The sequence below is a fragment of the Caulobacter sp. GW456-12-1-14-TSB4 genome (assembly GCF_059424195.1).
In genome coordinates, this window is the sequence record NZ_JBWKZF010000016.1 from 53309 (window position 1) to 108092 (window position 54784).

The window sequence follows — 54784 nt, forward strand, 5'->3', positions numbered from 1 at the left end:
GCTGACCCCCAACGCGCCCGAGGCGGCCGCCCTGACGGGCCTGACCGTCGAGACCACCGACGACCTGCGCCGGGCTGGCGAGGCCTTGCTAGCCATGGGCGCCAAGGCCGTCCTGATGAAGGGCGGCCATGTCGAGGGCGAGCGTGTCGTCGATGTGTTGATGACCCCTGACGGCGAAACCACCTTCGAGGGCGAGCGGATCGACACCCGCCACACCCACGGCACCGGCTGCACCCTGGCTTCGGCCTGCGCCGCCGGCCTGGCCCAAGGGCTGTCGCTGAACGAAGCCGTCGCCCGTGCCTGGAACTACGTCCACGAAGCCATGCTGCGCGCGCCGGGTTTCGGCGCTGGCCACGGCCCTCTGGACCACGGCTGGACGCTGCGCAAATGAACCCGACCCTGGAAGACCGCCTGCGCGAGATCGTCCGCGCCACGCCTACGACCTGGCAGGTGCTGGAGACCGTCCGCGAGCTCGACCTGCCCGACTGGATGATCTTCTCCGGTGCGATCTATCAGCCGGTGTGGAACGCCCTGACGGGGCGCGACCTGGCCTATGGCATCAAGGACTATGACGTCGCCTATCACGACGACAGCGACACCAGCTACGAAGCCGAGGACGTCTTCATCAAGCGCGTCGCCGCCGCGTTCGAGCCGCCGCTGCGTGACCTAGTCGAGGTCCGCAATCAGGCCCGCGTGCACCTGTGGTTCGAGCAGAAGTTCGGCGCCGACGAGCCCTATCCGCCTCTGGAGGACAGCGCCGCGGCCCTGAAGCGCTTCGTGGCCACGGCCTTCTGCGTCGGGGTGCGGCTGGAGGCCGACGACAGCCTGCGCGTCTGGGCCCCGTTCGGGCTGGAGGACCTCTTCGCCATGCGCCTGCGGCCCAACCCGCTGCGGGTCAAGGGCGCGGGCGGCTGGGCCCGGACCACGGGCTCGGCCAAGGCGCGGTGGCCGGAGATCAGCATCGAAGGCTGATAGAGAAGGCTGCTCCCCCGCTGGGGGAGCTGTCGCGGAGCGACTGAGGGGGCCATCTGGGCATAGGCCGCGCTGCCCCCTCCGGCCCTTTGGGCCACCTCCCCCAGAGGGGGAGGATCATTGTCATCGGGACAATAAAGCCTTTGCGGCCGGCTTCCGCCGCGCATAACAGCGATGTCCAGCTTCGGAGATCGCTATGCGCCAGTGGACCATCGACGCCTTCGCCAGCGGCCCGTTCAAGGGCAATCCGGCCTGCGTGGTCGAGCCCTTTGACGCCTGGCCCTCGGCCGACTGGATGCAGGCCCTGGCGGCCGAGAACAACCAGGCTGAAACCGCCTATCTGCTGAAGACCGCCGACCCGGCCCGCTACGGCCTGCGTTGGTTCACGCCGGCGCTGGAGGCCCCGCTGTGTGGCCACGCCACCCTGGCGGCGGCGCACACCCTGTTCGAGGAGCTCGGTGTCGACGTCCCGCTGCTGACCTTCGACACCCTGTCGGGCCCGCTGACGGTCAAGCGCACCGGCGACGGGCTGGAGATGGACTTCCCGGCCGATCCGCCGCGTCGCACCGAGGTCCCTGAGGGCCTGGCCGAGGCCCTGGGCGCGCAGCCCGTCGAGGTCTGGGCCGGCGCCTACCTCATCGCGGTGATGGACAGCGAGGCGACGGTGCGGAGCCTGAAGCCTGATCTCACCGCCATCAAGAAGATCGAGGGCGAGGCCACCGGCGGCCCCGGCCAGACGGTGGTCGTCGCCACCGCCGATCCCGGCCAGCCCTACGCCGTGGTCAGCCGCTTCTTCGCGCCGGGCTTCGGCATTCCCGAGGACCCTACCACCGGTTCGGCCCACTGCATCCTGACGCCCCTCTACGAAGCCAAGCTGGGCGCGAGCCCGCTGAAGTTCCACCAGGCCTATCCCGGCCGAGGCGGGGACCTGGAATGCGAAAGCCGCGGCGCGCGCGTTCTGTTGCGCGGCCGCGGCTTCACGGTGGTGGAGAGCCGGCTCCGGGTGGAGCCGGCTTAAGGCAGCCCCTAGGTCCTAGCGACGCGGGCCGTGGCCGTGGCCGTAGCCGTAGTCACGGTCGTGGCGCTCGTAGCGGACCTGGGCGCTGATGCGGTCGAAGCGACGATCCAGATCAGCGCGTTCCCAGCCGCTCAGGCCGCCGCGACGATACTGGCGCTCCAGGCGCTCGGTGTCGCGCAGCTCGGCGCGCAGACGATAGGCTTCACCGCGGGTCAGCGAGCCATTGCGCACGCCCATGTCGATACGGCGGTCGAGCATGGCCTGACGGTCGTTGATCGACTGGGCCGAGGCGATGGCGGGAACGGCGGCGGCCGACAGGGCCGAGACCGCGGCGATCGAGATCAGGATCTTTTTCATTGGTTCGGTTCCTCTCTGAAACTGTCCCGTCGCTCCCCGTGGGGGGAAGTGGGAAGCGACGTTGAGCTAAGAGAAACATGTCCAGCCTGAAGCGGTTCTGAGCCGCTCGTTATGTTCTGTTCATCTCCCGACATTCCGGTCGGCCGTGTGCCGTTGATCCTGGAAACGGACTTCTCAGAGGGGGAGCAGGGTGGCGTGTGGCCCTCAAGCGCTGGGCCGAAGCCCGATGGTCACGGCTCCACAGCTTTCAGCTTTTGAGCGCCGCTCGCTTTTAGGAGCGGGATCGCCAATCACAAGGTGCGCGTTGTCCGCCCACTTGAGAGAAAGCGGCCATTCGCCATGCACTGTAAACGCCATGCAGTCTGAAAATGGAACGCCAACGCGTCTCACCATAACGTCACGACTGAACGAGCAAGCCGCACCACAATCGCTAAACTCAACGCGCGCCTCGTGACGACCATCTGGTGATCGCGCGACAGAATAGACTTTGGTGCTTGATCCAACCCAGACCTCAAGAAAGATCATCGCGATTGCGATCACTGGAAGTGCGGCCGCCACCAATATTAGCGGCGAGGCTATGATTAGCCCGATGATCAAGACAGGGCGCGACACACGCATGGCGGATATGGCCTAATGAACTCGCCAAGCATTGCGGAATACCGTGATGTCCGCAACGGGGCGAAAGCCGCCGCTCAGGTCCGCGCGGGACACCGCGCTTTCGCGCGACGCCCCTGTCAGGCCGCCTGCGCCAAGCGCGCGGCGCTCATGGCCGCTTCGATCGCCGCGTAGAGCTTGGTCACTTCGATCGGCTTGGCCACGTGGCCGTCCATGCCGGCGGCCAGGTAGTCCTCGACCTGGTGGGCCAGGGCGTTGGCGGTGACGGCGATGATCGGGGTGCGGACGCGGCCTTCCTCGACCTCCAGAGCGCGGATGGCGCGGGAGGCCTCGACGCCGTCCAGGACGGGCATGTGGATGTCCATCAGCACGATGTCGAAGGTCCCGGCCCGCCAGGCCTCGACGCAGGCCTGGCCGTCGGCGACCAGGGTGACCTCGGCGTTCAGCGGGGCCAGGACGGCGGCGACGACCTTCTGGTTGGTCGGGTTGTCGTCGGCGGCCAGCACGCGCAGGCGGACGGCCTCGACCGGCGCGGTTTCGGCCGGGGTCTCGGCCTCGGGCGCGGGGGCGTGGTCGTCGTCGATATAGTGGACGTCGACGATCGCCTCCTCGCGCGGCAGCGACAACAGGACGGTGAAGGTCGAGCCGCGGCCTTCGCGGCTCTGGACCTTGATCGAGCCGTCCATCAGCACGGCCAGCTCGCGGCAGATGGCCAGGCCCAGGCCCGAACCGCCGAAGCGGCGGGTAGTCGAGCTGTCGGCCTGGACGAACTTGTCGAACAGGCGCGGCAGAATCTCGGGCGAGATGCCGATGCCGGTGTCGGCCACGTCGATGCGCAGGCCCGAGCCGTCCTCGGCCGAGGCGAAGCGCACGGCGACCGCGCCCTCCAGGGTGAACTTCAGGGCGTTGGCGATCAGGTTGCCCAGGATCTGGCGCAGGCGGTCGGCGTCGCCGCGCCACAGGCCTTGGGCTTCCGGCGCGACGGCGACCTCGAAGGCCAGGCCCTTGTCGCGGGCCTGCTGGGCGTAGGTCTCGCGGATCGACTGGGCCAGCTGGGCGATGTCGAACGGGCGGTCGGTGATCTCCAGGCGGCCGGCCTCGATCTTGGAGAGGTCGAGCACGTCGTTGAGCACGCTGAGCAGCACCGCGCCCGACTCGCGGATCACCTTCAGGCGCTCGTGCTGGGTGGGGCTCAGCTTGTCCATGGCCATGACCTCGGCCATGGCCAGCACGCCGTTCAGGGGCGTGCGGATTTCGTGGCTCATATTGGCCAGGAAGTGCGATTTCAGGACGTTGGCGGCGTTGGCGTCGTCGCGCGCCTTGACCAGTTCGGCCATGGCGCCGCGCAGGTCGTGGTCATTGGCCTCCAGGCGGCCGACCAGGTGGTTGAAGCTGTCGGTCAGGCTTTGGAAGACGTCGTCGTCGGAGGTCTGCTCCACGGCCTTGAAGCGGCCGCCGACGGCGGTCTCGTGCATGGCTTCCGACAGGCGCTCCATCGGTCGGGCCAGGCGGCGCGCCAGGCTGTTGGCCAGCAGAATCGCCAGGCCCGCCGCGCCGAAGAACAGGGCGCCGGTCAAGGCGAGGTCGCGGGCCAGGGTCTGGCCCAGGCCCGGATGTTCGGCCAGCAGCACCAGGGTGCCGATATTCTGCGAGGACAGCTTGATCGGGCGCGACAGGGTGTCGGTGTCGGCCGGGGCGGACGCGCCCAGCTGGGCGACGATGCGGCCCTTGGGGTCGAGGATGCGCACGCCCGCCACGCTGGGGGCCTTGGCGACGGCTTCCAGGGCGCGATAGACGCCGACCATGTTGTGATCGGCCAGAGGCGCGGCGGCGCCGGCGGCGGCCATCTGGGCCAGGATCTCGTGATTGGCGCGCGCTTCCTGCCGCGCCACGCTCCACTGCTGCAGCATGAAGCACAGGCATGCCGCGACCAGCGCCAGCACGGTCGTGGCCAGAGCCACGCCGGCGATGCGCGCCTGCAACGGTGCGTGTGTTGACCCGCTAAGGTTGCGGTCGTCGTTCATCCCACGTCCAGGTATTCATTCAGCTTGCGACAGTGTGCCGCAAGGTTCCTAACGGTTCGCTTCCAAGGCGAACGAAGGGCAGGGGGAGTAGCGCGACAAAACAACGCTAAGGCGCATTTCCCGATTGCTTTTGCTTTAACAATCTATTTACCATTCTTCTTAGTGTTTCGTTAAGGAGGCGGGCGTGGAAAAGGTTTTCGTAGCTCAACGTGTGGCCAACAAGCTGTACGCAACCGAAGCGGCGGTGGACGCCGCGATGGTGGAAGTCGCTGAAATGATGAACGAGCTGGTCCAGGCTCGTAAGGATCTGGGTCTGTCGGCCACGGTCGGGCACGGCGTCACCGCCAAGTTCGCCGAAGCCTTCCAGGCTCTGGTCGCGGCGCGCACGGCGGTTGTCGATGCTCACGCCGAACTGGACGAGACCCGTCTGCGAGTCGGTATCCGCACGCGCATGATCGGCGACATGAAGCCGCCGGCCGAAGGCCGTTTGACCGGCCTGCGCGAAGCCGTCTGAGGTTTCGGCAAAAATACATTGCAATAGTTTAATATCTTTGGGCCTCTAATCTGGGTTAGAGGCCCAAACCATGTTTGCGTATCAGCAACTGTTATTCTGGCTCAATTGGCTGCTGCTTGCGGCAGTCTGCCTTGGCGCGTGGCGCTGGGGCGGGCGGGCTGAGCGCAGTTGCGCGGCCATGGTGCTGGCGGCCTTCACCGTCGTCGTCCTGGTGAATCTCGTCCACGGCGGCAAGTTCGTCCAAGGTCTGTATCTGGCGCTGGACGGCCTGTTGGCGCTCGGTCTGCTGCTGCTGGCGCTGCGCCACGCCACGCGCTGGCTGGGCGTGGCGGTGCTGTTGCAAGGCGTGCAGTTCAGCCTTCACGCCTATTACATCGTGGTGGGCAGGCGCTATGACGGCCTCTACGTCCTGGTGAACAACCTGGTGAGCCTGGGCGTGCTGATCTGCGTGCTGGCCGGGGTGGGCATGGCCTGGCGCAAGCGCGCCCGCGCCGCAAAATAATTGCCGCGACCGGACGAAACGTCACGGTCCTGGCAAAAATCTCCCCTTGCAATCCGGCGCGAAACGCGGTTCTTCGCCGGCGGGCCACACCCCCCCAACGGGGTGCAGTCCATCTGTAAGGATGGGAGACATCGCTATGACCACGACCCTCGCCAAGCCGGCGATCCGCCCGGCTCGCCCCGAGTTCTCTTCCGGCCCCTGCGCCAAGCGCCCTGGCTGGACCCCCGAAAATCTCAGAAACGCCGTCCTCGGCCGTTCGCACCGCTCGAAGCTGGGCAAGGCGCGCCTGAAGGCCGCCATCGACCAGACGCGCGAAGTGCTGGAAGTGCCGGCCGACTTCCTGATCGGCATCGTCGCCGGTTCGGACACCGGCGCCGTCGAGATGGCCCTGTGGTCGATGCTCGGCGCTCGCCCCGTGCAGCTGATGGCCTTCGAGTCGTTCGGCAAGGACTGGGTCACGGACGTCACCAAGCAACTGAAGCTGCCCGACGTGGAAGTGCTGAGCGCTCCGTACGGCGAGCTGCCCGACACCTCGAAGGTCGATCCGGCCAAGGACCTCGTCTTCACCTGGAACGGCACGACCTCGGGCGTGCGCGTACCCAACGCCGACTTCATCTCGGCCGACCGTGAAGGCATCACCATCTGCGACGCCACCAGCGCCGCCTTCGCCCAGGACCTGGACTGGACGAAACTGGATGTCGTGACCTTCTCCTGGCAGAAGGCCCTCGGCGGCGAAGGCGCCCACGGGATCCTGATCCTGTCGCCGCGCGCCGTGGCCCGTCTGGAAAGCTACACGCCGGCCTGGCCGATGCCGAAGCTGTTCCGCCTGACCAAGGGCGGCAAAGTCAGCCTCGACATCTTCGAAGGCGCGACGATCAACACCCCGTCCATGCTTTGCGTCGAAGATGCTCTCGACGCCCTGAAGTGGGGCGCCTCGATCGGCGGCCTGCAGGGCATGCAGGCCCGCGCCGACCAGAACCTGACCGTGCTGGCCGACTGGGTCGCCAAGACCGACTGGGTCGACTTCCTGGCCGCCACGCCGGACATCCGCTCCAATACCTCGGTGTGCCTGAAGGTCGTCGATCCCACGATCGCCGCCCTGCCGGAAGACGCGCAAGCCGACTTCGCCAAGAAGCTGGCCAGCCTGCTCGAGAAGGAGGGCGCGGCCCTCGACATCGGCGGCTATCGCGACGCCCCGGCCGGCCTGCGCATCTGGTGCGGCGCCACCGTCGAGGCTTCCGACCTGGAAGCCCTGACGCCGTGGCTCGACTGGGCGTTCGCTGAAACCAAGGCCGCGGCGTCACAACCGGCCTGACGCCGGTGTTCGCCGATCCCATGACGCAGCGGCTGGCCGACTTCGTCGTCGGTCTCGGCATCGATGTGGCCAAGGGCGAGCTTCCCGACGACACCGTCCTGCCCGGACTGGATATCCGGTTCGGCGGGATCGTGATCGACGAGGAGCGGCTCGCCCACCCCGGCGACATCCTGCACGAGGCCGGCCACATCGCCGTCACCGAGCCCGACGCCCGCAAGGCCGAACGGCTCGCGCCCGACGTTGGTGACGAGATGGCCGCCCTGGCCTGGTCATGGGCCGCCCTGACCCATCTGGGTCTGGAGCCGGCCGTGGTCTTCCACGACGCCGGCTACAAAGGCGGTGCGGAGAGCCTGATCGAGGCCTTCCGGACCGGCGCCAATGTCGGCACGCCGCTGCTGCAGTATTACGGCCTGACCCTCCAACCGCCCCTGGCCGCCGAGCGCGGGGTCGAACCCTTTCCCCACATGCTGCGATGGCTTCGCTGAGCCTCGCGGATTTTTCGACAGACATCGCGGCCTGACCGCCGCCACCCGACCTCAAGGAACACCTCCATGACCGCTCCTCGCGTCCTCATCGCCGACAAGCTCAGCCCCGCCGCCGTCGACATCTTCAAGAACCGCGGCGTCGACTTCGACATCAAGGTCGGTCTGTCGAAAGACGAACTGATCGCCGTGATCGGCGACTATGACGGCGTCGCCATCCGCTCGGGCGCCAAGCTCGACAAGGACGTCATCGCCGCCGCCCACCGCCTGCGCGTCATCGCCCGCGCCGGCATCGGCGTCGACAATGTCGATATCCCGGCCGCCACGGCCAAGGGCATCGTCGTGATGAACACGCCCTTCGGCAACTCGATCACCACGGCCGAGCACGCCATCGCCATGATGTTCGCCCTGGCCCGCCAGATCCCCGCCGCCGACGTCTCGACCCAGGCCGGCAAGTGGGAGAAGAACCGCTTCATGGGCGTGGAGCTGTACGCTAAGACCCTGGGCCTGATCGGCGCCGGCAACATCGGCTCGATCGTCGCCGACCGCGCTCTGGGCCTGAAGATGAAGGTCGTCGCCTACGACCCCTTCCTGAGCCCCGAGCGCGCCGTCGAGATGGGCGTCGAGAAGGTCGAGCTGGAAGACCTGCTGGCCCGCGCCGACGTCATCACCCTGCACACGCCGCTGACCGACAAGACCCGCAACATCCTGTCGGCCGAGAACCTGGCCAAGACCAAGAAGGGCGTGCTGATCGTCAACTGCGCCCGTGGCGGCCTGGTCGATGAAACCGCCCTGCGCGCCCTGCTCGACAGCGGCCATGTCGGCGGCGCCGGCTTCGACGTCTTCGTCACCGAGCCGGCCAAGGAGAACCCGCTGTTCGGTTCGGACAAGGTCGTGGCCACCCCGCACCTGGGCGCCAGCACCTCGGAAGCCCAAGAGAACGTGGCCCTGCAGGTCGCCGAGCAGGTTAGCGACTATCTGCTGACCGGCGCCGTCACCAACGCCCTCAACAGCCCGTCGATCACGGCCGAAGAAGCCCCGAAGCTGAAGCCGTTCGTGGCTCTGGCCGAGAAGATCGGCGCCCTGGCCGGCCAGATGGTCGACTTCGGCATCACCGCCATCGACATCGCCTTCGAGGGTGAAGTCTCGAACCTGAACGTCAAGCCGATGACCTCGGCCGCCCTGGCCGGCGTGCTGAAGCCGATGCTGGCCGAGATCAACATGGTCTCCGCTCCGGCCATCGCCAAGGAACGCGGCATCACCGTCTCGGAAAGCCGCCAGGAAGTCAGCCCCACCTATGACAGCCTGATGCGCGTGACCATCACCACCGAGAAGGGCAAGCGCAGCTTCGCCGGCACGGTGATCGCCGGCGCCCCGCGCGTGGTCGAGGTCAAGGGCATGGAGCTGGACGCGGCCTTCTCGCCGGCCATGCTCTACATCAACAACCTGGACAAGCCGGGCTTCATCGGCGCGCTGGGCATGCTGCTGGGCGAGGCGGGCGTCAACATCGCCACCTTCAACCTGGGCCGCCTCTCAGCCGACGCGGACGCCATCGCCCTGGTCGGCGTCGACCAGGCCCCGGCCGCCGACCTGCTGGCCAAGATCCAGGCCCTGCCGCACGTGAAGGAAGCGCGCGCGCTGACGTTCTAAGGAAAGCGACGTCTTCGCCTGGAAGACGCCGTCATTCGATGTGTGTAAGGGGAGCTGCCGGCCCGCTGGCGCTCCCCTTCTTCATGTCAGGACCGCATGTCCCTGCTCATTCCCCGCAAGATCCACCGCCTGGGCTTGGCGGTCTTCCTCGCCGCCGTGGCGTTCACGCTCTATGCCGCCCTGGCGCCGGGGGACGACACCGCTGGCCTGATCCCGTGGGACAAGGCCAAACACTTCATCGTCTTCTATGGCCTGACCTTCCTGGCGGCGGTGGCGCTGCCCAAGAGCCGGTTCTGGAAGATCGCGGTGGTGCTGCTGGGCTTCGGCGTGGCGATCGAGATCCTGCAGGGCCTGCCGATCATCGGCCGTGACGCCGACGTGTTCGACGTGGTCGCCGACACCTGCGGCATCGGCTTCTTCTTCGGGCCGATCATCGTCCGCAAATGGCTGGATGGGCGTCAGGCCGGTTAGTTTCAGGCAGGTTGGCCGCCACGTCCCGCGCCATCCTTGAACCGCGCCGCGCCGGCCCGGGCTTCCTGGCGGAGCGGCTCGATCCCGCCACGGCCCTCGACCTTCAGCGCTTCAACGAGATCGACATCCCACTGGGCGAAGGCCGAGGCGCGGTCGGCGCGCAGGCACAGTTGCGGGAAGGCGGCGATCTGCCGGGCCAGTTCGCGGGCCTTGGCCAAGGCCTCGCCCTTCGGCGTCACCCGATCGGCCAGACCCCACGACAGCGCCTCGGCTGCGCCGACCGCGCGTCCCGTCAGGATCATGTCCAGCGCCCGGCCCTGGCCGACGATCCGGGGCAGGCGCACCGTGCCGCCGTCGATCAGCGGCACGCCCCAGCGCCGGCAGAACACCCCGAAGGTCGCGTCTTCGGCCGCCACCCGCAGGTCGCACCACAAAGCCAGCTCCAGCCCGCCGGCCACCGCATAGCCCTCGACGGCGGCGATCACCGGCTTGGAGAGCAGCCGCCGTGTCGGCCCCATCGGGCCTTCGCCTTCCGGGTCGTAGCGCTCGCCTTCGCCGGTGGCGGCGACATTGAGGTCGAAGCCGGCGCAGAAGGTTCCGCCGGCCCCGGTCAGGATGGCCACGGCGGCGACCGCGTCGGCCTCGAAAGCGTCGAACGCCGCGCGCAGTTGCAGGGCGGTCTCGGGATCGACCGCGTTGCGTTTGTCCGGGCGGTTGATCGTCACGGTCCAGACGGGCCCGTCGGTTTCGACTTGGACTTCGGTCATGGCGAGATCTCCAGGCGAAGTTCACGATAGGCCGCCACGAGGGCGTCCTGGCTGAAGGCGAGGTTGCGGCCGCTGGGGTTGGGCAGCACCCAGGCGATTGCGCCGGCGAAGGGCTCGGCCTGCCGACCCCAGGCGACCTCACGTCGGCCGATCATCGCGCCGTAGGCGGCCTTGCCGAGGAAGGCGAGACAGGTGGGCTTCCACTGAAGGACCCAGGCCTCGAACCCAGCGGCGGCCTCGATGAACTCCGCGCGGGCCAGATCATCGACGCCGGCGGTGGGCCGCTCGACCACGCTGGTGATCCCCAGGCCGTAGTCCAACAGGCTGGCGTCGTTCTCGGCGGCGACCAGATGCGGCGTGAAGCCGGAGAGATGCAGCACGCGCCAGAACCGGTTGCTGCGCCCGACGAAGTGATGGCCCTCGGCGGCTGCCGACAGTCCGGGGTTCAGGCCGCAGAACACCACCGACAGGCCGGGCGCGACGATGTCGGGCAGGGGCTTAGGCATTGAGCGCCCGCGTGCCGCTGAGAAACGGACTGCCCCGCAGATAGAACCGCAGCGGCCGGTCCGCGTCCTTGGTGATGCCGATGCGCACGCCCACGCCGATGTCGGCCGGCTCATGGTCGTCGTGGCCCAGCCACAGCGGGCCTTCCGCGCAGAGATCGAGGCCGTCGGCCCAGGGGCCGATCTGAAGCGCCTGGGTCAATCGCCCGGGACCTCGCGCCAGGTCGCGCAGCTTGTCGGTCCGGCGATGAGCCTGCATCAGCGCGATCCCCTCCAGCGGCTCCAGCGCCCGGACCAGCACGCCGGCCCCGATCCCCTCGACCTCGCTGGAGACGTTCAGCATCCAGGACACGCCATAGTTCAGATAGATGTAGGCGTGGCCGCGCTCCAGGAACATCGGCCGCGTGCGGGGCGTCATGCCCTTGAAGGTGTGGCTGGCCGCGTCGCCGATGATGTAGGCCTCGGTCTCGACGATCCGGCCGCTGATCATGCCGTCCGGCGTCTCGCGCGCCACGACCTTGCCGATCAGGAAGCGGGCGAGGGTCTCGGTGTCGATCGGCAGCTCGTCGCGCGTCAGTCGCTTCACCAGCTGTCCACCCGCACGCTCCACGGCTTGCTCATCCCCGCCGCGGCGTCCATCCCGCCGACGATCCAGCGCCGGGTGTCGGCCGGGTCGATGACCGCGTCGATCTCCAGGGCGGCGGCCATGCTGGTCGCCTTGCCGGCCGCGTAGAGTCGGGCCACCAGCTGGTCGTAGAGCGCCTTCTGCTTCATCGGATCGGTCTCGGCTTCAAGCTCCTTGCGGTAGCCCAGCTTGACGGCGCCCTCCAGCCCCATGCCGCCGAACTCGCCGGTCGGCCAGGCGGCGATGAAGGCCGGCGAATGGAAGCTCCCGCCCGCCATGGCCTGGGCGCCCAGGCCGTAGCCCTTGCGGGTGACCACGGTGAACAGCGGACTGCGCAGCTTGGCCCCGGCGATGAACTGGCGACTGACCCGGCGCACGGCGGCGGCGTCCTCGCTGTCCGGACCGACCATGAAGCCGGGGGTGTCGCACAGGGAGAGCACCGGCAGGGCGAAGGCGTCGCACAGCTGCAGGAATCGCGCGGCCTTCTCGGCTCCGTCGCAGTCGATGGCTCCGCCGAGATGGCGCGGGTCATTGGCGATCAGCCCCATCGGCCGGCCCTCGATCCGGATCAGGCCTGTGACCATCCCCGCCGCGAAACCGCCGCGCAGCTCCAGGAACGCGCCCTCGTCCACGAGCCCGGCGATCAACGCGCGGACGTCATAGACCCGCAGGCGGTTCTCGGGGATCGCATTGCGTAGCCGCCGCTGGTCCGGTGCGGTCCACGACACCAGAGCCCCCTGGAAGTAGGACAGCGCCTGCTTGGCCAGCCGGGTGGCATGGGCCTCGTCTTCGGCCAGGATGTCGATGACACCGTTGGCCCACTGATGCGCCGAGGGCCCGATCTCTTCGGGCTTGAAGACACCCAGGCCCCCGCCCTCGATCATCGCCGGACCGCCCATGCCGAGATTGCTGTCCTGGGTAGCGATGATGATCTCCGACAGCCCCGCGATGGCGGCGTTGCCGGCGAAGCAGCGGCCGGCGACGATGGCGATCTTGGGGACCAGGCCCGACAGCTGGGCGAAGCTCCTGAACGTCGGCACGTCCAGCCCCGCCACCGCCGTGGTGTCGGTGTCGCCCGGCCGCCCGCCGCCGCCCTCGGCGAACCACACGACGGGCAGGCGCTGGTCGGCGATCACGCTCATCAGCCGGTCGGACTTGCGATGGTTCATCGCCCCCTGCGTGCCGGCCAGCACCGTGAAGTCGTAGGCCAGGGCCGCCGTCCGCGCCTTGTCGGGCGGGAAGAGGCCGCCGTTGACGCTGCCGATCCCGGTGATCAGCCCGTCGGCCGGGGTGCTGACGATCAGGTCCTCGACCGAGCGCCGCCGTTTCTGGGCCGCGATGGCCAGGGCGCCGTATTCCAGGAAGCTGCCGGGATCGACCAGGTCGTCGATGTTCTCCCGCGCCGTGCGATGGCCGGTCTTGCGGCGCTTGGCGACGGCGTCGGGGCGGGCCTCGTCGAGCGTGTAACAGTGGCGGGCGATGACCTCGGCGAGGTCGGGGCGGATCGTGTCGAGGTCCTCGGCGACCGCTTCGACGGCCTCGCCGCCGGCGACCTCCATCGGCTCCAGGAACACCAGCGGCTGGCCCTCGGCGACGGTGGCGCCCGGCGCGGCGGCGATCTTCAGCACCCGTCCGCCGGAGGTCGCGCAGACCAAGTGCTCCATCTTCATGGCCTCGAGCACCGCTAGGGCCTGACCGGGCCGGACGAGGTCGCCTTCACTGATGCTGATCGAGCCGACCGTGGCTGAGAGCGGTGCGGTGACAGCGACCGAGCCGTCGAGGGTCTCGAAGGCTTGGACGTCCTGCGTTGGCAGGCCGGTCACCAGCTCGGCCGCGTGCTCCTCGATGAACCGAGTGGTCGGTGTTTCAGGCACGGCCGCCAGGATTGCCCGCACCAGCGGCGCGGTGGTCGCCACGCCCGTGATTTGGAACTCCGCCAGCGCCCGATCCAGCCGCGCCGAGGCGTCCGCGAACGTCCGTCCACGCGTGATGACCTTGGCCAGCAGGCTGTCATAGGCCGCGCCGACCACCGTCCCGGCCGAGACCCCCGCATCGACCCGCACCCCCGGACCGCCCGGCGGGCTCCAGGCGCCGATCGTCCCGCTGGACGGCTTCACCTGACCGTCGGCCGTCAGGGTCTCGGCATTGACCCGCGCCTGGATCGCCACGCCGAAGGCTGGCGGGACGTCCAGGTCCAAAGGCTTGCCCGCCGCCAGGTCAAACTGCAGCCGCACCAGGTCCAGGCCCGTGACCTCCTCGGTCACCGTATGCTCGACCTGCAGGCGCGGATTGACCTCCAGGAAGTAGGCGGCGTCGCCCTCGACCAGGAACTCGACGGTGGCCAGGCCGCGATAGCCCGCGCACAGCGCCTCGGCGTATTTCCAGAGTTCGGCCCGCAGCGCCTCGGGCAGGGCCGCCGGCGCGATCTCGACCAGCTTCTGGTTCCGCCGTTGCAGCGAGCAGTCGCGGTCGCCGATGGCCAGCACCCGCGCGCCGTCGCCGACGATCTGCACCTCGATATGCCGCGCGTGTTCGATGAGCTTCTCGGCATAGAGCCCGCCGTCGCCAAACGCGGCCTCGGCCTCGCGCGCGCAGGCGGCGAAGGCGGCGTCCAGCTCGGCCGCGTCGCGCACCCCCCGCATCCCACGTCCACCGCCACCGGCTCGGGCCTTCAGCATGATTGCGCCGTGTTCGGCTTGGAATGCCCGCGCTTCGTCCAGCGAGATCGCGCCCGTGCCGGGGATCAATGGCGCGCCGCGTTCAGCGGCCAATTCTCGCGCGCGGGCCTTGTCGCCGAAAATCTCCAGATGCTCCGCCGACGGGCCCACGAACACGATCCCGGCTTCGGCGCAGGCCCGCGCCAGGGCGGGGTTCTCCGACAGGAAGCCATAGCCGGGATGCAGGGCGTCGCAGCCCTGCGCCTTGGCCGTCGCCACGATCGCGGCGATGTCGAGATAGGCCTTCGCCCCCGCGCCGGGCAGGGCGACCGCGCGGTCGGCGGCGGCGATGTGTGCGGTGTCGCCCTCCGCATGGACCGCCACGCTTTCGATCCCGGCCTCCGCCGCCGCGCGGGCGATGCGGACGGCGATCTCGCCACGGTTGGCGATCAGGACGCGGGTGAAGAACATGGACGCTCCCAGGAGGCTTCATACGGCCGTTTGAGACACTTTGGCCGGTCCGGCCCGACTCTCCAAGGCTTGACTCTCACGCTTCACAAGATCAGAACAAAAGTAGAACAATGGAGTGTGGAATGGCCGGATCGCGCGAGGCGCGTCTTGCGGCCCTCAGAGGCCGGATCGCCGCGATCGAAGCGGGGACTCGGACTCCGACTCCGGTCCTGCCGTTCGGCGATCCGGCCATCGACGGCTGTTTCCCGGGCGGCGGCCTGCCGCTGGGCGGCTGGCACGAGGTGACGGGCGCGGGGCTGGAGGCCGAGACCAGCGCGGCCCCGGCGGCCTTCGTAGGCCTGCTGCTACGGCCCCTCGTGAAGACCGGCGCGATCGTCTGGGTGGCGCGGCGCAGCGACCTGTTCGCGCCCGGCCTGTTCGGCCTCGGCTTCCCGGCCGAGCGGCTGATCCAGGTCCGGACCCGCGACGAGGCCGAGACCCTGTCGGTGCTGGAGGACGCCCTGTCCACCCAAGGTGTCGTCGCCGCCGTCGGCGAGGCCGAGGCTCCCGACCTGACCGCCGGGCGCCGCCTGCAGTTGGCCTGCGAGAAGCGCGGCGGCTTCGGGGTGGTGCTGCACCGAAGACCCTACGGCGGTCGGGCGGGCGCGGGGCGGGCGGTGTCCGGCTCGGCCTCGTTCAGCCGCTGGCGGATCGGGCCCACGCCCACCCCGCCGCCGGCCGACGATATCGGCCTTGGCCCGCCGCGTTGGCGGGTCGAACTGGAACGCTGCCGGGGCGGACGCGCCGGCGCCTGGATCTTGGAACAACAGGAGGCCGGCCATGGCCCGCATCCTTTCCGTCTGGTGTCCCAACTGGCCGATCACGACGTGGCGCCGACGGAACCCGGGGTACGACTGGTCGGGTAAGGCCGGGACTGAGCTCTCCTCCCCCTCTGGGGGAGGGGGACCGCCGAACGGCGGTGGAGGGGCCCCGCTCCCCTTTGCCCTGCTCGCAACCGAAGGCGGCACGCGCCGCCTCGCCGCCGTCGATGACACCGCCCGCGCCCTGGGCCTGTCGGTCGATCAGAAGGCCGCCGACGCCATGGCCCTGGTCCCGACGCTGGTGACCTTCGACCACGACCCCGCCGCCGATCGCCTGGCGCTGGAGGCCCTGTGCGACTGGTGCGTCCGGTTCTCGCCGGCCGTGGCGCTCGACGGGACCGACGGCCTGTTCCTCGACATCAGCGGAACCGACCACCTGTGGGGCGGCGAGGACGACATGCTGGTCGATCTCGTCGCGCGGCTGGCGCGCTGGGGTGTGCCCGCCCGCGCGGCGATCGCCGATACGCCCGGCGCGGCCTGGGCCCTGGCGCGCTATGGCGACGACCTGGCCATCGCGGCGCCGGGCCAGCAGCGCGCCGCGATCGAGGGCCTGCCCGTCGCGGCCCTGCGCCTGGAGGACGCCGCCGAAGCCCAGCTGCCGCGCCTGGGCCTGCACCGCGTCGGTCAGCTCCTGGCCCTGCCGCGCGCCCAGCTGGCCAAGCGCTTCGGCCTGGCCACGACCCTGCGCCTGGACCAGGCCTTAGGGATGGCCGCCGAGGCCCTGACTTTCCGCCGTCCAGCCACGCCGTGGTTCGATCGCCTGGCCTTCTTCGAGCCGATCAGCGCCCCCGACGACCTGGCCCGCGTGGCCGGCGACGCCCTGGCCCTGATCTGCGCCCGCCTGGAGGCGGAAGGCCGCGGCGCCAAGCGCTTCGAGGTCGTGTTCCACCGCCTGGACGGCCAGGCCTATCCGGTCCGCGCGGGCCTGGCCCGTCTCGGCCGCGACGCCAAACGGCTGACCAAGCTGATCGTCCCCAAGTTGGACAAGGTCGATCCCGGCTTCGGCATCGAGGTCGTCACCGTCCACGCCTGGGCGGTCGAGCCCCTGGCCGCTGCTCAGGAGCGCCTCGACGCGCAAGCCGGGACCAGTCTCGACGAGACCCTGGCTCCGCTGGTCGATCGTCTGGTCAACCGTCTGGGCGAGAACCGCGTCTGGCGCGCCGACCCCTATGAGAGCCACGTCCCCGAACGCTCGGTGATCCGCAACGCCCCGCTCGACCCGCCCGTCGCCGCCAAATGGGACCCCGACCGCCCGCGCCCCGTGCGCCTGTTCAAGCGGCCGGAGGCCATCACCGCCATCGCCAAGCTGCCCGACGACCCGCCGATGCAGTTCACCTGGCGCGGCCGTCCCCACCGGGTGCGGAGAGCCGAAGGCCCCGAACGCATCGGCCAGGAATGGTGGCGCGCCGGCGTCGGCGAGGACGACACCGGCCCCGGCAAGATTCGTGACTACTACCGCGTCGAGGACGACGTCGGCGGCCGATTCTGGATCTACCGCCAAGGCCTGTTCGGCGAAGCGGAAGCCCCGAAGTGGTGGATCCATGGCCTGTTCGCATAGTCCGCCAAAACCTCAGCCGACTTCCCGCGTCGGCCGCTCGTCTCCGCGCGAGACTGGAGAAAACTCTCCTCCCCCTCTTGGGGGAGGGGGACCGCCGAACGGCGGTGGAGGGGGCTCGTCATGACGCCTGCTTATGCAGAACTGCAAACGACAACCAATTTCTCCTTTCTACGCGGCGGTTCGCATGCCTGGGAGCTGATGGAGGCCGCTGAAGACCTGGGGATTGCGGCAGTCGGCATTGCCGACCGCAACACGTTAGCCGGGGTTGTGCGACCCTGGACGTTCGCCAAAGAAGAAAAGCTCAAGGTCCGATCGCTCACCGGCTGTCGGTTGGACTTCGTCGACGGAACGCCCAGCCTCCTATGCTATCCCACGAACCGGGAAGCCTTCGGACGTCTCACCCGCCTGCTGACCGTTGGCCAGCTTCGTGCCGACAAGGGCGAATGCGAGTTGGGTTGGGAGGATTTCCTCGAATACTCGGACGGGCAGCTCGGCCTGATCGTGCCGCCAACGATCCTGGACGATCAGTTCGTGGCGGACTTGGCGCGCATGGCCGGCGATCTGCGCGGCCATGTCTGGCTCGCGGCGAGCCGGCCCTATGCGGCGCGCGACCTTCAACGCCTGACGCAGCTGGATATGCTGAGCCGGGAAGCACGCGCGCCCATGGTGGCGACCAATGACGTGCTCTACCACGCGGCAGCGCGACGGCCGCTGCAGGACGTCATGAGCTGTGTGCGTGAAGGCTGCACCCTTCAAGAAGCCGGCTTTCGCCTGGAAGCCAATGCCGAGCGTCACCTGAAGGCGCCGACAGAGATGGCGCGCTTGTTCGCGCGGTGGCCCCAGGCGATCGAGCGCACGATGGACGTCGTCGAGCGCATAGACTTTGATCTCAAGGATCTCAGCTACGAGTATCCCGACGAGCCCGTCCCGCCGGGCAGCACAGCGATCCGTCATCTGACCAAGCTGTCCTGGGACGGCGCGAAGACGCGCTACCCAGGTGGGGTGCCGCAAAAGGTCAAGGACTTGCTCCGCTCGGAGCTGCGGCTGATCAAAAAGCTCAAGGTCCCGGACTATTTCCTGACGGTGCACGACATCGTCCAGTGGGCTCGGAACGAGAAGATTCTATGCCAGGGGCGAGGCTCAGCGGCCAATTCGTCAGTGTGTTTCTGCCTAGGCGTCACGGCGGTCGATCCGACCAAGAAGAACCAGGACCTGCTGTTCGCCCGCTTCCTCTCCGAAGAACGGGGCGAGCCGCCGGACATCGACGTGGACTTCGAACACGACCGCCGCGAGGAGGTCATGCAGTACGTCTATCGCCGCTATGGTCGGCACCGGGCCGCTATTTGCGCCACAGTCATCCACTATCGCCCGCGCAGCGCCATCCGCGATGTGGGTAAGGCCTTGGGGCTGACTGAGGACGTCACGGCGCTACTGGCCAATACGGTCTGGGGCAGTTGGGGCGACGGACTGCCGGACGAACACATCGAAAATCTTGGGCTGGATCCCAAGAATCCGCAGATCAAGCGCGCGGTGGACTTGGCGACCGAGCTGATGGGATTTCCTCGCCATCTGTCGCAGCACGTTGGCGGGTTCGTACTCACCAAGCGCCGCTTGGACGAAACCGTGCCGATCGGCAACGCGGCCATGGTCGATCGTACCTTCATCGAGTGGGACAAGGACGATATCGACAGCGTTGGCCTGATGAAGGTCGATGTGCTGGCGCTTGGTATGTTGAGCGCGGTGCGTCGCGCCTTCGACATGTTGCGAGCCGACCATGGCGTCCCGCTGTTCGACATCGCGGACATCCCTCAGGAGCAGTCGGAGGTCTACGACATGCTCGAGTTGGCGGATTCCGTCGGTGTCTTCCAGGTCGAGAGCCGGGCTCAGATGTCGATGCTGCCACGCCTGAAGCCCAAGATGTTCTACGACCTTGCCATCCAGGTGGCGATCGTTCGGCCGGGGCCGATCCAGGGCAACATGGTGCATCCCTACCTGAAGCGGCGCGCCGGGATCGAGCCGGTGACCTTCCCCCGACCGGGCCCGGACCATCCTCAAAATGAACTGGAGGATGTGCTTGGCAAGACGATGGGTGTCCCGCTGTTCCAGGAACAGGCCATGCGGATCGCCATCGAGGCCGCCAAGTTCAACGAGGCTGACGCCAATGGTCTGCGCCGTTGCATGGCGACCTTCCGAAGCCAGGGCGACCTGGGCATCTACCAGGAAAAGTTCGTCGGGGGCATGGTCAACCGGGGCTATGATCAGGTCTTCGCCGAACGATGCTTCGATCAGATCAAGGGGTTCGGTTCGTACGGCTTCCCGGAAAGCCACGCCGTCAGCTTCGCCCTGCTGGTCTACGCTTCCGCCTGGATCAAGTGCTTCTGGCCGGATGTGTTCTGCGCGGCGCTGATCAACTCCCAGCCCATGGGCTTTTACCAACCCGCTCAGCTCGTCCGCGACGCACGCGAACACGGCGTTGAGGTGCGGTCACCGGACATCATGGCTAGCGATTGGGACTGTACGCTTGAGACTGCGCGGCAGCCGTCGCCAGGGAGAACGGATCGGCGTTTCGACCTGTCCACCCGCTCGCAATGGAAGGCGGTCCGGCTCGGCTTTCGTCAGATCAAGGGCCTGACCAAAAGGGCCGATATGCCACCCTTGCTCAGAGCCCGAGAGGAGGGCGCACGGACACCTGCTGAGTTCGCGCACTCCGGAGTGCCTCAGAAGACCTTGGAACTCCTCGCCGAGGCCGACGCCTTCGCCTCGGTTGGCCTCACGCGCCGCGAAGCCCTCTGGGCGGTGAAGGGCCTGAAGGGCGAGCACAAAGCCCCGGTGCAGGCGCCGTTGCTGGCCGGCTTGCCGCTGTTCGAGGACAAGGTCGCTCTGCCGAAGATGGGCGATCCGCAGGAGGTGGCCGAGGATTACCGCACCACCAGCCTGTCGCTGAAGGCCCACCCGGTCGGCTTCTATCGGCCGATGCTGACGCGGCGCGGGGTGATTACGGCGCAGCAGCTGATGAGCGTCCCGGACGGCCGCAAGGTGTCGGTGGCGGGGCTGGTGCTGATCCGCCAGCGGCCGGGCACGGCCAAGGGCGTGGTGTTCGTGACCCTGGAGGACGAGACGGGCGTGGCCAATGCGGTGGTCTGGAAGGACCGCTTCGAAGCCGACCGCAACGTGGTGATGACCGCCTCGTTCCTGGTTGTCCACGGCCGCGTGCAGAAGGCGGAGGGCGTGATCCACGTCGTGGCCGAGGGTTTCACCGACCTGTCGGCGCACCTCTCCACCCTTCGCGACGAGCCCGGCGCGCCGGCTCCGCGCGTGCGCCAGAAGGTGTCGGGCCGGTTGCTAAGGAGCCGAGATTTCCACTGAACGGAAAGCGCGCTTGAGGAAGAAATAAGCAACGCCGGCGACCACGAAGCTCGGCAGAGTCGCGCCGATCCCCGGGGCCAGGCGGCTGAGCGCCTGGTAGGCGGCGATGCCGAGCGCCCAGGCCAGCAGGCCGGGCAGGTTCAGGCCACCCGGCGCCGTGGCGGCCGCGCGGCGGCGCAGCACGAAGTGGTCGGTCAGCAGCACGCCGAACAGCGGCGCGAACACCGAGCCGATCAGCAGCAGGAAGCCCTCGTACTGGGTGATCGGCGCGAAGAGGGCGATGGTCGTGCACAGGGCGCCGAACATCAAAGCGAGGTTGGCCGGCGTCACGCGCACCAGGGTCGCGGTCGAGACGGCGGCCGAGTGGATGTCGGCAAAGGTGTTGTCGGTCTCGTCGATGACGATCAGCAGCAGGGCGATCCCGCCGCCGCTGGCCGCCAGGGCCGTCAGCAGCAGATTGTCGCCGCCGCCGGCCACCAGGGCGTAGGCCGCGCCCAGGGCCATGAACCAGATATTGGCCAGCACGTAACCGGCCGCCGCGCCCTTGAACATGCCGCCGCTGGTGCGGCCGAAACGCGTGTAGTCGGCGATCAGCGGCAGCCACGACAGCGGCATGGCCACCACCAGATCGACGCCGGCGCCGAAGCTCATCTCGCCGGTGCCGGCCTTGGCCAGCAGGGCGCCGAGATCGTGCTCGGCCAGCAGCCGCCAGCTCAGCCAGCCCGCGCCGGCCAGCAGCAGCCACAGGCCCCAGGCGCGCAGGAAGCGGCGCACGAACGACACCGGCCCCTGGATGGCCAGGAAGGTCGCCAGGATGCCGAAGGCCAGGGTCCAGATCATCGGGTTGGAGAAGCCGAAGGTCTGCTTGGCCAGGGCGTCGGCGCTGTCGCGCATGGCGATGATCTCGAACGCGCCCCAGCCGGTCAGCTGGATGGCGTTGAGCACGGCGGGCGCGGCCGCGCCGCGCGCGCCCAGCGCCAGCCGCAACGTGCCGACGGCCGAGAGCCCGGTGTCGGCCCCGACCACCCCGGCGGCGGCCAGCAGCAGGGCCCCCAGCACCGAGCCGGTGACGATCGCCGCCAGCGCCACGCCCAGGCTGAGGCCCGGCACCAGGAACGCGCCGGCCTGCAGCACCAGCAGGCCGATGCCCAGGCTGAACCACAGCGAAAAGGCGTCCTGGGCGCGGAAGACGCGGCGGTCTTCCGGCACAGGCGTCAGCGGATCATAGGTGTCGTGGAGCTCGGCCATGGCCCGGTTTAGCAGGTCGCCTTCGGGACGCGATACCGAAGTCGCCGCCATCGTCAGCCCCGAGGCGGAGCCTCGACCTCGGAATAGGCGAGCACGGCCGGCGGCAGGCGCAGGCCCTGGACCTCGATCGCGGCGACGGCGGCGTTCAGTTCGGCCAGTTCGGCGGACGTGAAGCGGACCTGGGCCGCGCCGGTGTTCTCGACCATGTGCGCCATCTGGGTGGTTCCCGGGATCGGCACGATCCAGGGCTTGCGCGCCAGCAGCCAGGCCAGGGCGATCTGCCCCGGCGCCGCGTTCTTGCGCGCGGCCCACGCCTTGACCAGGGCGACCAGCGCCAGGTTGTGCGGCAGGTTCTCGGCCGCGAACCGGCCTTCCATCTTGCGGATGTCGCCGTCGGCGTAGCGGGTATTGGCGTCGATCGCGCCGTTCATGAAGCCGACCCCCAACGGGCTCCAGCAGACGAGGCCGATCCCCAGCTCCTGGCAGGCGTCCAGCACCCAGGCCTCGGGGCCGCGCCACAGCATCGAATATTCGTTCTGGACGGCGGTGAGCGGCTGCTCGGCATGGGCGCGGCGCAGGGTTTTAGGACCCATCTCGCACATCCCCCAATGCAGCACCTTGCCCTGGGCCATCAGGTCCTTGATCGCGCCGGCGACGTCCTCGATCGGCACGGCCGGATCGACGCGGTGCTGGTACAGAAGGTCGATGCGGTCGGTGCGCAGGCGCTTGAGCATGCCCTCCACCGCCAGCTTTATGTGTTCGGGCCGGCTGTTGAGCCCCGGGCGTCGCACGCCCGTCTCCAGATCGACGTTCCAGCCGAATTTGGAAGCGACCGTCGCCTGATCGCGGATCGGCGCCACGGCCTCGCCCAGGAGCCGCTCCACCTCGTGCGGACCATAGGCCTCGGCCGCGTCGAAGAAGGTGACGCCGCGATCGTGGGCGGTCCGAATGATGTTGATCATCTCGGGCCGGTACGGGACCGTCGTCTGATAGGTGCGGCTCATGTTCTGGACGCCCAGCCCGACGCTGGAGACCTCCAGCTTTCCCAGCCTGCGGCGGCCGGGGCCGACGGCCTTGGCCGGCTCCCTGGCCTGCGCGCCAGCGGCGGTCGCGATGGCGGGCGCGGCGAGGCCGAGCGCCAGGAGATCGCGGCGACCGACGTCGCGCGGGGCTTGCTTGTCCATGATCGCCTCGCTCATCGGTTGGTCTGGGCCAGGACGGCTTCGGGCAGGCGCGCGCCCTGGATGGTGATCTCCGCGGCGGCTTTCTGGATCGACTCCAGGTCGGCGGCGGTCAGCTCGACCTGCGCCGCGCCGAGGTTCTCGGCCAGGCGATGAGGCTTGGTCGTGCCGGGGATCGGCACGATCCAGGGACGCTGGGCCAGCAGCCAGGCCAGGGCGACCTGGGCGGCGGTGGCCTGCTTGGCCTGGGCGATGGCCTTCAGCAGATTGACCAGCGCCATGTTGGCCGCGCGGGCCTCGGTCGCGAAGCGAGGCGAGATCGAGCGGAAGTCGGTGGCGGCAAGTTGCGTCGTCTCGTCGATCTTGCCGGTCAGGAAACCCGCGCCGAGCGGGCTGAACGGCACGAAGCCGATGCCGAGGTCCTCGCACAGCGCCAGGACGCCGTTCTTCTCCACGTCGCGCGTCCACAGCGAATATTCGTTCTGCAGCGCCGTGACCGGCTGCACGGCATGGGCGCGACGCAGCGAGTCCAGGCTGGGTTCGGACAGGCCGAAATGGCCCACCTTGCCGGCCGCGATCAGGTCCTTCACGGCGCCGGCGACGTCCTCCATCGGCACGGCGGGATCGACCCGGTGCTGGTAGAGCAGGTCGATGTGGTCGGTGCGCAGCCGCTTCAGCTGGGCCTCGACGACCCCCTTGATGTGGTCGGGCCGGCTGTTCAGCCCGCCGGTCCGCGCGCCCGTCTCGGGATCGATGTCGAAGCCGAACTTGGTGGCGATGACCACCTGGTCGCGGAACGGCTGGACGGCCTCGCCCACCAGCGTCTCGTTGGCGAACGGGCCATAGGCCTCGGCGGTGTCGAACAGGGTCACGCCGCCGTCGAAGGCCGCGCGGATCATCGCGATCGCCTCGTCATGCGGCGTGGGCGGACCATAGCCGGCGCTGAGGCCCATGCAGCCATAGCCGAGGGCGGAGACTTCCAAGCCTGACCGGCCGAGTTTTCGCGTCTGCATGGTGGGGTCTCCTGGTGGCGGACCCCGAAGATAGTCCTGGCCCACTTCCGCGATTAGGCGCGATAATCGCCATGTCGTTTTAAGCAGGACTAATGAATGGCTCAGGGCTTCGACGAGCTTGCCGCCTTCGCCGCCGTGGCGCGGGAGCGCAGTTTCACGCGGGCCGGCGCCAAGCTCGGCGTCTCGCCCTCCGCGCTGAGCCAGACGCTCAAGGGCCTGGAAGCGCGGCTTGGCCTGCGTCTTCTGGCGCGGACCACCCGCAGCGTCGCGCCGACGGAGGCCGGCGAGCGCCTGCTGCTGGCGATCGCGCCGCGCCTGGAGGAGATCGAGCAGGCCGTCGTCGCGCTCAGCGCCTTGCGGGAACGGCCGGCGGGGACGATCCGCATCACCGCCGGCGAACACGCCGCGCGCAGCGCCTTGCAGCCAGGCCTGGCGAAGCTGCTGCCGGACTATCCGGACATCAAGGTCGAGATCGTGGTCGACTATGGCCTGGTCGATATCGTCGCCGAGGGCTTCGACGCCGGGGTGCGCCTGGGCGAGCAGGTGGCCAAGGACATGATCGCCCTGCGCATCGGACCCGACATGCGCATGGCCGTGGTGGGATCACCGGCCTATTTCGAAAAGCGCCAGCGGCCTCGCGCGCCCCAGGACCTGACCGACCACAACTGCATCAACATGCGTCTGCCGACCTATGGCGGCCTGTTCCCCTGGGAGTTCGAGAAGGACGGGCGCGAGCTGAAGGTGCGGGTCGATGGCCAGCTTGTCTTCAACACCCTCCGCCAGCGCCTGGACTCCGCGCTGCAGGGGCTTGGCCTGGCCTATATGCCCGAGGACGTCGCCGCGCCCTGTATCGCCAGCGGTGAGCTGATCCGCGTCCTGGAGGACTGGTGTCCGCCGTTTCCCGGCTACCACCTCTACTATCCGAGCCGCCGCCACGCCTCGCCGGCGTTCTCGCTGCTGGTCGAGGCGCTGCGCTACAGGGAGGGCTGAGCCCTACGACGCCCGGATTTTCACCACCTTCGACGGCCCGACCTGGCGCAGGTCCTCGACCAGATCGAACAGGGCGGCGCGGACGGCGGCTTCGTCGCCGTCCTCGGCCAGGGCGTCCAGGGCCTCCAGGCGCTTGTCGGCGATGACCGGGGCGTCGGCCAGGCGCAGGGCTTCCATGATGCCGGGAGCCTTGGGGCGAGCGACTTCGTTCACGTCGACCAGGGTCTCGGTCAGCTTCTCGCCGGGACGCAGGCCGGTGATCTGGATCTCGATGTCCTTGCCGGGGGTCAGGCCCTGCAGCTCGATCATCCGGCGGGCCAGGTCGATGATCTTGACCGGCTCGCCCATCTCCAGGGTCAGGACGCCGGCGTCGGGCTCGGAGGCGATGCGCGACAGGGCCACGGCGCGCAGCACCAGCTGCACGGCCTCGGGGATGGTCATGAAGTAGCGCTCGACCGCGGCGTCGGTCAGGGTGATCGGGCCGCCCCGGGCGATCTGGCTCTGGAAGATCGGCACGACCGAGCCGGCCGAGCCCAGCACATTGCCGAAGCGGACGATGCTGACGCGCATGTCGCCGCCGCCGCCATATTGGCGGGCCACCGCTTCTGCGACGCGCTTGGCCGCGCCCATGACGCTGGTCGGGGCCACGGCCTTGTCGGTGGAGATCAGGGCCAGGTGCGCCGCGCCGCAGGCCTTGGCGGCGATGGCGACGTTGCGGGTGCCCAGCACATTGGTGCGCACGCCCTCGCAGGGGTGGTTCTCGACCAGGGTCACGTGCTTGAGGGCGGCGGCGTGGAAGATGATGTCGGGACGCTGCTCGGCGAACACGCGCTGGACCCGGGCGGCGTCGCGGACGTCGCACAGCAGTTCGCGGCGCGGCATGCTGGGCCAGGTCTGGGCCATCTCGCGGTCGATGTGGAACAGGTTGTATTCCGAGGCGTCGACCATGGTCAGGTGGGCGCAGCCGCTGGCGGCGATCTGACGGCACAGCTCCGAGCCGATGCTGCCGCCAGCCCCGGTGACCAGCACGCGGCGGCCCGAGACCAGGGCGCGGACGGGCTCGGGGTCGAGGCGCACGGGCGGACGGCTGAGCAACTCCTCGATGCTGATCTCGCGCAGCACGGCGGCGGCCGCGGTGTCGGCGCCCATCTCGACCACGCCGTGACGGCGCAGCAGGCGCACGCCCTCGGCCTTCAGGCGGCCCAGGCGCTCGGCGCCGAAGGTGCTCATGGCGCTGTCGGTCAGGAACAGGATGGCCGACGGCGGCAGGCCGCTGTCGCGCAGACGGGCCAGCACCCGGTCGAAATCGGCGATCGCGCCCAGCACGCAGACGCCGCGCAGCTCGTCGCCGGTCTCGCGGTCGGTGGGCGAGACCACGCCGATCGGGGCGTAGCGCTCACCAAGGCCCGCCGGCGCGCGCAGGAAGGCCTCGGCCTCGTTGGCCGAGCCGACGATCAGCAGGCGCGGCAGGGCGGGCTGCAGCGAGGCGGGGCCCAGGCGCAGGACCGATTCGAACAGCTGGCGCTCGTGCAGGCTGCGGCGGATGACGCGCAGGGCCGACAGGAAGGTCGCCTGGATCAGGGCCGCGCCGGCGACCATGCGCAGGCCGCCGTCGATGCCCGGGTGGACGAAGCGGGTGATGGCCAGGAAGGTCGCCGCCGTCAGCACGGCCGAGCGGAACAGGCGCAGGTGGTCGCTGGCGGAGACGAAGCGCCACGGGGCGCGCTCGACGCGGAACAGCAGCTCGACGATCAGCGCGCCCAGGCCGTAGTAGCCGGCCTGCGCCAGCGTATCGAGCGTGAAGGGCATGTCGATGACGAGGTAGCGGCCGAACAGCAGGGCCAGCGCGGCCAGCAGCACGTGGGTCGCGATCTTGCCTGCATGCCCCATGAAAGAACCTCTTGGCCTGAAGGTCGGGTCCGCACCCGGGAAACGGGTCGGGCTTAGCACGCCAAATTGCCGCCGTCGCGGTTTCAGCCGCGACGCAGGGGCAGAACTTCGACGACGTCGTTCGCCGAGGCAGCGGGCGCGCCCGCTCGCCGTCGCAACAGAGCATCGGCCCGAGCGAAGACGCCGACCAGTGAGGAATCCTGATCCGGGAAGGCGCGGGCGAGGGTTCGCCCCTCGGGATCGATCGACAGGGCCGCGCGCATCCAGTGCTCGCGCGGGCCGGTGGCGGGTAGGGGCTCGGCCAGGCGAGCGGGGAACAGGCGGACCTCGGCGCAAGCGCCCGTCAGCGCCGCCAGCAGCGGGCGCAGGAAGAGCTCGGCGCAGACCAGGGCCGAGGCGGGGTTGCCGGGCAGGCCCAGGACTTGGCGGCCGTCACCAAGACGACCGGACCAGGTCGGCTTGCCGGGGCGCAGGGCGACGGTCTCGAGGGAGAGCGTCAGGCCCAGGGTCTTCAGCGCCGGCTTGACCAGGTCGTGGTCGCCGACCGAAGCGCCGCCGATGGTGACGATCAGGTCGGCTTCGACGGGCTCCACGGCGGCGGCGATGGCGGCGGCGTCATCGCTGGCCGCGCTCAGGCGGAAGGCTTCGCCGCCCCAGGCCTCGACCAGGGCGACCAGGCTGAACGAACCGCTTTCGAAGATCTGGTCCGGGCGGGGCGCCGCGCCGGGCGGGACCAGCTCGTCGCCGGTGGCCAGGATCGCCACGCGCGGGCGGCGGGCGACGGCGACCTCTGCCAGGCCCGCCGAGGCGACCAGGCTGAGCCGCCAGGGATCGATGACGACACCGGGCGCCAGCAGCACGTCGCCGGCCTGGAAGTCGCCGCCGGCCGGGCGGGTGTTGGACTTGGGATCGTCGCCCGCGTCAAAGCGGACGGTTTCGCCGTCGCGGACGGCCTCTTCCTGGATGACCACGAGGTCGGCGCGGGCCGGGACCGGGGCGCCGGTGAAGATGCGCACGGCCTGGTCGGCCTGGACGAGGTGCGGATAGGCCTTGCCGGCCGCGCTCTCGCCGGCGATCGCGAAGGCCTTGCCCGGGGCGTAGTCCGCGCGGCGGATCGCCCAGCCGTCCATGGCCGAGGCGTCGAACGGCGGCTGCGGGCGGGTGGCGGCGACGGTCTGGGCCAGGACGCGGCCGAGGCTGGCTTCGAGCGCGACGGTCTCGACGCCGAGGCGCGCGGCGCCGTCGAGGATCCGGGCGCGGGCGTCTTCGACGGTGAGGTTCTTGAGGTCCATGGGGCGGATATACACCTCTGCTCCCCCTCTTGGGGGAGCTGTCGCGGAGCGACTGAGGGGGCTAATGCGGCCTTGGCCGAGCTGGCCCCCTCCGACTCTTCGGGCCACCTCCCCCAGCGGGGGAGGAGATTCTCAGGCTACCCCACGAACGCCCGCTCGATCACGAAGTCACCCGGATCGGCATTCGAGCCTTCCTTCAGGCCGTGGGCTTCGAGCAGCGCCGCCGTGTCCTTGATCATGGCCATCGAGCCGCACAGCATGGCGCGGTCGTGCTCGGGATCGAACTTCGTCTGCTCCAGGCCCAGGTCGCTGAAGATTTTGCCCGAGGTGATCAGGTCGGTGAAGCGGCCCTGGCGCTCGAACGGCTCGCGGGTCACGGTCGGGTAGTAGGTCAGCTGGGCCTTGGCCTCGTCGCCGACCAGCGGGTCGTCGTGGATCTCGCTGGTGAACAGGTCGCGATAGGCCAGCTCGCTGACCTCGCGCACGCCGTGGGCGACGATCACGCGCTCGAAGCGGCTGTAGGCGTCGGGGTCGCGGGCCACCGACAGCCAAGGGGCCAGGCCCGTGCCGGTGCCGAACAGGAACAGGCGCTTGCCGGGGCGTACGGCGTCCAGCACCAGGGTGCCGGTCGGCTTCTTGCCCAGCAGGATGTCGTCGCCCGGCTGGATCAGTTGCAGGCGCGAGGTCAGCGGGCCGTCCGGGACCTTGATCGAGAAGAATTCCAGCTCCTCGGCGAAGTGCGGCGAGGCCACCGAATAGGCGCGCAGGATCGGCTTCTTCTCGCCCAGTTCCTCGCGGGCGGGCAGGCCGATCATCACGAACTCGCCCGAGCGGAAGCGCAGGGACGCCGGCCGGCTGATGCCGAAGCTGAACAGGCGGTCGGTCCAGTGTTTGACCCACAGCACCTTTTCGACGTGGAACGGGGCTTCCTTGACCGGGGCGGCGGCAGTGGCGGTGGCCGTCATCTGAGCTCTGAAATCCTTGGGAGAAACGGGTGTCGCCACGGCCCTGAGGCGACGCCTGTCTCATGTGTGCAAGCCCGTCTTGATGTCAACGCCGGTTGTCTAAAGCCGTCTTCGGAAAAACTTCGCCACCCGGTGCGGAGTGCGCGCCGCTGTGTCGGCGAGTCGAAAGATCAATCCCAGTATTCGCTCAATCACAAAAAGCGGCGTCTCGGTTCGTGAGCAAATGTTCAGATGAGAAAAGGTGTCATCTGGGTCGGTACCAGATTGCGCGGTGCAGCATCGAGTTTCGCAATCCCATGCGTGGCTCATCCGGTTAAGGACAATCTTTTTCCCAAACCGTCAAAACGCCGGACCAGTTTTTCGAAAGCGTCAAAAATGTGATTGCCGGTATTCGAAACGAGGCGCAGACTTCCTTTTGCTTCGTTCGCGGAGCCAACGATACGGAGGAACGTATGCGGGTAAGGTTCATAGAGGCCGCCGCGGCGGCCGGTCTGTTAGCGTTTGGTTTGGCTGGTTGCAGTGACGGCGGCGCGAAGACGAAACTCGCGCAAGCCAATCAAGTTGTTCTGGAAGCGACCCCTGTCACGGTGTCGGGCTGCGTGCGGCCCGTCGAGAAGACCGACTGCCTGGTCGTGAAGGGACGTGGCGGCGGCTACTACGACATCAGCAGCGCCAGCCCGGCGCCGGACCTGTCGAAGGGCGTCGCGGTGTCGCTGCGCGGCAGCGACATGGGCAAGAACACCCAGTGCGGCCGCGAGCTGACGAACGTGAAGTTCACCTATCTGGGCATCCAGTGCGGTCCGACCCCCACGCCGGCCAGCGACACCACGGCCGACAAGGGCGAGAAGACCAAGCAGGCCAAGGCCGGCTAGGTCGTTCTTCGGTCCTGACGGAACAAGGCTGAAGCTTCAGCCCTCGCCGGAGCCCGGATCGGTTCGGGTCTTCGGCGAGCGGACGCTGTCGGCCGAGCCGTGAGGTTCGGTCGCCGGACGCGGAGGCTCGCCCTCGCGTGACGAGGGCTTCTGGTTCTCGTTCTCGACCTCCCGATTCGACGGGCGGTCGGATGACGGGGATGGATTGCTGATCGTGGGCATGGCGAAACAACGCGTGCGCGGGGTCTTCGATCCTTGCCGGGAGCCCTTCGAGAGGCCCACGGGGCGGGACAAAAACCCCTGTCGGGCGCGCGAAGGCGCTCAATCCTTTGCGCGCCGCTTGCTCGCCGTACGCGACCCTGCTAAATGGCGCGGCTCTGGCGACAGAACACGGCGCGCCGAGGCTGAAAAGCCTCCCGGCGCGCTGTCTGTCTCCGGATGTCCGTCGGCCCGAAAGGGTCGGTCGGAATGCAGGAGTGTAGCTCAGCTGGTAGAGCGTCGGTCTCCAAAACCGAAAGTCGTGGGTTCGAGTCCCCCCACTCCTGCCACTATATATATTTGACGGGTCGCTTTCGGGCCCGGCTATGGCCACCGGGCCGCTTGTCGGTCCGGGATCCAGTTTAGGAAGTCGTGAGCCTCTAAAGCATGGCCAGGAAACCGGGATCGAACCCGTCCGCGATCAAGAACCGCGCCGCTAAGACGGCTGCGGCGATGGCGCCCGCCGGGGCTGGCGCGGCTGTCGCCGCCGCCCCCGCCGCACCCAAGAAGCGCACCAGCCCGGTGCAGTTCTTCCGTGAAGTGCGCGCTGAAACCCGCAAGATCACCTGGACCAGCCGCAAGGAAACCTGGATCACCTCCGTGATGGTCTTCATCATGGTGGTTCTGGCGTCGTTGTTCTTCCTGGCCGTCGATGGCGGCCTGGGCTTCGCCATCAATCAGCTGCTGAAGCTGGCGACCGCGGGATAAGATAGAGACGATGAGCACCGAAACCGCGTCCAACCCGAACCACAAGTGGTACATCGTCCACGCCTACTCGAACTTCGAGAAGAAGGTGGCCGAGAGCATCCGCGAGCAGGCCAAGAACCAGGGCCTGGAAGAGAATTTCTCGGAAATCCTCGTGCCGACCGAAGAAGTCGTCGAGATTCGCCGTGGCCGTAAGATCAACGCCGAGCGCAAGTTCTTCCCGGGCTACGTCCTGGTGAAGATGAACCTCTCGGACGAAGCCTATCACCTGATCAAGAACACCCCGAAGGTCACGGGCTTCCTGGGCAGCGGCTCCAAGCCGATGCCGGTCTCCGAAAAGGAAGTTCAGCGCATCGTCGGCGCGATCGAGGAAGGCGTCGAGAAGCCCAAGACCGTCGTCCTGTACGAAGTCGGCGAGAACGTCCGCGTCATCGACGGCCCGTTCGCCAGCTTCAACGGCTCGGTCGAGCAGGTCGACGAAGAGAAGGCCCGCCTGCGGGTCACCGTCTCGATCTTCGGCCGCGCCACGCCGGTCGAGCTGGAATACGCCCAGGTCGAGAAGATCTCGTAATTACAGTCCGTTTAGGATTGCCAAAGCCCCGCGCCGCAAGGCGCGGGGCTTTTTGCTTTCAAGCCTCCGCCAAGGCTTCCTTCCGGCGCGGCTCGTTCTTCCAGTAGTCCAGGAAGCCGGCCTTGAAGAGGAACGGCGCATCGGTCCGCGCCGCGTTCAGGCGCTCGACGTGCTGGGCCACGCGATCGGGATCGCCGCGGAACCAGACCCACAGGCTGGCGGCGACGCTGTAGATCGAGCAGCTATAGCCCCAGTCGCGGAAGAGCCGGTCCATGGCCGCGTTCGAGAAGAACGCGCTGTGCGGCGGCTGCAGATAGAACCAGTCGGGATCGCTGGGCACATGCTCGGCCACTAGCGTGTGGATGGCCAGGGCGCCGCGGGGGGCGACCAGGGCCTCGACCCGGTCCCACTGCGCGCGCCGGGTCAGGTGCTCGAACACCGAGGTGGTGATCACCATGTCGAAGGCGCCGTCCTCGAGATCGGCGGCCGACAGATAGTCCGTCGCCTTGCCCATATAGTCGTCGTGCTTGAGCAGGGTCAGGCCGTGATCGGCCTTCAGCAGGGCCGACAGGCTGCCGTCACCGCAGCCGAAGTCGAGCCAGCGGCCCTCCGACGAAATCAGGCCCGCGCGCGCCAGATCGGCCAATGCCGTCGCCTGGGCGGCCAGCCGGGTCTTCCAGCGCGGGTCCAGGTCGTTGGCCTCCTGTCCCTGATAGGTCGAGTGGCACAGCTCGTTCATCCGCGCGAACGCGTCGGGCGACAGCTCGGCATGGGTCCGCGACAGCACGAAGCCGCAGTCGCCGCACCGCCAGTAGTCCACCTGGCCCAGGCCGAAGGCGTCAAAGGTCTTGGAAAAGTCGTGGGCGGCCTCTCCGGCGCAAATCTCGCAGCGCATGGCCAACTCCGTCGAAGCACTGCAGCCAAGCTACACCATTCGGCGGACAGATTTATGATTTCAACGTTAGGGCGAGAAAGTTTCAGGGCCAGGTTCGGCAAACCGCAAGATCGGTCGAGCGCGACCCGCCGGTCAGGGCCTAGGTGGAGCCGCCACGGAGGAACGATGAAGGCGGGGCTTGCGACCTACAATGCCCGGATGCAGCGGGTGCTGGACCATATCGACCAGCATCTGGACGGTGATCTGGACCTGGAAACGCTCGCCTCCGTGGCGGCCTTTTCCAAGTTCCATTTCCACCGTCAGTTCGTGGCTGCTTTCGAGGTGTCCGTGCACCGCTACGTGCAGCTGGCCCGACTGAAGCGCGCCTCGCACCGCCTGGCCGCCAACGCCGGCCAGACCATCACGGAGATCGCGCTGGACGCCGGCTACGACGCGCCGGACGCCTTCGCGCGGGCCTTCCGCAAGCGATTCAAGCAGTCGCCCTCATCGTTCCGAAAAGCGCCCGACTGGGCGCCGTGGCTCGCGGCCTTCGGGCCCTTGAACACCGCCAGGAGCAAGCTGATGCAGATCATCTACGAACCCAGCGACGTGACGATCGTGGACCTGCCGCCGATCCCGGTGGCGATCCTGGAGCATCGCGGCGACCGGGCCACGCTGCCCGCCTCGATCGAGCGCTTCATCGCCTGGCGCAAGGCCGCCGGCCTGTCGCCGCAGACCAGCGACACCTTCAACATCTTCCGCTCGGAGCGGACGCCGGAGAACGCCGACGACTACGCCATGGACATCTGCGTCGGGACCGACCGGCCGATCGACGCGGACGGTCCGGACATGAAGGCCGGCATGATCCCCGGCGGCCGCTGCGCGGTGCTGCGGGTCGCCCACAACACCCACAATCTGGAGGCTCCGGCCCTCTATCTCTACCGCGACTGGCTGCCGGCCAGCGGCGAGGAGGCGCGTGACTTTCCGCTCTTCTGCCGGCGGCATCTGGCGTTCTTCCCGAACGCGCAGGTTCACGACGTGACCGTCGAGTTGTTCCTGCCCCTCAGATAGCGTGAAGTTATCCACAGGGGGGCGGGCGTTGCGGGCATGGGGGTTCAGCGCCTGCTTTCCCCGGATAGAAATGAGTGTTTCCGTTGTGGGCCAGAGGCTTATCCGGAAACGCACGTTTCCGGTCATCCGCGTTCGTGGCGGCCGCATGCTAGGCCCATGAGCCAGACCCCACAGACCCGCACCCGAGACCCCCGCGCTTGGTGCGCCGACATCCAGGCCAAGCTGATGGCCGCCCTTGATGCGGCCTGGGCGGCGATCGACGCGAGCGCCGATCCAACCCTGATCGCCCAGGCCCGCGCCAAGGCCCGCGCCTGCGGCCAGCTCGCCGCCGATGCGCGCAAGATCGCCGCCATGGTCCCGACCGCTTCGCCGGCCAGGACGCGGCGCGAGCCCGCCATCTCCGACGACATGCTCGTGCGGCTTGAAGCGGCGGCGACCGGCGCGCTGGTCCCCGAGATCACGCAAGACACCGGCAAGGCCCCCGCCGCCCAGGCCGTCGCCATGCGCGCGGCGCTGCGGAAGCTGGGGCGGCGATAAGGCGTCGGCTCTATGACATCGCCGCCACCCGCCGGCCCAGGCGCTGGTCCACCCACCGCCCCACCCGCGTCCGCAACGGCTGGTCCACCCAGCGGTCGAAGGCCATGGCGGCGGCGATCGCGACGGGCAGCGACAGGGCCCACAGGCTCCACTGGATCCAGGCGGGCGGAGCGAAGCGCGCGGCCAGGGCGTGGGTGACGTGGAACCAGACCGCCGCCACGAAGATGTGGGTGATGTAGAGGGCGAAGGAGAGCTCGCCGGCGCGAACCGCGACGCCCGCGCCGCGCGTCGTGCGCACCGCGCCGGCGGCGGCGATCAGCACGCCCAGCAAGGCCATGCTCAGGAGGTCGTGACGGCCGAGGGCCTGCAGGCCGATCACCGTCAGGCCCGCGCCCAGCGCCAGCCCGCCGGCCCCGCAGCGCGAGACCCAGTTCAGCTCGCCGGCCCGCGCCAGGCACGCTCCGAACGCGAACAGCGGCAAGGCCCGCAGGACGCCCAGATTGAACGACAGATCGTACAGCGCCTCGCCGTAGACGGCGCGGGTGAAGCGGTCCGCGCCCCACACCAGGGCCAGGCCGCACAGGACCAGCGCCCAGGCGCTCTCCACCTTGCCCAGCCGCCGCCACAGGGGCGGAAAGGCCGCGTAGCAGACGATCAGCGCCGACAGCGACCAGGTCGGCAGGTTCCAGCCCGCGCCGACGCCCAGGCCCCAGGCGTGGACCAACAGGGCCTGGCCGGCCAGCTGGCTCCACTGGTAGCGCTCCTGATGGCCGACGTGCAGGCTCAGCAGCGACGTCAGCCCGACTAGCGCCGCGAACGCCGCCAGCATCACCAGATGCGCCGGCCAGACCCGCAACACGCGCTTGGCCAGGAAGGTCCCCGCGCCCAGTTCGCCGCTGGCCAGCCGCCGGCCATAGGCGCCGCCCAATACGTAGCCGGACAGGATCAGGAAGAAGTCGGTCGCCAGATAGCCGCGCAGGAAGGCGGGGTTCAGGCGTTCCAGCGGCCAGGGCCCCTCGCTCTGGTAGTGGTAGAGGACGATCAGGGCCGCCGCCAGGAAGCGCAGGGCGTCCAGCGCCACACGTCGTGAGCTGTCCCGCATCGGGGCGGGCGTGTCGTCGGGGGACGGATTTTCCGTCATGGCGCCTCGTTTCGGGGCTGGTGGCGAGCGTCGCGCGGGACGCTGCAATCGCGACGCCAGACGCCTTGCTTCTGTCCCCAAAACGGGGCTCGCAACGTCAGGGTGAGGGCGCTAGTGTCGGGGCGCCCGGCGGTTGCTTCCCAACCGCCCGTTCGACCTCCGGAGGAGCCCTTGGCGCGTATCCAGCCAACGATCCTGGCGATCGCCTTCCTCGTCTGCGGCTCGCCCGCCTTGGCGCAGGACGGCTTCGTCAATGTCTACGAGATCCCGTCCAGCGTCTCGATCAACGTCATCAGCAACCAGCTGATGCACGAGCGGCTGAACAAGACGATCCACCACTGGGACATGTATGAGGCCGAGCAGAAGGCCAAGAAGGCCGCCGCCGCGAGAGCCGCGCCGCCGCCGCGCGCCCAGGCCACGGGGCAGGGCGTCTCGCAGCTGGCCGCGGGGCTGCCCAAGGACCAGGCCGCCGTCGGCCAGGCGGCCTATCGCCAGGCCTTCGGCTATCACGAGCAGGTCATCCGCAAGTTCGGCCTGCCGTCGGGCGATCTGGGCGTGGGGCTGGCCAGCGCGGTGGCCGGGGCCTGGATGGCCTACAACAACAAGCCTTTCCCCGATCAGTACTACGTGCCCCTGGTCGAGCAGATGCGCCAGCGCGTCGACGCCAGCGCCCTGGGCGCGATGTCGGCGGCGGACCGCGCCTCGACCTACGAGAGCCTGGCGGTGCTGGGCATGATGCTGGCCAGCAGCCAGATCACCTGGCAGCGCAACCCGCGCGCGCCGGGCGCCGACGCCCTGCTGACCCGGATGCGGGCCCAAGGTGGTGAGACCCTGACCCGCATGCTGGAAACGCCGCCCGACCGCGTCGGCATCGGCGCGGCGGGCGTCTATCCGCTGCGCTAGTCGCGCGACGCGATCATCCCGACCTTGAGGTCGTTGGCCGTGTAGACGCACTCGCCGTCAACGAACATCCGACCGTTGGCGAGGCCCAGGGCCAGCTTGCCCCGGCGGACCTGGCGCAGGCTGATCTCGTAGCGGACCAGCTTGGCCTTGGGCGTCACGTCGCCGCGGAACTTGACCTCGCCGACGCCCAGGGCGCGGCCCTTGCCGGGCGAGCCCGACCAGCCCAGCCAGTAGCCGATCACCTGCCACATGGCGTCCAGGCCCAGGCATCCGGGCATGACCGGATCGCCGATGAAGTGGCAGTCGAAGAACCAGAGGTCCGGGGTGATATCCAGCTCGGCGACCACGTGGCCCTTGCCGAACTCGCCGCCGTCCAGGCTGATCTCGACGATGCGGTCCATCATCAGCATCGGCGGCGCGGGCAACTGGGCGTTGCCCGGGCCGAAATAGCCGCCCAGGCCCGACTTCAGCAGGTCGGCCTTGGTGTAGTGGTCCTGGGGCGTGTGGAAGTCGCGCGGATCGGCCAAGTCTCTCTCCCGTGCCGGGTCCGCGCGGTGGTCTTCAAGCGCCGCCGCGTCCGCCCGAGCTTGGCTCTACCTGCGGGTGCGGCGGCGATATCGTCAAGATCAGGCGGTGAAGCTCATCGTGCTCAGCACCTGCTCCAGCACCACCAGCGGCATGGCCCCGCGCAGCAGCACGTCGTGGAAGGCCTTGGGGTCGAACTTGGCGCCGGCCTTGGCCTTGGCGACGTCGCGCAGGCGCTCCCACTCGGTGTGGCCGATCTTGTAGCTGCACGCCTGGCCCGGCCAGATGCAGTAGCGGTCGATCTCGCGCTGGACCCGCGAGCGCGGCATGCCGGTGTTGTCGACCATGTAGTCGGTGGCCTGGGCGCGGCTCCAGCGCTTGTGGTGCATGCCGGTGTCGACCACCAGGCGCACGGCGCGGAACTGCAGCGACTGCAGGAAGCCGATCTCGCCCAGCGGGTCGTCCTTGTAGGCCCCCATCTCGGCGGCCAGTTGCTCGGAATAGAGCGCCCAGCCCTCGCTATAGGCGGCGAAACCCATGCCGGCCCGGCGCAGCATCGGGATCTCCTGCGAGCCCAGCGCGATCGAGCCCTGCCAGACGTGGCCGGGCAGGGCCTCGTGATAGGTCAGGGTCGGCAGGCTGAACTTCGGCCACTCGGTGGTGTCCTTGAGGTTGATGTAGAAGCGGCCCGGCCGCGAGCCGTCCAGCGACGGCGGCTGGGCGTAGCCGTTCGGGGCGCCGTCCTCGATCTCGGGCGGCACGCGGACGATCTCGACCGGCGCGGCGGGCAGGGTGCGGAACTGGGTCGGCAGCTGGGCGCGGATGGCCTTGGTCTGGGCGTTGAGATCGGCCAGCAGGGTGGCGCGGCCAGCGTCGGTGTTGGGATAGAGCTGGTCGGGGCGGGCCGACAGGGCGGTCAGGCGCTGGGCGACCGTGCCGGTGGTCAGGCCCTGCTTCTTCAGCAGCACGTCGATCTGCGCGGTCAGGCTAGCCACCTGCTCCAGGCCCAGCTTGTGGACCTCCTCGGGCGTGCGGCGGGTGGTGGTCTGGAAGGCCAGGGCCCCGGCGTAGAACGCCTCGCCCATCGGCAGCTTCCAGGCCCCGGCGTCGCCGGTGGCCTTGGGGCGCAGGGCCTCCAGGGCGGCGATCTGGCGGTCGAGGGCCGGCTGCACCTTGCCGCCGACGATGGCGCTGGCGCGGGCGGCCCAGTCGCCGGTGAGGCCGGCCTTGGCGGCGCGGGTGACCAGCGACTGGACGATGCTGGTCTGTTCGGGCGCCGGCGCACGCTGGCGCTTCAGTTGGGCGAGGCCCGCATCGAGCGCGAAGTCGGGCGCCAACACGCCGGCGGCGGCGTCCAGCTTGAACGACGCTGTGTTGTCGTCGAGGACCTTGGCGTAGGCCTCCAGGCGCGAGAGGTAGGCTTCGGCGTCTTCCTTGGTCTTCACCGGATGGCGGGAATCCAGGAAGTCCGGAACCGACTGGTAGGGACCGGTCAGCTGGCTCAGCACATAGGGCGAATAGGGAGCGTAGCCGAAGCCGGCCGCGCCTTCGCCATACGTGAACTTCTCGCCGCCTTCGACGCTGCGCTTGTAGGTGTAGGTGGTGACCTCGTGATCGACCTTGGCGGCCTGCGACAGCTGGGCCGGGTCGATCTTGGCCAGGGCCGCGACGCGCTCCTTGCGGGCGCCGACCCAGGCGGTGCGGGCCGCGCGCGAGGCGTCGTTCAGCTGGGCGCGCTGGCCGGCGCGGGCGCCGACGTCCAAGCCCCGGCTGGTGGCGGTCTCGGGTGAGGCGTCGAGGTCGGCTTCCCAGAACTGGTCCAGCAGCGCCTTGAGCTCGGCGTCTTTCGCGCCGGGCGCGGCGAGGGCCGGGCTGACGGCGAGCGGCGTCAGCGCGACGCCCACGAGAAACTGACGACGATCCATGGATACTCCCCCGCGCCCCTGCGCTTGTTGCGGGATACGTTATCCGATCAGCGTCGCCGCGCCAGCCAGGATCAGGTCGACGCCGGCCAGGAACTGAGCGCGGTCGTCGTGGTCGCGCAGGTTGGCCGCCATCCGGCGCACGAACGGATGCTGGTCGGGGTCGAGCGCCACCCACTGATCGGCGATACCGCCGAGGAAGGCCGAGCGGTCGGTGCGGCCGCTCTCGCGCGCCTGCCGGGCATTGGCGGCGTTCTGGCCCGCGACGCCGAGGATGTAGCTGACCAGGGCCGTGGCGGTGTCGAACTGCGCGGCCTCGGGCACGCCCAGGGCCTGCAGTTGCTGGCCGATCCCCTCGAGAACCTGCAGCGCGGCGGGGCGCGAGGGATCGCGGAAGAACTGGGCGCCAACCCACGGGTGGGCGTTCACGGCGTCGAATACGTCGAGGGCGATGACGCGGACCGCCGCCTTGGGCTCGGCGTCGCGTGGCTTGGCCATGACCTGGGTGACGACCGCGTCGGCCGCGGCGGCCAGCAGATCGTTCTTGTCGGCGACGTGCCAGTAGATCGCCCCGGCCCCCGTCGCGAGTTTCGCCGCGAGGGCGCGGAAGGTCAGGGCCGCCTCGCCGTCGGCGTCGAGGATCGCGATCGCGGCCTCGACGATCCTGGCTTTCGAGAGCGCATCGGCGCGGCGTTCGGTCCTGGGAGCCATGGGAGCGTTCTTGACATGTCTGGAACGATGTTCCAATAGGTCGCCAATGGAACGGCGTTCCAATGTGAAAGGTATCCCATGGTGACGATCATCGGCGCGGGGCTGGGCGGTCTGGTCTTGGCGCGCGTCCTCCACGTCCACGGCGTCGCCGCGAGCGTCTACGAGGCCGAGGCCTCGGCCGACGCGCGGACCCAGGGCGGCATGCTGGATATCCATGAGACCGACGGTCAGCTGGCGATGAAGGCGGCGGGGCTGTTTCCGGAGTTCCAGGCGCTGATCCACGAAGGCGGCCAGGCCTCGCGCGTGCTCGACAAGCATGGGACGGTGCTGCTGGACCAACCTGACGACGGCCAGGGCGGTCGCCCCGAGGTCCCGCGTGGTGAGCTGCGGCGTATCCTGCTGGAGTCGCTGCCGGACGGGACCGTGCGATGGGGCAAGAAGCTGGCCGGCGTCGAGGCGCTGGGCGGTGGTCGGCATCAGCTGACCTTCACCGATGGCGAGGCCGTGACCACCGATCTGCTGGTCGGCGCGGACGGCGCCTGGTCGAAGGTCCGGTCGCTGTTGTCGGACGAGAGGCCCCAGTACATCGGCACGACCTTCGTCGAAGCCTGGCTGAAGGACGTCGACACCCTCTACCCCGCGACGGCCGAGGCCGCTGGCGGCGGCGGCATGTTCGCCATGGCCCCGGGGCAGGGCATCTTCGCCCACCGCGAGCCCGGCGGCGTGCTGCACGCCTATATCGCCCTGAACCGTCCGCTCGACTGGTTCGAGGCGATCGACTTCACCGACGATGCGACGGCCAAGGCCCGGATCGCCGCCGAGTTCGAAGGCTGGGCGCCGGCGCTGACCGCCCTGATCACGCAGACCGACGGACCGCTGATCCCGCGCTCGCTGCATACGCTGCCGGATGATCATGGCTGGGCGCGGACGGCTGGCGTGACCCTGCTGGGCGACGCCGCTCACCTGGCGCCGCCGGCGGGCGAGGGCGCGAACATGGCCATGCTGGACGGGGCGGAACTGGCCCTGGCGCTGGTGGCGCATCCCGGAGACGTCGAGGCCGCCCTGGCCGTCTACGAGGCCGCGATGTTCCCGCGTGTCCGCAAGGCAGCCGAGGACTCCCACGCAACCCTGGCGCTTTGCCTGGACGACAACGCTCCGCACAGCCTGGCCGCGTTCCTAGGTGGGGCGGCCTGAGTCTGCGGGGCCGTCCTCGCCCTTCGACAAGCTCAGGGTGAGGACTTACTGCGGTTCAGTAGAAAACCTCATCCTGAGCTTGTCGAAGGACGAGGTTTTCGGCTCCTCGAACTAAGGCTCCGGAAACCCCGGTCCGGCCCGCGCCTCGACCTGCCGCGCGGTGACGGTCTCTCCACACTCCGAACAGACCTGCACCGGATGGAAGTCACACCCACACCCCTTGTGCCGCCGCAGCACCGGAGGCCCCGCCTTGTCCGCATAATAGCTGTCGCCGAAGTGGGCGATGGCCATGACCACCGGGTGGAGGTCCATGCCCTTCTGCGTCAGCCGGTACTCGTGTCGGACCGGATTATCCTGATACGCCACCCGCCGCAGCACGCCCTCATCGACCAGCACCCGCAGGCGGTCGGTGACGATGGTGCGCGAGACGCCCAGGCGCTTCTGGAACACCTCGAACCGCCGCACGCCCAAGAACACGTCGCGCAGGATCATCAGCGTCCAGCGGTCGCCGATCACCGCCAGGGCGCGCGAGACCGAGCAGGGCTGGTCGGAGAGCTCTTCCCACTTCATCGCGCCATTCTGCATTTGACTCAGTACAGATTCAATACGAACCTGAAGGCATAACAACGGAGGAAGCGGCCATGAGCAGCACGAAGGGCGCCTGCCTGGTGGTGGGCGTCGGCGACGGGGTCGGGAGCGCGATCTCCAAGGCCTTCGCGGCCGAAGGCTACACGGTCTGCATGACCCGCCGCCCGCGTCACCTCGACCAGCTGGAAGCCCTGGCCGCCGAGATCGGGGGCGGCGCCCGCGCCTATGGCATCGACGCCCGCCAGGAGGCCGAGATGATCGCCCTGGTCGACCAGATCGAGGCCGAGGTCGGGCCGCTGGAGATCGTCGTCTTCAACATCGGCGCGAACGTCCGCTTCGGCCTTGTCGAGACCACGGCCCAGGTGTTCAGCAAGGTCTGGGAGATGGCCTGTTTCGCCGGCTTCCTCACCGCCCGCGAGGCGGCAAGGGTGATGGTTCCGCGCGGCCGGGGCACGATCCTGTTCACCGGGGCCAGCGCCTCCCTGCGTGGCAAGGACGGCTTCTCGGCCTTCGCCTCCGCCAAGGCCGGCCTGCGGGCCGTGGCCCAGAGCGCGGCGCGGGAACTGGGACCCAAGGGGATTCACGTCGCGCATATCGTGGTCGATGGCGCGATCGACGGCGTGTTCACCCGCTCGATGCGCGACGACGTCCAGGGCCTGCTGGATCGCGACGAGATCCTGAAGCCCGCTGAAATCGCCGCGAATTATGTCTGGCTGCATGACCAGCCGCGCTCGGCCTGGACCCACGAGATCGACCTGCGGCCCTGGGGAGAGACCTGGTGAGCAAATCCGTCGACTTCATCTTCGACTTCGGCAGCCCCAACGCCTACCTGGCGTGGAAGGTGCTGCCGGCCATCGCCGAGCGTCATGGCGCGACCGTGACCCTACTGCCTTGCCTGCTGGGCGGCATCTTCAAGGCCACCGGCAACCAGGCCCCGGGCGTGGCCTTCAGCGGCGTGAAGGGCAAGCTGGACTACGAGATGCTGGAGATGCGCCGCTTCATCGAGGCGCACGGGCTGGCCGCGTTCCGGTTCAATCCGCACTTCCCGGTCAACACTCTGCTGCTGATGCGCGGCCAGATCGCCGCCCAGCGCGCGGGGGTGGGCAAGGCCTATCTCGACACGATGCTGAAGGGCATGTGGGAGGACGGCCTGAAGCTGGACGACGCCGAGGTGTTCGTGGCGGCGGCCAACGCGGCCGGCCTTGATGGCGGGACCCTGCTGGCGGCGACCGGCGACCCGGACGTGAAGGCCGAACTCGTGACCAACACCGAGGCCGCCGTCGCGCGCGGCGTATTCGGCATCCCAACCTTCTTCGTCGGGAGCGAGATGTTCTTCGGCAAGGAGCGGCTCGGCCAGGTCGAGGCCGAGCTGGCGAAGGGGTAGGCGTTCAGATCAGCGCGGCCGTCCTCGCCCTTCGACAGGCTCAGGGTGAGGACTATTGCCAGCGCCGTTCAGTAGAAACCTCATCCTGAGCTTGTCGAAGGACGAGGTTTCGGCCCCTAGGCCTTCGCCACCATCCGCTCTTGCGCCAGCACGCCGAACTCGTGGCCCAGACGGATCAGCGTCTGCGCCAGGCCGTCCATCTGCGCTTCGGTGTGAGCGGCCGAGATGGCGCAGCGCAGCAGGCTCTCGCCCGACGGCGTGGCCGGCGGCAGGCCGATATTGACGTAGTAGCCGCCGTCCAGCAGCGCCCGCCACATGGCCATGGTGATCTCGTCCGACGGCAGGCACACCGCCACGATCGGGCTGGGCGTCGAGCCCAGTTCGAAGCCGGCGGCGTTCAGCGCGCCGTAGAGGCGCTCGACATTGGCCCACAGCTTGGCGCGCAGGTGCGGACGTTCCTTCACGGCCTTCAGCGAGGCGCGCACGGAGGCCACGGTCGCCGGCGGCAGCGAGGCGGTGAACATGTAGGGGCGGCAGGCCACGCGCAGGATGTCGAACTGCTCGTGGTTGGAGACGCAGTAGCCGCCAACGGCGCCCAGGCTCTTGGAGAAGGTGCCGACCACGAAGTCGACCTGGTCCAGCAGGCCTTCCTGCTCGGCCAGGCCGCAGCCGTTGTCGCCCAGCACGCCCATCGAGTGAGCTTCGTCCACCAGGATGTAGGCGCCGTGGCGCTTGGCGACCTCGACGATGGCCTTCAGCGGGGCCATGTCGCCCAGCATCGAATAGATGCCCTCGACCACGACCAGCTTGTTGCCCGGCTCGCCGGCCAGGCGGCGCAGGCGCTTGTCCAGGTCGGCGGCGTCGTTGTGCTTGAAGCGGATGGCGCTGGCTTGCGTCTGCTTGCAGGCGTCGTAGATCGAGGCGTGGCTGTCGGCGTCCAGCAGCAGGAAGTCGCCCGCGCCGACCAGGGTCGAGATGATTCCGAGATTGGCCTGGTAGCCGGTCGAGAACACCATGGCGTGGCGCATGCCGTGCAGGTCGGCCAGCTCACGCTCCAACGCGACGTGGTCCGAGAACGAGCCGTTGGCGATCCGCGAGCCGCAGGTGCCGGTGCCTTCGCGACGCACCGCCTCGACCGCCGCCTCGATGCTGGCCTCGTCGAAGGCCAGGCCCAGATAGTTGTGCGTGCCCACGGTCACGGTCTTGCGGCCGTTGATGATCGCCTCGCTGGCCGAGAGGAGCTGGTCCATCACCACGCCGGTCGGCATCTGACCGGAAGCGCGGGCAGCCTCGTAGCGGGCGGCCAGGGTGGAGTGCGCGTCGAAGAGTCCCAAGTGCGTGCTTTCTGAATTCGGCCCGGCGCGTCCGCCGCATGGTTCCGCTTGTTTGGAAAATGGAATACAGTCTAAAAATAGACGTATCAATGAAAATGGATTCAGCTCCAAACTCTGGCATGGCCCTGCGGGAACTGGGCAAGGCGCGCCGATACGCCGAGATCGTCGGCGCGGCGGCCGTTCTGTGGCGTGAGCACGAGTTCGACAAGGTCTCGCTGAGTCAAATCGCCGCAACCGCCCGGGTCTCGCCCCAGACCATCTACAATCTGATCGGCGGCCTGGACGCGATCGCGCTGGCGGTCATCAACGTGGCCATGAACCGGGTCGAGTCGCAGCTGAACCGTTCGGCGGCCAGGGGCGTGGCGTTCGCGCTGGAGGCGGCCCGTGTCTCGGCCCAGCACTATATCGACGACGCCCATCTCTATCGGCAGGTGCTGGTGCGGATCCCGCGCGTGCTGTTCGAGGGTACGCATCTGGGCCGCGACGTCGCCCAGATCGTCATTCACGCGATGATCCAGGCCCAGGCCGACGGCGAGATCGCCAACCACGTCGATCCCGACCGGCTGGGGCGGATGATCTACGCCAACTATCTGGGCGCGATCTATGACTGGGCGTGCGGCGACGCCAGCGACGCGGTGTTCCTGGAAACCAGCCAGGCAGCCGTCCTGGCCCCGGCGGCGGCCTGCGCCACCGACGCGACCAGGCCCGCCCTGACGTCGCAGTTCTATACGATGCTGCGCTGCTGCCCGAACGCCGCCTAAGCGCTGGGGTCTCGCAGGCTTTGACTCTCTAGCGCACGGCTGCTAAACGCCCCGCCTCGCTCCTGAACCCTGGTTCTGGGGCGTACTCGTCGTTACGCGGCGGGTTCAAATCCGTGGAAGGGCCGCCAAGCCCGCACCACGGCTCACAAGTGAGGACACTATGGCTAAGAAGATCCTGGGCTACATCAAGCTCCAGGTGAAGGCTGGTTCGGCCACGCCTTCGCCCCCCATCGGCCCGGCTCTGGGTCAGCGCGGCGTCAACATCATGGGCTTCTGTAAGGAGTTCAACGCGCGCACCGAGAACGTCGAAAAGGGCACGCCCCTGCCGACCGTGATCACTGTCTACCAAGACAAGTCGTTCACCTTCATCACCAAGACGCCCCCGGCGACGCACTACCTGAAGCAGATCACCGGTCTGAAGTCGGGTGCGAAGCTGACCGGTCGTGAGACCGTCGGTGAAGTCACGCGCACGCAACTGCGCGAGATCGCCGAAAAGAAGATGAAGGACCTGAACGCCAACGACATCGAGGCCGCGGCCAAGATCATCGAAGGCTCCGCCAAGGCCATGGGCCTGAAGATCGTGGAGGCCTAATCACATGGCTAAGCAACCCAAGCGCATCCAAGCCTGGACCGGCGACCGCGAAGCGACCCACACGGTCGAAGCCGCCATCGCCCTGGTGAAGGCCAACGCCAAGGCCAAGTTCGACGAGTCGATCGAAATCTCGGTCAACCTCGGCGTCGATCCGCGTCACGCCGACCAACAGGTCCGTGGTGTCGTGAACCTGCCGTCGGGCACCGGCCGTGACGTCCGCGTCGCCGTCTTCGCCAAGGACGCCAAGGCCGCTGAAGCGACCGCGGCGGGCGCCGAGCACGTCGGCGCCGAAGACCTGTACGAAAAGATCGCCGGCGGCTTCATGGACTTCGACCGCGTCATCGCGTCGCCGGACATGATGGCCCTGGTCGGTCGCCTCGGTAAGGTGCTGGGCCCGCGCGGCCTGATGCCGAACCCGAAGGTCGGCACCGTGACCCCGAACGTCGGCCAAGCCGTGAAGGACGCCAAGGGCGGCGCCGTCGAGTTCCGCGTCGAGAAGGCGGGCATCGTCCACGCCGGCATCGGCAAGGCCTCGTTCACCGACGAAGCCCTGGTCATCAACGTCAAGGCGCTGATCGACGCCCTGAACAAGGCCAAGCCGTCGGGCGCCAAGGGCATCTACGTGAAGCGTATCGGCCTGTCGTCGACGATGGGTCCGGGCTTCAAGGTGGACACCACCTCGGTCGGCTAATCGCCTTCTGAGATTGAGTTACCTGGACGGGCGCTGGAGCAATCCAGCGCCCGTCTTGCGTTTGGGGCGCAGGCCGGACGATGCTATCTTTCGCTCAGACGGAGGTTCCAATGTCTGTCCACGTTCGTGACCCTGAAGCTGTCGCCATGGTGCAGTCCTATGCCGAGGAGAGGCGCGTCGGGATCGACGAGGCCATCAAGCTGGCGGTGACCAAGGCGCGTGCGGCGGATGAAGACGACCTGGCCAAGCGGCGCGCGGCGCTGAAGGCGATCCGGGACGAAGTCGCTTCGTGGCCTCGGACGGGCGAAGTCGCCGACAAGGCATTCTTCGACGAACTCTCGGGCGACTGATGTTCGTGGACGCCTCGGCCTGGACGGCGATCATTCTCAGCGAGCCCGAGGCGGACGCTTTAGAGGCGAAACTCATGGCCTCCGACTTGGTGCTGACCTCGGCGATTTCGAACTGGGAGACCGCGCGGGCTGTCATGAAGGTCACGCGGCAGTCTCAGTCGCGGGTCCAAGCGGTCATCGCCGGCTATCAGTTGGGCGTGCGCGCGAGTCTCGTCCAGATCGGTGAAGCCGAACAAAACTTGGCGCTCGAAGCTCATGCCCGGTTTGGCAAGGGCGTCCATCCGGCGAGGCTCAACATGGGCGATTGCTTCGCCTATGCCTGCGCCAAGGCCAATGGCGCGCCACTGCTCTATAAGGGCGATGATTTCTCCCATACCGACATTCGGGCGGCCTAGGTTGATCGACAGTGTTTTCGACGTCGCCGTGATCGGCGGCGGGCCGGCTGGGCTGATGGCGGCCGAGACCGTGGCGCGGGCGGGGAAGTCCGTGGCGGTGTTCGAGAAGATGCCGACGTTCGGGCGCAAGTTCCTGATGGCGGGGCGCGGTGGGCTCAATCTTACGCATTCCGAAGAGTTCGAGCGGTTCTCGCAGCGTTATGGCGCGCGGTCGGTGGCGCTGGCCCCGATGCTGGAGGCGTTCGCGCCGAAGGACCTCGTCGCCTGGGCCGAGGAGCTAGGGCAGGCGACCTTCGTGGGCGCTAGCGGCCGGGTGTTTCCCAAGGCGATGAAGGCCTCGCCGCTGCTGCGGGCTTGGCTGGCGCGGCTGGAAGGGCTGGGCGTGCAGCTGCGGACGCGGGCCGAGTGGACCGGCTGGAGCGCCGACGGCGGCCTGCTGATCAATGGCGAGGTCGTGCGGGCCAGGGCGGTGGCCCTGGCGCTGGGCGGGGCGTCCTGGGCCAAGCTCGGTTCGGACGCGGCCTGGGTCCCGATGCTGGAGGGACAGGGCGCGGCCGTCGCGCCATTCCGCGCCGCCAACTGCGGCTTCGACGTCGCCTGGAGCGAGCTTTTCTGTGAACGCTTCGCTGGCGAGCCGCTGAAGAACATCAGCCTGCGTCACGGCGAGAACAGCGCGCGGGGCGACGCCATGGTCGCCGGCTACGGCCTGGAGGGCGGGGCGGTCTACGCCCTGGCGGCGTCCTTGCGCGATGCGGTCGAGGCCGACGGCCGTGCGGTGTTGAGCATCGACCTGCGTCCCGACCTGCCTGTCGAAACCCTGGAGCGCCGGCTGCGCACGCCGCGCGGCGGCCAGAGCCTGGCCAACTTCTTGCGCAAGGCGGTCAAGCTGTCGCCGGTCGAGGTCAACCTGCTGCGCGAGGCGCACGGCCTGGACCTGCCGGCCGAGCCGGCCGGCCTCGCGGCGGCGATCAAGGCCGCGCCGATCGCGCTGACCGCCGTCCAGCCGCTGGACCGCGCCATCTCGGCCGCCGGCGGCGTGCGGTTCGAGAGCCTGGACGGCCTGGCGCTGCGCGATCGACCGAACGTCATCCTGGCCGGCGAGATGCTGGACTGGGAGGCTCCGACCGGCGGCTATCTGCTGCAGGCCTGCTTCGCCACCGGCGTCGCGGCGGGGAAGCAGGCCCTGGCCAGGCTCTAGGGCTTCATCGCCGCCCTGATCTTCGCCGCCATCGCCTCCAGGTCCTTCGGATCGGCGGGCGCATTCTCCGCCAGATAGACGGGCTTGCCGGCGATGCGCGGGATCACGTGGACGTGCAGGTGCGGCACGCTCTGGCCGACGCCGTTGTTCTGCAGGATCATGAAGCCCTCCAGCCCCAGGGCGTCCACTTCCGCTTGACCGACCTTTTGGGCGACGGCCATGACCTTGGCGAGGTCCTTCGGATCGATGTCCAGCAGGTTGCGGGCCTTGGAGGTCTTGGAGATCACCAGCACATGGCCGGCCTCCAGCGGCGCGCGGTCCATGAAGGCCAGGACGTCGGCGTCCTCATAGACCTTGTAGGCCGGCAGCTCGCCCCGGATGATCCTGGCGAAGACATTGTTCGGATCATAGGCGGCCTTCAACGGGATGCGCGAGCCGGTCGGCAGGATCGTCGGGTCGAACTGGGCCAGCCAGCGGACGACCTCGCTCTCCAGCGCGATGCGCGCGTCCGAGAAGCTGTGGTCAGTGGCCATGTAGGTCTCGGTCAGGGCCTTGGCCCCGGCCGCCTTGGCGGCGGCGGCCTGCTTGCGCACGTCCTTGCCGTTGGCGAAGTCGGCGCCGATCATCAGCACCGGTCGGTCGGCGATTTTCGCGGCCAGCGCCTCCAGGTCCAGCTTGGCCTTGTCGCGCTCCATTTCGGCGACGAGCGCCTCGGGCGTGGTGGCCAGCGGGGCGGTGTCGGGGCGCATGCCTTCGATGGCGGCCTTGCGAGCCTTGTCATCGGTGATCTGGGCGGCGTCGCCGGCGATGTTCCACGAGTCGATCATCACGGTCCCGGCCACGCGCGGCTCGGCGGCGGAGGCGTCGGCGGCCATGAAGCCGCCCATGCTGTGGCCGGCCACGACGAGGCGCTTGGGGTCGATGTGGTATTTGGCGGCGTTGGCGGGATCGAGCAGCCAGGCCACGGCCGCCTCGCCGTCGGCGCGGGCGTTGGCGAAGCTGAACTTGCCCTGGCTGCCCCACGAGCCGCGATAGTTGATCCGCATGGCGTTCCAGCCGGCCCGACGCACGGCCTGCAGCAGGTCGATATTGGTCTCGTTGCCCGGAAAGCCGTGCAGGAACAGCAGGGTCGGATGCGGCTGCGTTCCCGAGGCCGTGTAGAGGATGGCGTTGACCTTCGAGCCGGCGATATCGACCTGGAAGGCCGCCATGTCGGCCGGATGGTCCTTGTCGCGCGCCGGATCGGCGACCACGGCCCTGGGCGTCGGCGGGGCCTTCAGCTCCGCGAAGGCAGGGGTGGAGACGGCGAGCAGAAGCGCGGTCAGCGCGGCGATGGTGCGGTGCATGTGGAGGCCCCTCGGTGCGCGGTCATAAGAGCATGGTCTGGCCGCGCTTGGGGAGCCGTCACTTGGCCGGCGATTCCTTGGTCAGCTGGCCGGTGGCGATCTTCCACTCGCCCTTCTCGGACGTCGCCACCAGGACCAGGGCCCGTTGCAGGCCGGCCACCGGCTGGCCGTTCATCAGGAAGTCCATGTGGAAGAAGATCGTCGCCACGTCGGGGCGCAGCATGTGCACCTCCGGGACGTCCTTCTTGGTGATCGTCGTCTTGGCCGCCCAGCCGCCGACGTGGACCTTGGCGAATTCCGACACGATGGCCTCGCGGCCGTGGGTCCGTTCCTCGGCGATGGGCACCCAGATGGCGTCGGGGGTGTAGAGCGCCTCGAAGGCCTTCGGGTCGTGAGCATTCCAGGCGGCGATGAAGCGGTCCGGAAGCGCTTCAGGCCCAGCCGCGTGGGCCAGGGCCGGGACCGATAGCAGGGCGGCGGTCAGGATGGCGGCGTTGCGGTGCATGGAGATCTCCCTCGGCGGCGAGGAGTAGGCCACGACTTTGACAATCCTCCTATCGCTGGCCTGTTGATATCCCCCGCCACTTCGTCTATACGGCCCGCCTCTTCGCTGGACTCCGGTCCGACGGAGAACCTGTTTGAGAACTACGGGGCGTGGGGTCACCAACGCCGTAATCGAGGAAGAGCCCTTCCTCGCCGTCGGGAGACAGGGATAGAGACGCCAAGTCTTCCTGCTCGAGGCCTTCACGGTCCGAGACCGGAACGCGGCCGACTTTCCTTGAAACAGGCATATGCGACTCGCAAGCGGGAGCAATTCCGCATGGGACCGCATCTGGCTGCCGGAATGGTCCGGCCGCTGTTATTGAGTAGGAGACCGCAATGGACCGCGCTCAAAAGCAGGAATCGATCGAGTCGCTGAAAAGCGTCTTCGCCGATGCCGGCGCTGTCGTCGTGACCCACTACATGGGTCTGACCGTTGCGGAAATGACCGACCTTCGTCTTCGCCTCCGCAAGGAAGGCGCCGCGATCAAGGTTGTGAAGAACACCCTGGCCCTCAAGGCTCTGGACGGCAAGCTTGGTGATACGGGCTCTGCCCTGTTCACCGGCCCGGTCGCCATCGCCTATGGCCCGGACGCTGTCTCGGCCGCGAAGATCGCGGTGCAGTTCGCCAAAGAAAACGACAAGCTCAAGATTGTCGGTGGCGTTCTGGACCAGACCAACGTGCTCGACGAAGCCGGCGTGCGTGCTCTGGCGACCCTGCCGTCGCTGGACGAACTGCGTGGCAAGCTTATCGGCCTCATCCAGGCTCCGGCGACCAAGATCGCTGGCGTCCTGCAGGCCCCGGCTGCCCAGCTGGCTCGCGTTTTCAACGCCTACGCGACCAAAGACGCCGCGTAACGGTCATCCCCGCATATCTATCCCAATCTCTCTAAGGAACTGACACATGTCGAAGCTCGAAAAGCTGGTCGAAGAACTGTCCACCCTGTCGGTGCTGGAAGCCGCTGAACTGTCGAAGCTGCTGGAAGAAAAGTGGGGCGTCTCGGCCGCCGCTCCGGTCGCCGTCGCCGCTGCCGGTGGCGCTGCCGCTCCGGTTGAAGCCGCTGAAGAGCAAACCGAGTTCACCGTTGTCCTGGTCGACGGCGGCGACAAGAAGATCAACGTGATCAAGGAAGTCCGCGGCGTCCGTCCGGACCTCGGCCTGAAGGAAGCCAAGGACCTGGTCGAAGGCGCTCCGCAGAACGTCGTCGAAAACGTCTCGAAGCAACAAGCCGACGAAGTCGCCAAGAAGCTGACGGAAGCCGGCGCCAAGATCCAAATCAAGTAATCTGGCCCCAGCTTTCGCTGGGATCGGGTTCCTTTTGGAACTGCCGAAGCGGCCTCGGAGGGAAACCTCCGGGGCCGTTTTCTTTTGGCCGGTCGGCGGCTGAACGAGAGTTGATTGCAAACGTTTGTAATGTCTGGCCCCCATATTGGGGGGCGACGATGTCGGCAACGTCTTCTGATGTAATGAGCGGTGCGTGACCGCGTGTGAAAGGCCGACGAGTGTCGAAGGGTATCCAGCGTAACATCACCAAGATCGGGACGATCCTCAGCCTGGTCGTGCTGCCGCTGTCCCTGCTCATCGTCTTCGTGATCATGTCCGCGACGCTGCGCTACGAGTCCCAGCTGCGGATCGAGGTGCTGCGCTCGCAGGAGGCCCGCGCCGCCGCCCAGCAGCTGCTGACCCTGCTGGTCGATTCCGAGACCGGATCGCGCGGCTATCTGGCCACGGGCGAGCGCCTGTTCCTGGAGCCGCATCGCGCGGCGCTCCAGGCGCTGCCGGGCGCGCGGGCCAAGCTGGCCGATCGCATGACGCATACGGCCTCGAAGGCCGAGACGCTGGCCGAGCTGGACCAGCTGATCGCCCGCAAGCTGGACCTCACCGAGGCCTCGATCCTGGACGCGCGCGACGGCGGTCGGCGGGCCGCGCTGCTGGCGCGCGAGCAACTGGGCAAGCAGACCATGGACCGCGTCCGGGTGCTGCTGGGCGGCATCGACAGTGACGAGGCCACCGAGGTGGCGATCAAGCTGGCCGTCGCCGATCGCGTGAACACCTGGATCGCCGTGCTGACCGCCGTGATCTTCGTGGTGCTGGTGCTGGTCATGGCGGCCTCGGCGCGCCTGATGCGCCGTGAGCTGAAGTCCCGCCAGCATGGCCTGGTCGAGGCCAGCGCCCGCTCGGACGCCGCCGAACAGGCCAACGAAGCCAAGTCGCGCTTCCTGGCGATCATGAGCCACGAGATCCGCACGCCCTTAAATGGGGTGCTGGGCATGGCCCAGGCCATGGACGCCGACGACCTGTCGGCCGTGCAGCGCGATCGCCTGGACGTGATCCGCCAGTCGGGCGAGAGCCTGCTGGCCATCCTCAACGACGTGCTGGACCTGTCGAAGATCGAGGCCGGGCGCCTGGACCTGGAGGCCGCCGACTTCTCGATGCACGACCTGGCGCGCGGGGCCCACGCGGCCTTCACCACCCTGGCCAACAAGAAGGGCCTGTCGTTCGACCTGATCGTCGAGCCCCGGGCCCAGGGCGTCTATCGCGGCGACTCCACGCGCGTGCGCCAGATCCTCTACAACCTGATCTCCAACGCCCTGAAGTTCACCGACCGCGGCGAGGTCCGCGTCATCGTCAGCGAAAGCAAGGAAGGCGTGATCCTCAAGGTGTCGGACACCGGCGTCGGCATCGCGCCGGACCGGCTGCCGCAGCTGTTCCAGAGCTTCGAGCAGGCCGACGTCTCGACCACCCGCAAGTACGGCGGCACGGGCCTGGGCCTGGCGATCTGCCGCGAGCTGGCGCACCTGATGGGCGGCGTGATCCGGGCCGAGAGCCGGCCGGGGAAGGGGACCACCTTCACCGTGGTGCTGCCCTTGCCCAAGGGCGCGTCCGAGCAGGGCCTGCCGGCCAGCCCGCCGTCGGCGAGCGCCATGGCCAGCTTCCCGGCCGGCGCGCGCCTGCGGGTGCTGGCGGCCGAGGACAACACCGTCAACCAGCTGGTCCTCAAGACCCTGCTGCACCAGGTCGGCGCCGAGCCGATGGTGGTGGGCGACGGCGCCCAGGCCCTGGCGGCGTGGCGCGACCAGAGCTGGGACGTCATCCTGATGGACATCCAGATGCCGGTGATGGACGGCCGCGCCGCGACCGACGCCATCCGCAAGCTGGAGAAGGAGACGGGCCGCGCCCGCACCCCGATCATCGCCCTGACCGCCAACGCCATGGCCCACCAGGTGGCGGAATACCTAGCCGCCGACATGGACGGCGTCGTCTCCAAGCCCATCGACGTCCACAAGCTGTTCCAGACCCTGGACGAGGTGCTGCCGGCGGCGGCCGAGTAATAGCCGGGCTTGCGTCGGCGAGCGTTTCACTCTGAATTCGGCGGCTTCGGACATCGGCTGAGGGGCCCCATGAACCGCCGAGGCTTCATCGCATCCGCCGCCGCCCTGGCCGCCACGCCGGCCCTGGCCCAGGACGAGCTCGCCGAGGGCGTGGGCGGCATCCGCATGCCGGCCTCGGTGGTGGACAGCGAACTGCGAGGGCTCTCGCCGACCGGGGGCAAGAGCTACTGGGCGTCGGGCTCCAAGGGCTGGCTGGTGCGGGGGCATGACGAGCGGCAGGACGGGATGCGGATCGTCGGGGCCGAAGGCCTGGACTTCCGGGGCCTGCACGCCTTCGACGACAACCACGTCCTGGCCATGAGCGCCGGGCCCGCCGACGCCTCGCAGCTGTGGCGCACCAAGGATGGCGGCAAGACCTGGAAGCGGATCGCCGCCAACCAGGACCCCGACGGCTTCTGGGACTCGATCGCCTTCGTCGACAAGCGCCGCGGTTTCATCCTGGGCGACCCGACGCAGGGGCGGTTCACGGTGCTCTACACCGCCGACGGCGGCGAGACCTGGGCGCGGCTGAAGGGCGAGGGCGTGCCGCCGGCCGCGCCAAACGAGGGCGCCTTCGCGGCCAGCAACGGCTGCGTGGCGATCGGCCCGCGCGGCCAGGTCGCCTTCTGCACCGGCGGGGCGGGCAAGGCGCGGGTCTATGTCTCGCGCGGCGGGGGCGGCGTGTTCGTCGCCACGGACACGCCGATCCTGGGCGACGCGCCGTCCAAGGGCGCCTTCGCCGTGGCCTATGACAAGCACGGCGCGCTGTGGGTCTGCGGCGGCGATTACCAGAAGCCCAAGGCCGAGGGCGTGAACCTGGCGCGCATGGATCCGGGCCGGGTCAGCTTCGAGCCGGTGGCCGCGCCGGCCGGCTATCTGTCGGGGATCTCGGTCAAGGGCTCGACCGTCATGGCCACGGGCCTGGCCGGCACGATCGTCAGCCGCAAGGGCGCGCCGTTCCAGCGGGTCTCGGCCGCGCCGATGAACACGGTGCGGCTCAGCTCGGAAAAGTCCGCCGTGCTGTGCGGGCCCAAGGGCGCCATCGGTCTCTGGCGGGGATGAATCTGGGAACGCCAAGCCAAGCTGTGCGCTAACGGCGGGTCAGCCTCAGGGAAGCTTTGCCATGCTCAAGGTCGCCGGTGTCCTGCTCGTCCTGATGATCCTGTTCGGGGTCCTGGGCTTCGTCGTCAACGTGGCCGGGGCCATCACCAAGGTCGCGTTCTTCATCTGCCTGATCGCCCTGGGCGTCTCGCTGGTGATGAAGATGATGAACAAGCAGGCCTAGGCCGAACGTAGGTCGGCGAAAGCCTGACCGTACAAGGCGAACGGAATTCGCAAGGCCTATTTACGCCTGTTTACGAATCCCCCTTTCCTTCCTCGTTCCTATCCCCTATATCCCCGCGTTCACGATTACATCGGCGGAGCGTCTCCACGCGTCCGTATTACGCCCCGAGGCGCGATCAACAGCCCTCCGATCGCGCGAAGGGGCGCCCTCAGGCTTCCGGTCCCGGTCGCCTGACAGGGGAATTCCAGCGTCCGCAGCTCCCTCCAGCAGGCGAGCGGCGAGGGTGGACGCTACGGACATTCGAATTCACGCGCGGATTCCGTCCGCGCCGCAGGGAAACAACATGGCGCAATCCTTC

At 68.6% G+C, this 54784-nt stretch carries 54 protein-coding genes, 1 tRNA gene and 2 pseudogenes (2 of these 57 cut by a window edge); 36 read left to right on the plus strand and 21 right to left on the minus strand.

The features are described from left to right. From thiD to AC07YH_RS15915, 3 genes are all read left to right on the plus strand, one after another. On the plus strand, positions 1–391 hold the 3' end of the coding sequence (thiD, locus tag AC07YH_RS15905; RefSeq protein WP_494747943.1) for a bifunctional hydroxymethylpyrimidine kinase/phosphomethylpyrimidine kinase. The gene continues 425 nt to the left of window position 1, outside the view; only the last 391 of its 816 coding nucleotides appear in the window; its start codon lies beyond the left edge, outside the window; its stop codon occupies positions 389–391. Further along, complete coding sequence (locus AC07YH_RS15910) at positions 388–972, plus strand: nucleotidyltransferase family protein (protein ID WP_494747944.1); 585 nt, start codon at positions 388–390, stop codon at positions 970–972. Before thiD ends, AC07YH_RS15910 begins: the two co-directional genes overlap by 4 nt. Before the next feature lie 196 nt (positions 973–1168). Then, positions 1169–1990, plus strand: a complete 822-nt coding sequence (locus AC07YH_RS15915; protein ID WP_494747945.1) for a PhzF family phenazine biosynthesis protein — start codon at positions 1169–1171, stop codon at positions 1988–1990. Between the two features lie 15 nt (positions 1991–2005). Here the strand turns inward: AC07YH_RS15915 and AC07YH_RS15920 are convergent, their stop codons facing one another. Together AC07YH_RS15920 and AC07YH_RS15925 are read right to left on the minus strand one after the other, a co-directional pair. After that, positions 2006–2347, minus strand: a complete 342-nt coding sequence (locus AC07YH_RS15920) for a hypothetical protein (RefSeq protein ID WP_494747946.1) — start codon at positions 2345–2347, stop codon at positions 2006–2008. 734 nt (positions 2348–3081) lie between these two features. Then, positions 3082–5090: pseudogene (locus tag AC07YH_RS15925) on the minus strand (ATP-binding protein). Between the two features lie 80 nt (positions 5091–5170). Between AC07YH_RS15925 and AC07YH_RS15930 the strand changes: the two are divergent. From AC07YH_RS15930 to AC07YH_RS15955, 6 genes are all read left to right on the plus strand, one after another. Continuing rightward, the gene (locus AC07YH_RS15930) at positions 5171–5500 is read left to right on the plus strand and encodes a hypothetical protein (RefSeq protein ID WP_494747947.1); all 330 of its coding nucleotides are present in this window, start codon (positions 5171–5173) and stop codon (positions 5498–5500) included. 178 nt (positions 5501–5678) lie between these two features. Continuing rightward, positions 5679–6002, plus strand: a complete 324-nt coding sequence (locus tag AC07YH_RS15935; RefSeq protein ID WP_494747948.1) for a hypothetical protein — start codon at positions 5679–5681, stop codon at positions 6000–6002. Between the two features lie 136 nt (positions 6003–6138). Beyond that, entirely contained in the window at positions 6139–7317 is a 1179-nt protein-coding gene (locus AC07YH_RS15940) for a phosphoserine transaminase (protein WP_494747949.1), read from the plus strand. A gap of 20 nt (positions 7318–7337) precedes the next feature. Further along, the gene (locus AC07YH_RS15945) at positions 7338–7802 is read left to right on the plus strand and encodes a hypothetical protein (protein WP_494747950.1); all 465 of its coding nucleotides are present in this window, start codon (positions 7338–7340) and stop codon (positions 7800–7802) included. A gap of 66 nt (positions 7803–7868) precedes the next feature. Further along, complete coding sequence (gene serA, locus AC07YH_RS15950; RefSeq protein ID WP_494747951.1) at positions 7869–9449, plus strand: phosphoglycerate dehydrogenase; 1581 nt, start codon at positions 7869–7871, stop codon at positions 9447–9449. A 96-nt stretch (positions 9450–9545) separates the two neighbouring features. Then, the gene (locus AC07YH_RS15955; RefSeq protein WP_494747952.1) at positions 9546–9920 is read left to right on the plus strand and encodes a VanZ family protein; all 375 of its coding nucleotides are present in this window, start codon (positions 9546–9548) and stop codon (positions 9918–9920) included. 2 nt (positions 9921–9922) lie between these two features. Here AC07YH_RS15955 and AC07YH_RS15960 read toward each other — a convergent pair whose 3' ends face one another. Genes AC07YH_RS15960 through AC07YH_RS15975 form a run of 4 tightly spaced genes read right to left on the minus strand, consistent with a single transcriptional unit; the run spans position 9923 to position 14943 of the window. Continuing rightward, a complete protein-coding gene (locus AC07YH_RS15960) occupies positions 9923–10687 on the minus strand; it encodes a crotonase/enoyl-CoA hydratase family protein (protein WP_494747953.1) in 765 nt (254 codons plus the stop codon). Next, positions 10684–11193 (minus strand): G/U mismatch-specific DNA glycosylase, encoded by a 510-nt coding sequence (gene mug, locus AC07YH_RS15965; RefSeq protein WP_494747954.1) that lies wholly within the window; start codon positions 11191–11193, stop codon positions 10684–10686. The genes AC07YH_RS15960 and mug overlap by 4 nt, the downstream gene beginning before the upstream one ends. Next, positions 11186–11776: a DNA-3-methyladenine glycosylase gene (locus AC07YH_RS15970; protein WP_494747955.1), complete on the minus strand. Its 591-nt coding sequence runs from the start codon at positions 11774–11776 to the stop codon at positions 11186–11188. The genes mug and AC07YH_RS15970 overlap by 8 nt, the downstream gene beginning before the upstream one ends. Then, positions 11773–14943, minus strand: a complete 3171-nt coding sequence (locus tag AC07YH_RS15975; RefSeq protein ID WP_494747956.1) for an acetyl-CoA carboxylase family protein — start codon at positions 14941–14943, stop codon at positions 11773–11775. The genes AC07YH_RS15970 and AC07YH_RS15975 overlap by 4 nt, the downstream gene beginning before the upstream one ends. Positions 14944–15053: 110 nt before the next feature. Between AC07YH_RS15975 and AC07YH_RS15980 the strand changes: the two genes are divergently transcribed. The 3 genes from AC07YH_RS15980 (at position 15054) to AC07YH_RS15990 (ending at position 20727) form a co-directional block, all read left to right on the plus strand. Continuing rightward, on the plus strand, positions 15054–15848 hold the full coding sequence (locus tag AC07YH_RS15980; RefSeq protein ID WP_494747957.1) for an ImuA family protein: 795 nt from the start codon (positions 15054–15056) through the stop codon (positions 15846–15848). Further along, positions 15763–17361: a Y-family DNA polymerase gene (locus AC07YH_RS15985; RefSeq protein WP_494747958.1), complete on the plus strand. Its 1599-nt coding sequence runs from the start codon at positions 15763–15765 to the stop codon at positions 17359–17361. The genes AC07YH_RS15980 and AC07YH_RS15985 overlap by 86 nt, the downstream gene beginning before the upstream one ends. Positions 17362–17481: 120 nt before the next feature. Then, a complete protein-coding gene (locus AC07YH_RS15990) occupies positions 17482–20727 on the plus strand; it encodes an error-prone DNA polymerase (protein ID WP_494747959.1) in 3246 nt (1081 codons plus the stop codon). Here the strand turns inward: AC07YH_RS15990 and cytX are convergent. From cytX to AC07YH_RS16005, 3 genes are read right to left on the minus strand one after another with little or no spacing between them, the layout of a single operon-like run. Further along, complete coding sequence (gene cytX, locus AC07YH_RS15995) at positions 20704–22026, minus strand: putative hydroxymethylpyrimidine transporter CytX (RefSeq protein ID WP_494747960.1); 1323 nt, start codon at positions 22024–22026, stop codon at positions 20704–20706. The two genes, AC07YH_RS15990 and cytX, sit on opposite strands and share 24 nt — an antisense overlap. Positions 22027–22028: 2 nt before the next feature. Beyond that, positions 22029–23159 carry an aldo/keto reductase gene (locus tag AC07YH_RS16000; protein WP_494747961.1) on the minus strand — a complete coding sequence of 377 codons (1131 nt, stop codon included), beginning with the start codon at positions 23157–23159 and terminating at the stop codon, positions 22029–22031. A gap of 11 nt (positions 23160–23170) precedes the next feature. After that, positions 23171–24169 carry an aldo/keto reductase gene (locus AC07YH_RS16005; protein WP_494747962.1) on the minus strand — a complete coding sequence of 333 codons (999 nt, stop codon included), beginning with the start codon at positions 24167–24169 and terminating at the stop codon, positions 23171–23173. Between the two features lie 96 nt (positions 24170–24265). On the opposite strand from AC07YH_RS16005, the gene AC07YH_RS16010 reads away from it, so the two are divergent. Then, on the plus strand, positions 24266–25159 hold the full coding sequence (locus tag AC07YH_RS16010; protein ID WP_494747963.1) for a LysR family transcriptional regulator: 894 nt from the start codon (positions 24266–24268) through the stop codon (positions 25157–25159). Between the two features lie 3 nt (positions 25160–25162). Here AC07YH_RS16010 and AC07YH_RS16015 read toward each other — a convergent pair whose 3' ends face one another. The 3 genes from AC07YH_RS16015 to AC07YH_RS16025 form a co-directional block, all read right to left on the minus strand. Then, the gene (locus AC07YH_RS16015; protein WP_494747964.1) at positions 25163–27049 is read right to left on the minus strand and encodes a polysaccharide biosynthesis protein; all 1887 of its coding nucleotides are present in this window, start codon (positions 27047–27049) and stop codon (positions 25163–25165) included. An 83-nt stretch (positions 27050–27132) separates the two neighbouring features. Then, the gene (locus AC07YH_RS16020; protein WP_494748000.1) at positions 27133–28341 is read right to left on the minus strand and encodes a molybdopterin molybdotransferase MoeA; all 1209 of its coding nucleotides are present in this window, start codon (positions 28339–28341) and stop codon (positions 27133–27135) included. A gap of 137 nt (positions 28342–28478) precedes the next feature. Continuing rightward, entirely contained in the window at positions 28479–29306 is an 828-nt protein-coding gene (locus AC07YH_RS16025; protein WP_494747965.1) for a ferredoxin--NADP reductase, read from the minus strand. Positions 29307–29758: 452 nt separating this feature from the next. Between AC07YH_RS16025 and AC07YH_RS16030 the strand changes: the two genes are divergently transcribed. The 4 genes from AC07YH_RS16030 to nusG all read left to right on the plus strand — a co-directional run bounded on the left by AC07YH_RS16030 (position 29759) and on the right by nusG (position 31712). After that, entirely contained in the window at positions 29759–30178 is a 420-nt protein-coding gene (locus AC07YH_RS16030; protein WP_494747966.1) for a hypothetical protein, read from the plus strand. Positions 30179–30650: 472 nt separating this feature from the next. Further along, a tRNA-Trp gene (locus AC07YH_RS16035) sits at positions 30651–30726 on the plus strand. Positions 30727–30823: 97 nt separating this feature from the next. After that, complete coding sequence (gene secE / locus AC07YH_RS16040) at positions 30824–31144, plus strand: preprotein translocase subunit SecE (RefSeq protein ID WP_494747967.1); 321 nt, start codon at positions 30824–30826, stop codon at positions 31142–31144. Positions 31145–31154: 10 nt separating this feature from the next. Next, positions 31155–31712 carry a transcription termination/antitermination protein NusG gene (gene nusG, locus AC07YH_RS16045; RefSeq protein ID WP_494747968.1) on the plus strand — a complete coding sequence of 186 codons (558 nt, stop codon included), beginning with the start codon at positions 31155–31157 and terminating at the stop codon, positions 31710–31712. Positions 31713–31770: 58 nt separating this feature from the next. On the opposite strand, the gene AC07YH_RS16050 is transcribed toward nusG, so the two are convergent. Beyond that, entirely contained in the window at positions 31771–32607 is an 837-nt protein-coding gene (locus AC07YH_RS16050) for a methyltransferase domain-containing protein (RefSeq protein ID WP_494747969.1), read from the minus strand. Positions 32608–32772: 165 nt separating this feature from the next. Here AC07YH_RS16050 and AC07YH_RS16055 point away from each other — a divergent pair, with 165 nt between their 5' ends. Both AC07YH_RS16055 and AC07YH_RS16060 read left to right on the plus strand, forming a co-directional pair. After that, complete coding sequence (locus AC07YH_RS16055; RefSeq protein ID WP_494747970.1) at positions 32773–33657, plus strand: AraC family transcriptional regulator; 885 nt, start codon at positions 32773–32775, stop codon at positions 33655–33657. 156 nt (positions 33658–33813) lie between these two features. After that, entirely contained in the window at positions 33814–34194 is a 381-nt protein-coding gene (locus AC07YH_RS16060) for a hypothetical protein (protein ID WP_494747971.1), read from the plus strand. 10 nt (positions 34195–34204) lie between these two features. Here the strand turns inward: AC07YH_RS16060 and AC07YH_RS16065 are convergent, their stop codons facing one another. After that, complete coding sequence (locus tag AC07YH_RS16065) at positions 34205–35335, minus strand: acyltransferase family protein (RefSeq protein WP_494747972.1); 1131 nt, start codon at positions 35333–35335, stop codon at positions 34205–34207. 171 nt (positions 35336–35506) lie between these two features. Between AC07YH_RS16065 and AC07YH_RS16070 the strand changes: the two genes are divergently transcribed. Further along, positions 35507–36238 carry a DUF6683 family protein gene (locus tag AC07YH_RS16070; protein ID WP_494747973.1) on the plus strand — a complete coding sequence of 244 codons (732 nt, stop codon included), beginning with the start codon at positions 35507–35509 and terminating at the stop codon, positions 36236–36238. Here the strand turns inward: AC07YH_RS16070 and fabA are convergent. The 3 genes from fabA to AC07YH_RS16085 form a co-directional block, all read right to left on the minus strand. Continuing rightward, entirely contained in the window at positions 36235–36765 is a 531-nt protein-coding gene (gene fabA, locus AC07YH_RS16075) for a bifunctional 3-hydroxydecanoyl-ACP dehydratase/trans-2-decenoyl-ACP isomerase (protein ID WP_494618440.1), read from the minus strand. The genes AC07YH_RS16070 and fabA overlap by 4 nt on opposite strands. Before the next feature lie 99 nt (positions 36766–36864). Next, positions 36865–38688, minus strand: coding sequence for a DUF885 domain-containing protein (locus AC07YH_RS16080; protein ID WP_494747974.1), 1824 nt, complete (start codon positions 38686–38688; stop codon positions 36865–36867). 39 nt (positions 38689–38727) lie between these two features. Beyond that, entirely contained in the window at positions 38728–39396 is a 669-nt protein-coding gene (locus AC07YH_RS16085; RefSeq protein ID WP_494747975.1) for a TetR/AcrR family transcriptional regulator, read from the minus strand. 78 nt (positions 39397–39474) lie between these two features. Between AC07YH_RS16085 and AC07YH_RS16090 the strand changes: the two genes are divergently transcribed. Beyond that, positions 39475–40590 carry an FAD-dependent oxidoreductase gene (locus AC07YH_RS16090; RefSeq protein WP_494747976.1) on the plus strand — a complete coding sequence of 372 codons (1116 nt, stop codon included), beginning with the start codon at positions 39475–39477 and terminating at the stop codon, positions 40588–40590. 6 nt (positions 40591–40596) lie between these two features. Beyond that, a pseudogene (locus AC07YH_RS16095) lies at positions 40597–40689 on the plus strand (hypothetical protein); the annotation flags it as partial. Between the two features lie 12 nt (positions 40690–40701). Here the strand turns inward: AC07YH_RS16095 and AC07YH_RS16100 are convergent. Then, the gene (locus tag AC07YH_RS16100) at positions 40702–41160 is read right to left on the minus strand and encodes a winged helix-turn-helix transcriptional regulator (protein ID WP_494748001.1); all 459 of its coding nucleotides are present in this window, start codon (positions 41158–41160) and stop codon (positions 40702–40704) included. A gap of 71 nt (positions 41161–41231) precedes the next feature. On the opposite strand from AC07YH_RS16100, the gene AC07YH_RS16105 reads away from it, so the two are divergent. Together AC07YH_RS16105 and AC07YH_RS16110 are read left to right on the plus strand one after the other, a co-directional pair. After that, positions 41232–41960 (plus strand): SDR family oxidoreductase, encoded by a 729-nt coding sequence (locus AC07YH_RS16105; protein WP_494747977.1) that lies wholly within the window; start codon positions 41232–41234, stop codon positions 41958–41960. Beyond that, entirely contained in the window at positions 41942–42562 is a 621-nt protein-coding gene (locus AC07YH_RS16110; RefSeq protein WP_494748002.1) for a 2-hydroxychromene-2-carboxylate isomerase, read from the plus strand. Before AC07YH_RS16105 ends, AC07YH_RS16110 begins: the two co-directional genes overlap by 19 nt. A gap of 116 nt (positions 42563–42678) precedes the next feature. Here the strand turns inward: AC07YH_RS16110 and spt are convergent, their stop codons facing one another. After that, positions 42679–43896 carry a serine palmitoyltransferase gene (gene spt, locus AC07YH_RS16115; RefSeq protein ID WP_494747978.1) on the minus strand — a complete coding sequence of 406 codons (1218 nt, stop codon included), beginning with the start codon at positions 43894–43896 and terminating at the stop codon, positions 42679–42681. A gap of 119 nt (positions 43897–44015) precedes the next feature. Here spt and AC07YH_RS16120 point away from each other — a divergent pair, with 119 nt between their 5' ends. The 6 genes from AC07YH_RS16120 (at position 44016) to AC07YH_RS16145 (ending at position 47883) form a co-directional block, all read left to right on the plus strand. After that, on the plus strand, positions 44016–44657 hold the full coding sequence (locus AC07YH_RS16120) for a TetR/AcrR family transcriptional regulator (RefSeq protein WP_494747979.1): 642 nt from the start codon (positions 44016–44018) through the stop codon (positions 44655–44657). Between the two features lie 160 nt (positions 44658–44817). Beyond that, the gene (gene rplK, locus AC07YH_RS16125) at positions 44818–45249 is read left to right on the plus strand and encodes a 50S ribosomal protein L11 (protein ID WP_058346464.1); all 432 of its coding nucleotides are present in this window, start codon (positions 44818–44820) and stop codon (positions 45247–45249) included. Positions 45250–45253: 4 nt separating this feature from the next. Then, complete coding sequence (gene rplA, locus AC07YH_RS16130) at positions 45254–45940, plus strand: 50S ribosomal protein L1 (RefSeq protein ID WP_494747980.1); 687 nt, start codon at positions 45254–45256, stop codon at positions 45938–45940. A 110-nt stretch (positions 45941–46050) separates the two neighbouring features. Next, positions 46051–46290: a type II toxin-antitoxin system VapB family antitoxin gene (locus AC07YH_RS16135; protein ID WP_494747981.1), complete on the plus strand. Its 240-nt coding sequence runs from the start codon at positions 46051–46053 to the stop codon at positions 46288–46290. Further along, the gene (locus AC07YH_RS16140) at positions 46290–46685 is read left to right on the plus strand and encodes a type II toxin-antitoxin system VapC family toxin (protein ID WP_494747982.1); all 396 of its coding nucleotides are present in this window, start codon (positions 46290–46292) and stop codon (positions 46683–46685) included. The genes AC07YH_RS16135 and AC07YH_RS16140 overlap by 1 nt, the downstream gene beginning before the upstream one ends. Further along, positions 46651–47883: a BaiN/RdsA family NAD(P)/FAD-dependent oxidoreductase gene (locus AC07YH_RS16145; RefSeq protein ID WP_494747983.1), complete on the plus strand. Its 1233-nt coding sequence runs from the start codon at positions 46651–46653 to the stop codon at positions 47881–47883. The genes AC07YH_RS16140 and AC07YH_RS16145 overlap by 35 nt, the downstream gene beginning before the upstream one ends. Here AC07YH_RS16145 and AC07YH_RS16150 read toward each other — a convergent pair. Further along, positions 47880–49229, minus strand: a complete 1350-nt coding sequence (locus AC07YH_RS16150) for an alpha/beta fold hydrolase (RefSeq protein WP_494747984.1) — start codon at positions 49227–49229, stop codon at positions 47880–47882. The genes AC07YH_RS16145 and AC07YH_RS16150 overlap by 4 nt on opposite strands. Positions 49230–49287: 58 nt before the next feature. After that, positions 49288–49734: an SgcJ/EcaC family oxidoreductase gene (locus tag AC07YH_RS16155; protein ID WP_494747985.1), complete on the minus strand. Its 447-nt coding sequence runs from the start codon at positions 49732–49734 to the stop codon at positions 49288–49290. A gap of 374 nt (positions 49735–50108) precedes the next feature. Here AC07YH_RS16155 and rplJ point away from each other — a divergent pair, with 374 nt between their 5' ends. The 6 genes from rplJ to rpoB form a co-directional block, all read left to right on the plus strand. After that, on the plus strand, positions 50109–50627 hold the full coding sequence (rplJ, locus tag AC07YH_RS16160; protein WP_492085471.1) for a 50S ribosomal protein L10: 519 nt from the start codon (positions 50109–50111) through the stop codon (positions 50625–50627). A gap of 46 nt (positions 50628–50673) precedes the next feature. After that, positions 50674–51054, plus strand: a complete 381-nt coding sequence (gene rplL / locus AC07YH_RS16165) for a 50S ribosomal protein L7/L12 (protein ID WP_492924812.1) — start codon at positions 50674–50676, stop codon at positions 51052–51054. A gap of 218 nt (positions 51055–51272) precedes the next feature. Beyond that, positions 51273–53102 (plus strand): ATP-binding protein, encoded by a 1830-nt coding sequence (locus AC07YH_RS16170; RefSeq protein ID WP_494747986.1) that lies wholly within the window; start codon positions 51273–51275, stop codon positions 53100–53102. 69 nt (positions 53103–53171) lie between these two features. Continuing rightward, positions 53172–54203: a WD40/YVTN/BNR-like repeat-containing protein gene (locus AC07YH_RS16175; RefSeq protein ID WP_494747987.1), complete on the plus strand. Its 1032-nt coding sequence runs from the start codon at positions 53172–53174 to the stop codon at positions 54201–54203. Positions 54204–54264: 61 nt separating this feature from the next. After that, the gene (locus AC07YH_RS16180; protein ID WP_494747988.1) at positions 54265–54426 is read left to right on the plus strand and encodes a hypothetical protein; all 162 of its coding nucleotides are present in this window, start codon (positions 54265–54267) and stop codon (positions 54424–54426) included. Positions 54427–54769: 343 nt separating this feature from the next. After that, on the plus strand, positions 54770–54784 hold the beginning of the coding sequence (gene rpoB, locus AC07YH_RS16185; RefSeq protein WP_494747989.1) for a DNA-directed RNA polymerase subunit beta. It continues 4056 nt past the right edge of the window; the window shows 15 of its 4071 coding nt (coding positions 1–15); it begins with the start codon at positions 54770–54772; its stop codon lies off the right edge, out of view.

What these genes read in the sequence shown, in the direction of transcription:
- AC07YH_RS15910 (WP_494747944.1), top strand. Translation starts at nt 388, where the DNA reads ATGAACCCGACCCTGGAAGACCGCCTGCGCGAGATCGTCCGCGCCACG.
- AC07YH_RS15915 (WP_494747945.1), top strand. Translation starts at nt 1,169, where the DNA reads ATGCGCCAGTGGACCATCGACGCCTTCGCCAGCGGCCCGTTCAAGGGC.
- AC07YH_RS15920 (WP_494747946.1), bottom strand. Translation starts at nt 2,347, where the DNA reads ATGAAAAAGATCCTGATCTCGATCGCCGCGGTCTCGGCCCTGTCGGCC.
- AC07YH_RS15935 (WP_494747948.1), top strand. Translation starts at nt 5,679, where the DNA reads ATGGTGCTGGCGGCCTTCACCGTCGTCGTCCTGGTGAATCTCGTCCAC.
- AC07YH_RS15940 (WP_494747949.1), top strand. Translation starts at nt 6,139, where the DNA reads ATGACCACGACCCTCGCCAAGCCGGCGATCCGCCCGGCTCGCCCCGAG.
- AC07YH_RS15945 (WP_494747950.1), top strand. Translation starts at nt 7,338, where the DNA reads ATGACGCAGCGGCTGGCCGACTTCGTCGTCGGTCTCGGCATCGATGTG.
- serA (WP_494747951.1), top strand. Translation starts at nt 7,869, where the DNA reads ATGACCGCTCCTCGCGTCCTCATCGCCGACAAGCTCAGCCCCGCCGCC.
- AC07YH_RS15955 (WP_494747952.1), top strand. Translation starts at nt 9,546, where the DNA reads ATGTCCCTGCTCATTCCCCGCAAGATCCACCGCCTGGGCTTGGCGGTC.
- AC07YH_RS15960 (WP_494747953.1), bottom strand. Translation starts at nt 10,687, where the DNA reads ATGACCGAAGTCCAAGTCGAAACCGACGGGCCCGTCTGGACCGTGACG.
- mug (WP_494747954.1), bottom strand. Translation starts at nt 11,193, where the DNA reads ATGCCTAAGCCCCTGCCCGACATCGTCGCGCCCGGCCTGTCGGTGGTG.
- AC07YH_RS15975 (WP_494747956.1), bottom strand. Translation starts at nt 14,943, where the DNA reads ATGTTCTTCACCCGCGTCCTGATCGCCAACCGTGGCGAGATCGCCGTC.
- AC07YH_RS15980 (WP_494747957.1), top strand. Translation starts at nt 15,054, where the DNA reads ATGGAGTGTGGAATGGCCGGATCGCGCGAGGCGCGTCTTGCGGCCCTC.
- AC07YH_RS15985 (WP_494747958.1), top strand. Translation starts at nt 15,763, where the DNA reads ATGGCCCGCATCCTTTCCGTCTGGTGTCCCAACTGGCCGATCACGACG.
- AC07YH_RS15990 (WP_494747959.1), top strand. Translation starts at nt 17,482, where the DNA reads ATGACGCCTGCTTATGCAGAACTGCAAACGACAACCAATTTCTCCTTT.
- cytX (WP_494747960.1), bottom strand. Translation starts at nt 22,026, where the DNA reads ATGGCGGCGACTTCGGTATCGCGTCCCGAAGGCGACCTGCTAAACCGG.
- AC07YH_RS16000 (WP_494747961.1), bottom strand. Translation starts at nt 23,159, where the DNA reads ATGGACAAGCAAGCCCCGCGCGACGTCGGTCGCCGCGATCTCCTGGCG.
- AC07YH_RS16005 (WP_494747962.1), bottom strand. Translation starts at nt 24,169, where the DNA reads ATGCAGACGCGAAAACTCGGCCGGTCAGGCTTGGAAGTCTCCGCCCTC.
- AC07YH_RS16010 (WP_494747963.1), top strand. Translation starts at nt 24,266, where the DNA reads ATGGCTCAGGGCTTCGACGAGCTTGCCGCCTTCGCCGCCGTGGCGCGG.
- AC07YH_RS16015 (WP_494747964.1), bottom strand. Translation starts at nt 27,049, where the DNA reads ATGGGGCATGCAGGCAAGATCGCGACCCACGTGCTGCTGGCCGCGCTG.
- AC07YH_RS16020 (WP_494748000.1), bottom strand. Translation starts at nt 28,341, where the DNA reads ATGGACCTCAAGAACCTCACCGTCGAAGACGCCCGCGCCCGGATCCTC.
- AC07YH_RS16025 (WP_494747965.1), bottom strand. Translation starts at nt 29,306, where the DNA reads ATGACGGCCACCGCCACTGCCGCCGCCCCGGTCAAGGAAGCCCCGTTC.
- AC07YH_RS16030 (WP_494747966.1), top strand. Translation starts at nt 29,759, where the DNA reads ATGCGGGTAAGGTTCATAGAGGCCGCCGCGGCGGCCGGTCTGTTAGCG.
- secE (WP_494747967.1), top strand. Translation starts at nt 30,824, where the DNA reads ATGGCCAGGAAACCGGGATCGAACCCGTCCGCGATCAAGAACCGCGCC.
- nusG (WP_494747968.1), top strand. Translation starts at nt 31,155, where the DNA reads ATGAGCACCGAAACCGCGTCCAACCCGAACCACAAGTGGTACATCGTC.
- AC07YH_RS16050 (WP_494747969.1), bottom strand. Translation starts at nt 32,607, where the DNA reads ATGCGCTGCGAGATTTGCGCCGGAGAGGCCGCCCACGACTTTTCCAAG.
- AC07YH_RS16055 (WP_494747970.1), top strand. Translation starts at nt 32,773, where the DNA reads ATGAAGGCGGGGCTTGCGACCTACAATGCCCGGATGCAGCGGGTGCTG.
- AC07YH_RS16060 (WP_494747971.1), top strand. Translation starts at nt 33,814, where the DNA reads ATGAGCCAGACCCCACAGACCCGCACCCGAGACCCCCGCGCTTGGTGC.
- AC07YH_RS16065 (WP_494747972.1), bottom strand. Translation starts at nt 35,335, where the DNA reads ATGACGGAAAATCCGTCCCCCGACGACACGCCCGCCCCGATGCGGGAC.
- AC07YH_RS16080 (WP_494747974.1), bottom strand. Translation starts at nt 38,688, where the DNA reads ATGGATCGTCGTCAGTTTCTCGTGGGCGTCGCGCTGACGCCGCTCGCC.
- AC07YH_RS16085 (WP_494747975.1), bottom strand. Translation starts at nt 39,396, where the DNA reads ATGGCTCCCAGGACCGAACGCCGCGCCGATGCGCTCTCGAAAGCCAGG.
- AC07YH_RS16090 (WP_494747976.1), top strand. Translation starts at nt 39,475, where the DNA reads ATGGTGACGATCATCGGCGCGGGGCTGGGCGGTCTGGTCTTGGCGCGC.
- AC07YH_RS16100 (WP_494748001.1), bottom strand. Translation starts at nt 41,160, where the DNA reads ATGAAGTGGGAAGAGCTCTCCGACCAGCCCTGCTCGGTCTCGCGCGCC.
- AC07YH_RS16105 (WP_494747977.1), top strand. Translation starts at nt 41,232, where the DNA reads ATGAGCAGCACGAAGGGCGCCTGCCTGGTGGTGGGCGTCGGCGACGGG.
- AC07YH_RS16120 (WP_494747979.1), top strand. Translation starts at nt 44,016, where the DNA reads ATGGCCCTGCGGGAACTGGGCAAGGCGCGCCGATACGCCGAGATCGTC.
- rplK (WP_058346464.1), top strand. Translation starts at nt 44,818, where the DNA reads ATGGCTAAGAAGATCCTGGGCTACATCAAGCTCCAGGTGAAGGCTGGT.
- rplA (WP_494747980.1), top strand. Translation starts at nt 45,254, where the DNA reads ATGGCTAAGCAACCCAAGCGCATCCAAGCCTGGACCGGCGACCGCGAA.
- AC07YH_RS16135 (WP_494747981.1), top strand. Translation starts at nt 46,051, where the DNA reads ATGTCTGTCCACGTTCGTGACCCTGAAGCTGTCGCCATGGTGCAGTCC.
- AC07YH_RS16140 (WP_494747982.1), top strand. Translation starts at nt 46,290, where the DNA reads ATGTTCGTGGACGCCTCGGCCTGGACGGCGATCATTCTCAGCGAGCCC.
- AC07YH_RS16145 (WP_494747983.1), top strand. Translation starts at nt 46,651, where the DNA reads ATGATTTCTCCCATACCGACATTCGGGCGGCCTAGGTTGATCGACAGT.
- AC07YH_RS16150 (WP_494747984.1), bottom strand. Translation starts at nt 49,229, where the DNA reads ATGCACCGCACCATCGCCGCGCTGACCGCGCTTCTGCTCGCCGTCTCC.
- AC07YH_RS16155 (WP_494747985.1), bottom strand. Translation starts at nt 49,734, where the DNA reads ATGCACCGCAACGCCGCCATCCTGACCGCCGCCCTGCTATCGGTCCCG.
- rplJ (WP_492085471.1), top strand. Translation starts at nt 50,109, where the DNA reads ATGGACCGCGCTCAAAAGCAGGAATCGATCGAGTCGCTGAAAAGCGTC.
- rplL (WP_492924812.1), top strand. Translation starts at nt 50,674, where the DNA reads ATGTCGAAGCTCGAAAAGCTGGTCGAAGAACTGTCCACCCTGTCGGTG.
- AC07YH_RS16175 (WP_494747987.1), top strand. Translation starts at nt 53,172, where the DNA reads ATGAACCGCCGAGGCTTCATCGCATCCGCCGCCGCCCTGGCCGCCACG.
- AC07YH_RS16180 (WP_494747988.1), top strand. Translation starts at nt 54,265, where the DNA reads ATGCTCAAGGTCGCCGGTGTCCTGCTCGTCCTGATGATCCTGTTCGGG.